The organism is Alphaproteobacteria bacterium (assembly GCA_030739735.1).
In the GTDB taxonomy this organism is placed as follows: Bacteria; Pseudomonadota; Alphaproteobacteria; order UBA7887; family UBA7887; genus UBA7887.
Genome location: JASLYQ010000015.1, coordinates 1 through 57245 on the forward strand (window position 1 = coordinate 1; position 57245 = coordinate 57245).

General features: G+C 63.1%; 59 protein-coding genes (1 of these 59 running past the window's edge). 39 read left to right on the top strand and 20 right to left on the bottom strand.

All coding sequences use genetic code 11. The annotated features are described in order from the left end of the window. The 6 genes from QF629_08510 to QF629_08535 form a co-directional block, all read right to left on the bottom strand. Positions 1–440 (bottom strand): DUF3237 domain-containing protein (locus QF629_08510; GenBank protein ID MDP6013569.1); only part of this gene is annotated, 440 nt, incomplete at its 3' end. Between the two features lie 341 nt (positions 441–781). Beyond that, positions 782–1387, bottom strand: a complete 606-nt coding sequence (locus QF629_08515) for a UbiX family flavin prenyltransferase (protein MDP6013570.1) — start codon at positions 1385–1387, stop codon at positions 782–784. Between the two features lie 3 nt (positions 1388–1390). Beyond that, positions 1391–2857 (bottom strand): D-glycero-beta-D-manno-heptose-7-phosphate kinase, encoded by a 1467-nt coding sequence (gene rfaE1 / locus QF629_08520; protein MDP6013571.1) that lies wholly within the window; start codon positions 2855–2857, stop codon positions 1391–1393. Between the two features lie 22 nt (positions 2858–2879). Further along, positions 2880–3509: a DUF1013 domain-containing protein gene (locus QF629_08525; GenBank protein ID MDP6013572.1), complete on the bottom strand. Its 630-nt coding sequence runs from the start codon at positions 3507–3509 to the stop codon at positions 2880–2882. Positions 3510–3579: 70 nt separating this feature from the next. Then, complete coding sequence (locus QF629_08530) at positions 3580–4557, bottom strand: NAD(P)H-quinone oxidoreductase (protein ID MDP6013573.1); 978 nt, start codon at positions 4555–4557, stop codon at positions 3580–3582. Between the two features lie 20 nt (positions 4558–4577). Next, positions 4578–5423, bottom strand: a complete 846-nt coding sequence (locus QF629_08535; GenBank protein ID MDP6013574.1) for an MBL fold metallo-hydrolase — start codon at positions 5421–5423, stop codon at positions 4578–4580. A 142-nt stretch (positions 5424–5565) separates the two neighbouring features. Here QF629_08535 and QF629_08540 point away from each other — a divergent pair, with 142 nt between their 5' ends. The 5 genes from QF629_08540 (at position 5566) to QF629_08560 (ending at position 10099) form a co-directional block, all read left to right on the top strand. Next, positions 5566–5757: a DUF1192 domain-containing protein gene (locus QF629_08540; protein MDP6013575.1), complete on the top strand. Its 192-nt coding sequence runs from the start codon at positions 5566–5568 to the stop codon at positions 5755–5757. A gap of 18 nt (positions 5758–5775) precedes the next feature. Further along, positions 5776–7068, top strand: coding sequence for an O-acetylhomoserine aminocarboxypropyltransferase (locus QF629_08545; GenBank protein ID MDP6013576.1), 1293 nt, complete (start codon positions 5776–5778; stop codon positions 7066–7068). A 4-nt stretch (positions 7069–7072) separates the two neighbouring features. Further along, the gene (locus QF629_08550; GenBank protein MDP6013577.1) at positions 7073–7864 is read left to right on the top strand and encodes an alpha/beta hydrolase; all 792 of its coding nucleotides are present in this window, start codon (positions 7073–7075) and stop codon (positions 7862–7864) included. A gap of 146 nt (positions 7865–8010) precedes the next feature. Further along, the gene (locus tag QF629_08555) at positions 8011–9510 is read left to right on the top strand and encodes an amidohydrolase family protein (protein ID MDP6013578.1); all 1500 of its coding nucleotides are present in this window, start codon (positions 8011–8013) and stop codon (positions 9508–9510) included. Positions 9511–9637: 127 nt separating this feature from the next. Further along, positions 9638–10099 carry a hypothetical protein gene (locus QF629_08560; GenBank protein ID MDP6013579.1) on the top strand — a complete coding sequence of 154 codons (462 nt, stop codon included), beginning with the start codon at positions 9638–9640 and terminating at the stop codon, positions 10097–10099. A 315-nt stretch (positions 10100–10414) separates the two neighbouring features. Here QF629_08560 and QF629_08565 read toward each other — a convergent pair whose 3' ends face one another. After that, on the bottom strand, positions 10415–10978 hold the full coding sequence (locus QF629_08565; GenBank protein MDP6013580.1) for an HNH endonuclease: 564 nt from the start codon (positions 10976–10978) through the stop codon (positions 10415–10417). A 179-nt stretch (positions 10979–11157) separates the two neighbouring features. Here QF629_08565 and QF629_08570 point away from each other — a divergent pair, with 179 nt between their 5' ends. The 4 genes from QF629_08570 (at position 11158) to QF629_08585 (ending at position 14753) form a co-directional block, all read left to right on the top strand. After that, positions 11158–12144, top strand: coding sequence for a proline iminopeptidase-family hydrolase (locus tag QF629_08570; GenBank protein MDP6013581.1), 987 nt, complete (start codon positions 11158–11160; stop codon positions 12142–12144). Between the two features lie 17 nt (positions 12145–12161). Then, positions 12162–12947 (top strand): aldolase/citrate lyase family protein, encoded by a 786-nt coding sequence (locus tag QF629_08575; GenBank protein MDP6013582.1) that lies wholly within the window; start codon positions 12162–12164, stop codon positions 12945–12947. Between the two features lie 12 nt (positions 12948–12959). Beyond that, positions 12960–13811: a tRNA glutamyl-Q(34) synthetase GluQRS gene (gluQRS, locus tag QF629_08580; GenBank protein MDP6013583.1), complete on the top strand. Its 852-nt coding sequence runs from the start codon at positions 12960–12962 to the stop codon at positions 13809–13811. A 279-nt stretch (positions 13812–14090) separates the two neighbouring features. Next, positions 14091–14753: a pyridoxamine 5'-phosphate oxidase family protein gene (locus QF629_08585; GenBank protein MDP6013584.1), complete on the top strand. Its 663-nt coding sequence runs from the start codon at positions 14091–14093 to the stop codon at positions 14751–14753. Between the two features lie 364 nt (positions 14754–15117). Here the strand turns inward: QF629_08585 and QF629_08590 are convergent, their stop codons facing one another. Then, complete coding sequence (locus QF629_08590) at positions 15118–17073, bottom strand: protein meaA (GenBank protein MDP6013585.1); 1956 nt, start codon at positions 17071–17073, stop codon at positions 15118–15120. 165 nt (positions 17074–17238) lie between these two features. Here QF629_08590 and ccrA point away from each other — a divergent pair, with 165 nt between their 5' ends. From ccrA to QF629_08615, 5 genes are all read left to right on the top strand, one after another. Continuing rightward, on the top strand, positions 17239–18522 hold the full coding sequence (ccrA, locus tag QF629_08595) for a crotonyl-CoA carboxylase/reductase (GenBank protein ID MDP6013586.1): 1284 nt from the start codon (positions 17239–17241) through the stop codon (positions 18520–18522). Beyond that, entirely contained in the window at positions 18523–20139 is a 1617-nt protein-coding gene (locus QF629_08600) for an acyl-CoA dehydrogenase family protein (protein ID MDP6013587.1), read from the top strand. 75 nt (positions 20140–20214) lie between these two features. Next, positions 20215–21804 carry a GMC family oxidoreductase N-terminal domain-containing protein gene (locus QF629_08605; GenBank protein ID MDP6013588.1) on the top strand — a complete coding sequence of 530 codons (1590 nt, stop codon included), beginning with the start codon at positions 20215–20217 and terminating at the stop codon, positions 21802–21804. A 144-nt stretch (positions 21805–21948) separates the two neighbouring features. Next, complete coding sequence (locus QF629_08610; protein MDP6013589.1) at positions 21949–22749, top strand: fumarylacetoacetate hydrolase family protein; 801 nt, start codon at positions 21949–21951, stop codon at positions 22747–22749. A gap of 14 nt (positions 22750–22763) precedes the next feature. Further along, positions 22764–23984 (top strand): PLP-dependent aminotransferase family protein, encoded by a 1221-nt coding sequence (locus QF629_08615; protein ID MDP6013590.1) that lies wholly within the window; start codon positions 22764–22766, stop codon positions 23982–23984. A gap of 143 nt (positions 23985–24127) precedes the next feature. On the opposite strand, the gene QF629_08620 is transcribed toward QF629_08615, so the two are convergent. Next, positions 24128–25084 carry a ribokinase gene (locus QF629_08620; GenBank protein MDP6013591.1) on the bottom strand — a complete coding sequence of 319 codons (957 nt, stop codon included), beginning with the start codon at positions 25082–25084 and terminating at the stop codon, positions 24128–24130. 454 nt (positions 25085–25538) lie between these two features. Between QF629_08620 and QF629_08625 the strand changes: the two genes are divergently transcribed. From QF629_08625 to QF629_08635, 3 genes are read left to right on the top strand one after another with little or no spacing between them, the layout of a single operon-like run. After that, positions 25539–26810 carry a 3-deoxy-D-manno-octulosonic acid transferase gene (locus QF629_08625; GenBank protein MDP6013592.1) on the top strand — a complete coding sequence of 424 codons (1272 nt, stop codon included), beginning with the start codon at positions 25539–25541 and terminating at the stop codon, positions 26808–26810. A 7-nt stretch (positions 26811–26817) separates the two neighbouring features. Next, on the top strand, positions 26818–27786 hold the full coding sequence (gene lpxK / locus QF629_08630) for a tetraacyldisaccharide 4'-kinase (GenBank protein ID MDP6013593.1): 969 nt from the start codon (positions 26818–26820) through the stop codon (positions 27784–27786). After that, positions 27779–28678, top strand: a complete 900-nt coding sequence (locus tag QF629_08635; GenBank protein ID MDP6013594.1) for a lauroyl acyltransferase — start codon at positions 27779–27781, stop codon at positions 28676–28678. The genes lpxK and QF629_08635 overlap by 8 nt, the downstream gene beginning before the upstream one ends. Before the next feature lie 311 nt (positions 28679–28989). Here QF629_08635 and QF629_08640 read toward each other — a convergent pair whose 3' ends face one another. Further along, positions 28990–29421: a nucleoside deaminase gene (locus tag QF629_08640; protein ID MDP6013595.1), complete on the bottom strand. Its 432-nt coding sequence runs from the start codon at positions 29419–29421 to the stop codon at positions 28990–28992. Positions 29422–29514: 93 nt separating this feature from the next. Here QF629_08640 and QF629_08645 point away from each other — a divergent pair, with 93 nt between their 5' ends. The 5 genes from QF629_08645 to QF629_08665 all read left to right on the top strand — a co-directional run bounded on the left by QF629_08645 (position 29515) and on the right by QF629_08665 (position 32837). Then, positions 29515–30237 carry a gamma-glutamyl-gamma-aminobutyrate hydrolase family protein gene (locus QF629_08645; GenBank protein MDP6013596.1) on the top strand — a complete coding sequence of 241 codons (723 nt, stop codon included), beginning with the start codon at positions 29515–29517 and terminating at the stop codon, positions 30235–30237. Beyond that, on the top strand, positions 30234–30980 hold the full coding sequence (locus tag QF629_08650) for a pseudouridine synthase (protein MDP6013597.1): 747 nt from the start codon (positions 30234–30236) through the stop codon (positions 30978–30980). The genes QF629_08645 and QF629_08650 overlap by 4 nt, the downstream gene beginning before the upstream one ends. Next, a complete protein-coding gene (gene rsmD / locus QF629_08655) occupies positions 30977–31537 on the top strand; it encodes a 16S rRNA (guanine(966)-N(2))-methyltransferase RsmD (GenBank protein ID MDP6013598.1) in 561 nt (186 codons plus the stop codon). Before QF629_08650 ends, rsmD begins: the two co-directional genes overlap by 4 nt. Before the next feature lie 618 nt (positions 31538–32155). After that, the gene (locus tag QF629_08660; GenBank protein ID MDP6013599.1) at positions 32156–32536 is read left to right on the top strand and encodes a cyclophilin-like fold protein; all 381 of its coding nucleotides are present in this window, start codon (positions 32156–32158) and stop codon (positions 32534–32536) included. Continuing rightward, the gene (locus QF629_08665; GenBank protein MDP6013600.1) at positions 32529–32837 is read left to right on the top strand and encodes a cupin domain-containing protein; all 309 of its coding nucleotides are present in this window, start codon (positions 32529–32531) and stop codon (positions 32835–32837) included. Before QF629_08660 ends, QF629_08665 begins: the two co-directional genes overlap by 8 nt. Here QF629_08665 and QF629_08670 read toward each other — a convergent pair. From QF629_08670 to purD, 4 genes are all read right to left on the bottom strand, one after another. Continuing rightward, positions 32828–34030, bottom strand: coding sequence for a glycosyltransferase family 87 protein (locus QF629_08670; protein MDP6013601.1), 1203 nt, complete (start codon positions 34028–34030; stop codon positions 32828–32830). The two genes, QF629_08665 and QF629_08670, sit on opposite strands and share 10 nt — an antisense overlap. Before the next feature lie 221 nt (positions 34031–34251). Further along, positions 34252–35994: a DNA mismatch repair endonuclease MutL gene (gene mutL / locus QF629_08675; GenBank protein MDP6013602.1), complete on the bottom strand. Its 1743-nt coding sequence runs from the start codon at positions 35992–35994 to the stop codon at positions 34252–34254. Then, entirely contained in the window at positions 35991–37331 is a 1341-nt protein-coding gene (locus QF629_08680) for a glucose-6-phosphate isomerase (protein MDP6013603.1), read from the bottom strand. The genes mutL and QF629_08680 overlap by 4 nt, the downstream gene beginning before the upstream one ends. Beyond that, positions 37328–38593: a phosphoribosylamine--glycine ligase gene (gene purD / locus QF629_08685; protein MDP6013604.1), complete on the bottom strand. Its 1266-nt coding sequence runs from the start codon at positions 38591–38593 to the stop codon at positions 37328–37330. The genes QF629_08680 and purD overlap by 4 nt, the downstream gene beginning before the upstream one ends. A gap of 98 nt (positions 38594–38691) precedes the next feature. Between purD and xseA the strand changes: the two genes are divergently transcribed. The 9 genes from xseA to QF629_08730 all read left to right on the top strand — a co-directional run bounded on the left by xseA (position 38692) and on the right by QF629_08730 (position 46306). Continuing rightward, a complete protein-coding gene (gene xseA, locus QF629_08690; protein ID MDP6013605.1) occupies positions 38692–40164 on the top strand; it encodes an exodeoxyribonuclease VII large subunit in 1473 nt (490 codons plus the stop codon). Next, positions 40161–40976 (top strand): M23 family metallopeptidase, encoded by an 816-nt coding sequence (locus tag QF629_08695; GenBank protein MDP6013606.1) that lies wholly within the window; start codon positions 40161–40163, stop codon positions 40974–40976. Before xseA ends, QF629_08695 begins: the two co-directional genes overlap by 4 nt. A gap of 3 nt (positions 40977–40979) precedes the next feature. Continuing rightward, positions 40980–41189, top strand: a complete 210-nt coding sequence (locus QF629_08700; GenBank protein ID MDP6013607.1) for a hypothetical protein — start codon at positions 40980–40982, stop codon at positions 41187–41189. An 8-nt stretch (positions 41190–41197) separates the two neighbouring features. Continuing rightward, positions 41198–41407, top strand: a complete 210-nt coding sequence (locus tag QF629_08705; GenBank protein MDP6013608.1) for a twin transmembrane helix small protein — start codon at positions 41198–41200, stop codon at positions 41405–41407. Positions 41408–41539: 132 nt separating this feature from the next. Beyond that, positions 41540–42289 (top strand): electron transfer flavoprotein subunit beta/FixA family protein, encoded by a 750-nt coding sequence (locus QF629_08710; GenBank protein MDP6013609.1) that lies wholly within the window; start codon positions 41540–41542, stop codon positions 42287–42289. Next, a complete protein-coding gene (locus tag QF629_08715) occupies positions 42289–43224 on the top strand; it encodes an FAD-binding protein (protein MDP6013610.1) in 936 nt (311 codons plus the stop codon). Before QF629_08710 ends, QF629_08715 begins: the two co-directional genes overlap by 1 nt. Positions 43225–43249: 25 nt before the next feature. Continuing rightward, positions 43250–44125: a 3-hydroxybutyryl-CoA dehydrogenase gene (locus QF629_08720; protein ID MDP6013611.1), complete on the top strand. Its 876-nt coding sequence runs from the start codon at positions 43250–43252 to the stop codon at positions 44123–44125. Positions 44126–44198: 73 nt separating this feature from the next. After that, positions 44199–45512, top strand: coding sequence for an ABC transporter substrate-binding protein (locus QF629_08725; protein MDP6013612.1), 1314 nt, complete (start codon positions 44199–44201; stop codon positions 45510–45512). Further along, on the top strand, positions 45512–46306 hold the full coding sequence (locus QF629_08730) for an SDR family oxidoreductase (GenBank protein ID MDP6013613.1): 795 nt from the start codon (positions 45512–45514) through the stop codon (positions 46304–46306). The genes QF629_08725 and QF629_08730 overlap by 1 nt, the downstream gene beginning before the upstream one ends. Before the next feature lie 187 nt (positions 46307–46493). Here the strand turns inward: QF629_08730 and QF629_08735 are convergent, their stop codons facing one another. The 5 genes from QF629_08735 to QF629_08755 are packed head-to-tail and all read right to left on the bottom strand — an operon-like array spanning position 46494 to position 49793. Further along, positions 46494–46847 carry a hypothetical protein gene (locus QF629_08735; protein MDP6013614.1) on the bottom strand — a complete coding sequence of 118 codons (354 nt, stop codon included), beginning with the start codon at positions 46845–46847 and terminating at the stop codon, positions 46494–46496. After that, on the bottom strand, positions 46831–47526 hold the full coding sequence (locus QF629_08740; GenBank protein MDP6013615.1) for an SDR family NAD(P)-dependent oxidoreductase: 696 nt from the start codon (positions 47524–47526) through the stop codon (positions 46831–46833). The genes QF629_08735 and QF629_08740 overlap by 17 nt, the downstream gene beginning before the upstream one ends. Before the next feature lie 2 nt (positions 47527–47528). Beyond that, positions 47529–48143, bottom strand: coding sequence for a glutathione S-transferase family protein (locus tag QF629_08745; GenBank protein MDP6013616.1), 615 nt, complete (start codon positions 48141–48143; stop codon positions 47529–47531). Between the two features lie 13 nt (positions 48144–48156). Continuing rightward, positions 48157–48951: an enoyl-CoA hydratase-related protein gene (locus QF629_08750; protein MDP6013617.1), complete on the bottom strand. Its 795-nt coding sequence runs from the start codon at positions 48949–48951 to the stop codon at positions 48157–48159. Continuing rightward, complete coding sequence (locus QF629_08755; protein MDP6013618.1) at positions 48948–49793, bottom strand: enoyl-CoA hydratase-related protein; 846 nt, start codon at positions 49791–49793, stop codon at positions 48948–48950. The genes QF629_08750 and QF629_08755 overlap by 4 nt, the downstream gene beginning before the upstream one ends. A 183-nt stretch (positions 49794–49976) precedes the next feature. On the opposite strand from QF629_08755, the gene QF629_08760 reads away from it, so the two are divergent. Genes QF629_08760 through QF629_08790 form a run of 7 tightly spaced genes read left to right on the top strand, consistent with a single transcriptional unit; the run spans position 49977 to position 54785 of the window. Next, positions 49977–50417 carry a helix-turn-helix domain-containing protein gene (locus tag QF629_08760; GenBank protein ID MDP6013619.1) on the top strand — a complete coding sequence of 147 codons (441 nt, stop codon included), beginning with the start codon at positions 49977–49979 and terminating at the stop codon, positions 50415–50417. Continuing rightward, entirely contained in the window at positions 50414–51397 is a 984-nt protein-coding gene (locus tag QF629_08765; protein ID MDP6013620.1) for a nitronate monooxygenase family protein, read from the top strand. Before QF629_08760 ends, QF629_08765 begins: the two co-directional genes overlap by 4 nt. Positions 51398–51413: 16 nt before the next feature. After that, on the top strand, positions 51414–52100 hold the full coding sequence (locus tag QF629_08770) for an alkylmercury lyase family protein (GenBank protein MDP6013621.1): 687 nt from the start codon (positions 51414–51416) through the stop codon (positions 52098–52100). 18 nt (positions 52101–52118) lie between these two features. Beyond that, the gene (locus QF629_08775) at positions 52119–52838 is read left to right on the top strand and encodes an SDR family NAD(P)-dependent oxidoreductase (protein MDP6013622.1); all 720 of its coding nucleotides are present in this window, start codon (positions 52119–52121) and stop codon (positions 52836–52838) included. Further along, positions 52838–53539, top strand: a complete 702-nt coding sequence (locus tag QF629_08780; protein MDP6013623.1) for an SDR family NAD(P)-dependent oxidoreductase — start codon at positions 52838–52840, stop codon at positions 53537–53539. The genes QF629_08775 and QF629_08780 overlap by 1 nt, the downstream gene beginning before the upstream one ends. Beyond that, positions 53526–54167, top strand: coding sequence for a glutathione S-transferase family protein (locus QF629_08785; protein MDP6013624.1), 642 nt, complete (start codon positions 53526–53528; stop codon positions 54165–54167). The genes QF629_08780 and QF629_08785 overlap by 14 nt, the downstream gene beginning before the upstream one ends. A 3-nt stretch (positions 54168–54170) precedes the next feature. After that, a complete protein-coding gene (locus QF629_08790) occupies positions 54171–54785 on the top strand; it encodes a 2-hydroxychromene-2-carboxylate isomerase (GenBank protein MDP6013625.1) in 615 nt (204 codons plus the stop codon). On the opposite strand, the gene QF629_08795 is transcribed toward QF629_08790, so the two are convergent. Next, entirely contained in the window at positions 54782–56356 is a 1575-nt protein-coding gene (locus QF629_08795) for a carboxyl transferase domain-containing protein (GenBank protein MDP6013626.1), read from the bottom strand. The two genes, QF629_08790 and QF629_08795, sit on opposite strands and share 4 nt — an antisense overlap. Positions 56357–56529: 173 nt before the next feature. On the opposite strand from QF629_08795, the gene QF629_08800 reads away from it, so the two are divergent. Then, on the top strand, positions 56530–57245 hold the start of the coding sequence (locus QF629_08800) for a sodium:solute symporter (protein ID MDP6013627.1). 1240 nt of this gene lie beyond the right edge of the window; 716 of the gene's 1956 nt are visible here — the first part of the coding sequence; the start codon lies at positions 56530–56532; the stop codon falls past the right edge of the window.

Genomic DNA, 57245 nt, shown 5'->3' on the forward strand with positions numbered 1-57245 from the left:
TCAGAAGTCGTCTCGAATGTTGGCGAGGTATAGAAATAAATGTCATCGGCAGAAAGTGCCTCACCTGCTTGAAAACGCTCGTTCGTTTCCGGCGTAAGAACGACTCGACCTGTATAGCTGGTGAAGATGATCGAGCCATCATCCGCCTTGATAGACGCACGTACGTCGAGCTTAAGGGTGCCATTCGGCATAATTCGCAGCCAGTCGGCAGAGGGACCGATGATTTCGCCCTCGATATTGGGCCCCTTGACCCAACCGCCAGGTTTGACGTTATAGATCAAGAAGTCACTGTTGGCGACTTGAGGCGGCTCAAGCGGCGCATGAAGTGTCATCAAGTATTCACTGTCTATGCTAGTGCTCTGGGCGGTCGCGTTGCCAGCTAATCCGGCAATCATTATGGCACTTATCAATACTATCTTGAATCTTATTCCCTGGACCATATCAGAAGTCTCCCATTTTCTGTTTCGATCTAGGCCGGAGCCACATCACCACGCCAGCACAGTCACCTTAATCCAAATATTGTGAGTGACACAACCCAGAGTCGCGCAGAGCTTGTGGAAGTCTACTTTTCGGGTAGTCAAGTTTACACCATCTGCTTTATGTCGGCCTCCGCACTGTGCCAGAACGTGAATGGAGGCCGGTTGTGGTCTGGCTGACTTGCCTACAAATATCTGATAATAATGAAAAAATCTTCAATCATGGTTGAGATTGATCAGTGACCCCAGCGATGTCAACGTGGTGCTCTCCCACTGAGCCGCGCGCCCAATAGTGCGCGCTATAGTCATCGATCTTCGCTTGGCACGCGGCGACGGCCACCAGCTGCCGTGCCGTGCCAGCGGCTGACGGTGCCGCTGTCGAGACCGAACAGGTCTAGCACTCTGCCGAGGCTGTGGTCGACCATGGCCTCGAGGCTCTCGGGCCGCGCGTAGAAAGCAGGCACCGGCGGCGCGATTATCACGCCAAGCTCTGCGAGGCGCGTCATGTTGGCCAGATGGATGGCGTGGAGGGGCGTCTCGCGCACCATCAGCACCAGCTTGCGCTGCTCCTTGAGGGTGACATCGGCGGCGCGGGTCAGCAGATTGCCGCAAAGTCCGGTGGCAATCTCCGACATGCTGCGCACCGAGCAAGGTGCAACGATCATGCCAAGGCTACCGTGGGAGCCGCTCGACGGGGCTGCAGCCAGATCATCGATCGGATACCAGGCGTCGGCCAGCTCACGCACCGCCGCCAGCTTGCGGTTGGTCTCGTGGGCCAAAGTAATCTCCGCCGTGCAACTCATCACCAGATGGGCCTCGACAGCTAGGGGCTGCAACAGCTCTAGCAGCCGCACGCCGTAGATTGCGCCCGAGGCGCCGCTGATGCCGACCATCAGCCGCGGCGCAGCCATGCCTCAGGCTCCGCGCGCCAAGCGCTCGATGGTGCCGGATGTACTGTGACCGGGCTCTAGATTGGCCAACACCACCCGTCCGCCCCAGCGGCGCACCAGCTCAGCCCCGACAACCTCGTCGAGAGCATAGTCGGCCCCCTTAACCAGGACGTCAGGACGGAAGCGCTCGATGAGCGGCAATGGCGTATCATCGGTGAACACCACGACAAGGTCGACGTCCTCCAACGACGCCAGAACTAAGGCCCGCGCAGCCTCGCCCTGTACGGGCCGATCGGGGCCTTTGAGGCGCGCCACCGAGGCATCACTGTTAAGCCCGACGATGAGCCGGTCACAGGATGCTTGGGCCTGCCGCATGAGCGAGACATGGCCCGGATGCAGTAGATCGAAACAGCCGTTAGTGAAACCGATGCGCTGGCCCTGCTGGCGCCAGCCTGCAATGCGCTCGTCGGCCCGGTCGGCGGCAAGAACCTTGGATTCGCTGTCGAGAACATCGCCGTGGCGCAACGCGGCTTCAAGGTCACCGGCGGTAACCACCGCAGTACCGACCTTGCCGACCACAATGCCTGCCGCGACATTGGCGAGGCTTGCCGCCTCGGCTGCCGGCAAGCCACAGCCGAGTGCCGCGGCCAAGGTCGCGACTACCGTATCGCCAGCGCCTGAGACATCGAACACGTCCTGGCCTCGGGCCGGCAAATGAACCGCCTCGTCGGCGCCAACCAAGCTCATGCCGCGGCTGCCGCGGGTGGCGAGGACCGTGTCAATGCCGCAGTTGGCGATCAGGGCTCGCGCCGCCGCCACCACCTCGTCATCATCGCCGGCCGCTTGCCGGGTCGCCGCAACCAGCTCGCTGCAGTTCGGGCTGATCACACTGGCGCCGCGATAGCAACTGAAGTCATCGCCCTTCGGATCGACGATGACCGGGACGTTGACCGCACGCGCCTCCACGATGACGGCCTCGATCAAGGTCGCTGTCAGTGCACCTTTGCCATAATCCGAAAGCACCACCGCCTGATGCTCTTTGATGGCGTCGACTGCGGCACGCTGTAAGTCCTCGGCGATGGCGGAGCTGACCGGTTGGGGCGTCTCGTGATCCGTTCGCAGGAGGTGCTGACCAGCCGCAAGATAGCGGCTCTTGATGGTCGAGACCCGCTCGGGATCGGTCAGCAAATAAGCCTCAATGCGCGGCTCGGCACCGATCATGGCCGCCAACTCGCGCCCCACTGTATCGCGACCCAGCAGGGACAGGAATGTGCAGGACGCACCGAGCGAGATCAAATTGCGGGCGACGTTGCCAGCGCCGCCGGGCATCGCCAGCTCGCTTTCCACCCGCATCACCGGAATCGGCGCTTCGGGCGAGATGCGCGACACTTCGCCATAGATAAAGCGATCGAGCATGAGATCGCCAATGCACAACACAGAGGCGCCGGCAAGCTGCTCGACGTGCTCGGCGAGACCCGTCAGGTCGCTCATCGCCGCGCGCCCACCCGTAGTCTCAAGCGACGGCGTCTCTGGTCTTGAAAAGCGTCTCCGCGTCAAGCGCTTCCTCGGGCTTCGTTTCCAGCGCCGGTTCGGGTGGCGGTGGTGGCGGCGCCACCGCCTCCGGTCGCCGCTTGCGCGCCTTCACCAAGTGCTCCTCAAGGTCGGTCTGGCTGCAAATGCCGAGCAATACCGGATCGCGCGGCTGAATATTACTGATATTCCAATGGCTGCGGGTGCGCACCGCCTCGATGGTCGGCTTGGTGGTTCCGACCAGCTTGCATATTTGCGCATCCGAAAGCTCGGGCGTGTACTTCAGCAACCAGGAGATCGCATCCGGCCGCTCACCGCGCTTGGAGACCGGCGTATAGCGCGGCCCCTTACGGCGGGGTACGTCAGGCACTTCAGCTTGGCGCAGCGCCAGGTTGGCCTCAGCATCAGCCTCGCAGCGTGCCACTTCCTCGCGCGTTAACTGTCCGTTAGCGGTGGGATCGAGACCGACGATACCCACGGCGACCTCACCGTCGGCAATGCCCCGCACCTCTAACAAATGCAGACCGCTGAAATCGGCGATCTGCTGAAAGGTCAGGGTCGTGTTCTCGACCAGCCAAACAGCGGTTGCCTTCGGCATCAGCAGCTGTGCCATGGGTTGTTTCCTTTCGTTATCCGGGTCAGACCGCACTATATAGTACCGGACGGCCCGCAGCGAAAGGCGCTTAGAGAGTCAACATGATCTTACCGATATGGTCGCCCGCTTCCAGCGCCGCATGGGCGCCGGCGGCCTCGGCTAGCGAGAAGGTGGCATGTATCACCGGACGCACCCGGCCGGCAGAGAGCAAGGGCCAGACCTTTTCGCGCAGGCAGTCGGCCATTCTGGCCTTTTCCTCGATACTGCGCGGACGCAAGGTCGAGCCGCTCAGCCATAAGCGCTTGCGCATGATCGTGAACAGATCAACCTCCGCCTTTACACCTCCCTGCAAGGCGATGAGCACCAGGCGCCCGTCCTCGGCCAGCGCCTCGAAATCTCGCGCCACGTAGGAGCCGGCCACCATGTCCAATATGACGTCAACACCGCGCCCCCCCGTGGCCTCGGTGACGATGGCCACGAAGTCCTCGTCGCGGTAGTCTATGGCGCGCTCGGCGCCGAGTTTCTCGCAGGCCGCGCGCTTTGCAGCTGTCCCGGCAGTGGCGAAGACCCGCGCACCGAAGGCCTGAGCCAGCTGGATAGCGGCCGTGCCGATGCCACTGGCACCGCCATGAATCAGCACGCTTTCGCCGCCGGTAAGGGCGGCACGCTCGAACAAATTTGTCCAAACGGTGAAGAACGTCTCTGGCAAGGCCGCAGCCTGAACCGCATCGAAACCGTCAGGATAAGGCAAAGCGTGGTCGGCATGAGTCAGACAATATTCGGCATAGCCGCCGCCCGGGGTCAGAGCGCATACCGCATCACCGATCTTAGGACTGGCAACGCCGGGGCCGACTGCGGCCACCTCGCCCGCAACTTCCAGACCAGGCAGGTCCGAGGCACCCGGCGGCGGCGGGTAGGCGCCGGCCCGCTGCATCAGGTCGGGTCGGTTGACCCCGGCAGCTGCAACCTTGATCAGAATCTCGCCGTGCCCCGGTTGCGGCAGCGGCCGCGCAGCGGGCATCAGCACCTCGGGGCCGCCGGGGGTGGAAATCTCCACGGCGATCATGGTCTCGGGCAATATCGTTGTCACGGTCGCAACACCATCCCTTCGCGGGCCACAATAGAGCCGAACCGCTCTGCCTCAAGCTCGTTCGCCACCTGGTCCATGAAGGCGTCGTCATGATCCGGGTCGTGGTGGAAGAGGACCAGCGTGCCGACATTCGCCGCCTCCGCTAGGCGCACACCCTCCCGCCATGTGGAATGGCCCCAATCGCGGTGATCCTCAAATTCCTCATCGGTATAGGTGCTGTCATAGATGAAGATGTCAGCACCGTCGATGAGCCTGAGAATATTGCGGTCGGGCTCGCCCGGCACGTGTTCAGTATCGGTTACGTAGCAGATCGAGCGGCCTTGGTGCTCGATACGGTAGCCGGTGGCACGGTTGGGATGGTTGAGGGGCACAGTCAGCAGCCTGACGCCAGGTGCCGGCTCCAAAACTTCGCCAGCGCCAAAATCACGGAAATCGAGATGCGCACGCATGGTGTCCATCGGCACCGGGAAAAGCGGGTCCATCATAAGATAGGTCAGCACTTCGCGGATGCTGCGCTCTGGCATCAGGTGCCCAGCCCAGACGCGCAGTTCGTATCTCGGATTGAAGGCCGGCGAGAAGAAGGGAATGCCACAGATGTGGTCGAAATGGGTGTGGCTGAAGAAGAGATCGGCGGAAAAACCGCCCCCAACGCCGCGCTTGCCCGTAAGATCGGCGCCGAGCGCATGGATTCCCGTGCCGGCATCGAAGATCAGCATGCGCTCACCACAGCAGACCTCCAGGCACGCCGTATTACCGCCGTAGCCGGCCGTACCCGGACCCGGGCAGGCGATGCTACCCCGCACACCCCAGAAGCGAACAAAAAAGTTGTCCGTGTCGGCCAAGTTTCTTTCCAGCCAGGGCCCGCCACCGCCAACATTACGTGCTCGTCATCCGCTACAGCAAATCGACGATACGTAAACACGGGCACATTGCAACACGCTTGTTATAGCGTAAGCTCGGCAGGCCGTAGGGGGAAGGGAAGCCATGGACATATTCGATGACCCGCCGCGGCCGACCGCGGACGGCAAGACCCTACCGCGCAAGCTGGACAGCTTGTCGATAGAAACCTTAAACGATTATATCGGCGAGCTTGAGGAAGAGATCGCGCGGGTTCGCACGGAGATCGACAAGAAGTGCGGCCTGCAGGCCGCCGCAGACCAGGTTTTCAAAACATGAGAGCGAGCGGATAACGCCATGGCCGAACCGAAATTCCTCGATTTCGAAACCCTCGCCCTGCATGCGGGGCAACATCCCGATCCAGAATTCGGAGCACGGGCGGTACCGATCTACCAGACCACGTCTTATGTCTTTCCCGATACCGAGACGGCCGCTTCGATGTTCAATCTGGAGCGCGGCGGACATCTCTATTCGCGTATCAGCAATCCCACCGTGGCGGTGTTGGAGGAGCGGCTGGCGGCGCTGGAGAAAGGCGTTGGTGGCATTTGCACCGCGAGCGGCATGGCCGCGCTACATCTCGCCATCTCGACCTTGATGGACGCGGGCGGCCATGTCGTGGCCTCGAAGTCTATTTACGGCGGCAGCTATAACATCCTCTGTCATACTCTGCCTCGTTTCGGAATCACAACGAGCTTTGTCGACCCACGCGATCCAGCGGCCTTCAAGGCCGCAATCCGCCCCAAAACACGGCTGATCTTCGGCGAAACCCTGGGCAATCCGGGGCTCGAGGTGATGGACATTCCCGCCATCGCCGAGATCGCGCATGCAGCGCGCATCCCGCTGATGATCGACAACACCTTTGCCACGCCGCATCTCTGCCAGCCGCTGACCATGGGGGCCGATATTGCCCATCACTCGGCGACCAAGTTCCTCGGCGGTCATGGCGTCGCCATCGGCGGCGCTCTTGTCGAGGGTGGGCGTTTCGATTGGGAGACCGGCGACTTCCCAACCCTGACCGAGCCTTACGAGGGTTATCACGGTCTCGATTTCTCAGAGGAGTTCGGCCCGGCGGCGATGATCATGCGCGCCCGCGCCGAGGGCCTGCGTGATTTCGGCTACTGCATGAGCCCGCAGACCGCCTTCTATATTCTCATGGGCGTGGAGACCCTGGCCGTGCGCATGGCGCGGCATGTGGAAAACACGCGCGCCGTAGTCGAGTATCTGGTGGCTCACGAGGCGGTCGACTGGGTGACCTATCCTGAGTTGCCAGAACATCCTGACCACGACCTCGCTAAGCGCCTGTTGCCCAAGGGCTGCGGCGCCATTTTCTCTTTCGGCATCAAAGGCGGCCGCGACGCGGGACGCAAGTTCATCGAGCGCTTGCGCCTGTTCTCACATCTCGCCAATGTCGGCGACGCTAAATCGCTCGTTATCCATCCGGCCAGCACCACGCACCAGCAGATGAGCGCCGACGAGCTCAAGGCGGCAGGCGTCGGTGAGGAATTAGTTCGTCTCTCGATCGGCCTCGAGAACGCAGACGATATCAAGGAAGATTTAGGCCAGGCGCTGCGCGCTTCGCAAAGGAGTTGAGGCGATGATCGAACTAGAGGTCGACGGCAGGACGGCGCACGCAGCGACCGGCGGCAAGCCGTTCGATGCTGACTTGCCGCTCGTGGTCTTCGTCCACGGCGCCAACCTGGACCACACGGTTTGGGCTCTGCAAAGCCGCTATTTCGCCTATAACGGCCATGCCGTGCTGGCCCTCGACCTGCCCGGTCACGGCCGTTCGGCCGGGCCCGGCCTCGACAGCATTCCAAAGATGGGTGCCTGGATCTGGCGCCTCGTCGATGCCACGGGCGCAAAGGACGCGGCGCTAGTCGGGCACAGCATGGGCGCCCTGGTCACGCTCGAGGCGGCCCGCCAGGCACCGAATTGCAGCCGCGCCCTAGCCCTGGTCGGCGCCAGCGCGCCGATGCCGGTCAGCGACGGCCTGCTCGCCGCCACCCGTGAGGATCCGTCTCGGGCGCGGCGCATGATCATCTCCTATGCCTACGGCCAGCGCAGCCATGTCGGCGGCATGCGCGTGCCGGGCCTGTGGATGTCGGGCGGTGGGTTGTCTCTGCTGGACCGCGGCGACGATAAGGTGCTGGCCCAGGATTTCAGCGCCTGCAACGCCTATGACGAGGGGCCGCAGGCGGCAGCGGAGGTAACCTGCCCGACGCTCGTGGTCTGCGGCGACGACGACCGCATGACACCGGAACGTGCCGGCCGAGCTCTGGCGGAGAGCTTCGCCGACGCCCGCGTTACAGTCATTCGCGACTCCGGCCACATGCTACCCACCGAGCAACCCGACCGGACCTTGGATGCGCTGGCGGCGTTTCTCTGATTTAGGCTCTACAGGCTATTGTGCGAAAGCGATTGTGGTGCAATGGCATTTTCTGGCATGATGCCGGATGACATCGTAACACACGAGTGACATCTACCTGCGATTCTCTATTATGCAGCTGTACCATCTAATGGGGAGGACGAATAATGGGTACGTATCTCAGCGAAAAAGAGCTAGCGGGGCTCGACCCCGCGCAGAGCGGCTTTGGCTCAGCGGTGCCGACGCAGATGATCTCGAATGGTGAGTTCAATCCGTTGCCGCAGACGCCGAAGCAGAAGCAGGTCGAAGCGCGACTTACGGAGCTGGCCGAACTGCATGGCAAGAAGCAAGGGCTCGATCGTCGTGCATTCCTGCAGTCGAGCTGCGGCATGGCAGCCGCATTCGTGGCCATGAATGAGGTCTACGGGAATGTCTTTGACGTCAGCGAGGCCGAGGCGGCGACGCCGGAGATGATGGTTGAGCGCGCGGCAGCGCTATCACACCAGTTTATCCTCGACGACCAGACCCATTTCCTGCATGACGATTTCAATCAGGAAGGGCTGTTGGGTCTTGGCGTCTTTGCTTCCGAGCATTGGAACCCGGCACTCGATCCGGCCGACCTGTCGCTCTACTACTACAAGTTCGAGAATTACGTGCGGCAGATCTTCTTCAACAGCGACACCAAGGTGGCGCTGCTGAGCGGCGCACCGTTCGATGATCCGTCTTGGTGGCTGCTTCCCAACGATCAAATCAAGGAAGCGGTCGACATGGTCAACCTCGTCGCGGGCTCGCGGCGCATGCTTGGCCACTTCGTCATCACGCCCGGCCAGGACGGCTGGATGGACGAAGTCGATCGGGCCATTGACGAGGTGCATCCGGACGGTTGGAAGTCCTACACCATCGGCGATCCGCTCTCGGCAGCGACCAAGTACCCATGGCGCCTCGACGACGAGGAGTTGATGTACCCCTTCTACGAGAAGGCGATGAAGGCCGGCATCAGGAACGTCGCCTGTCACAAGGGCTTGGCACCCGCCGACTACGAGGAAAGCTGGAAGGATGTCTGGCGGTATCAGACCCCTTGGGATATCGCCAAGGTCGCTAAGGACTGGCCGGACATGAACTTTATCATCTACCACGGCTGTCTCCGTGCCTTCCTTGAGCTACCCGACGTATCCTTGGCCCACTTCGAGGCAACCGGTGAGATCGAATGGTCGAGCGACCTGGCCAGAGTCGTCTCTGAGAATGGGCTGACCAACGTCTATGCTGAACTCGGCACCAGCTTCGCCAACTCGGCGACCGCTAATCCGCGCTTTGCCGCAGCGCTGCTTGGGACTTTCATCAAGCACATGGGTGCCGATCAGGTCGTTTGGGGCACGGATTCGCTCTGGTATGGCAGCCCGCAGTGGCAGATCGAGGCCATGCGCCGCTTAGAGATCCCCGAGGACATGCAGAAAAAGCATGGCTTCGCTCCCATGGGCGGTGCCACCAGCGCGGTCAAGAACCAGATCTTTGGTTACAACTCGGCCAACCTCTTCGAGCTCGACGTGCGCGAAGCTATGGCCCCGTTGGAGGCGGACAAGTTCGCCGCGATCAAGGACAAGTACGACGCCCAAGGCGGGCTGCATCCAAACGCCGCCTCCGGCTTCATCGACACCTCCGCCGCCTAATCGGCGCGAGTTTCTGACCAGGGCCGGAGACCCGTGGGTCTCCGGCCCTTTCTTTTGCGGGTGGCCGGGCGTAAAACAGACTGCGAACCGCCGATTTCGACAAGATGCCATGCAAAGGGAGAAGACGATGGCAACCGTCTTGCGTAAGATTCGAGTTCTCGCCGCGCTCGCGGTACTGCTTCCAGCACTGTCCTTCGGGAGCGCCACAGCCCGTGCCGACGATGCCGAAGCAGGGCGCGAGCTCTATATCGATCTCTGTACCAAGTGCCACGGCCTGATCACCGAGGACGTGATCAGCTGGCGGCCGGAGGCACTGTTGCAGCAAGCCGTGACCATGCCGCTCGGCCCGTCGCTCACCGGGGTCTATGGCCGCGAAGCGGGCATCATGGCCAACTACCCCTATTCGCGCGCCTTCCGCGCGGCGATCGAGAATCCCTGGACCTGGGACGAAGATGCGCTCGACGGCTGGCTTTACAGTAGCCAGGGCTTCATCCGTGGCTCGACCATGTTTCTCAAGGTCGAGGACGATGACCAGCGCGCCAAGGTCATCACGTATCTCAAGAAATACGCGCAGCATCAAGGCCGATAGGCTGTCTACAGCAGATGTCCCGAAACATCCTAGTCCACGCTGACTGCAGCGGCGGCTGGGCTCACGGCCTGACTGCAGCGACTGCGCCGGCCACTCGCCACGAAGCCCATGCAGCGACGTCGGCTCGACCCGCGACACAGTAAATACGGCAAGTTGCCTTCAGACCCTGACCCACAACCCCGAGTGCGAAACCGTGGTCAGCGAGGCCACTGTGAGCATGGCGGGAGAGCCGCCAGAGGACTTGTAGCCGGCGCCAGCGCAACAGCTACGCGGCGGTCATGATACCATCGCGGCGGGCGTGTCGCGTGGAGACGCTTAGTTGCTATCAAGCTCGGTGTCCCAGTAAAGATAATCACACCAACTTTCGTGTAGATAGTTAGGCGGGAAACGGCGACCTATGCGTTGCAGCTCGTGCACGGTAGGCACGCGCGGTGGATTGCGCGGCGACATGGAGCATTCTCTGGGAATGCGGTCACCCTTGACCAGATTACAGTACCCGCAGGCCGTAACCACGTTCGACCAGCGCGTCGCACCGCCACGAGAGCGCGGCACCACATGGTCGAAGGTGAGATCCTCCGAGCGACGTCGCCCGCCGCAATACTGGCATGCAAAGCCGTCACGCAGAAATACGTTAAAACGGGTAAAGGCCGGCCGATGGTCAGAGCGCACGTAGGATTTGAGTGAGACTACGCTCGGCAACCGTATGCACCACGACGGCGAATGCACCTCGCGCTCATATTCGGCGACAATATTGACGCGCTCGAGGAAGACGGCCTTGACCACTTCCCGCCATGGCCAGAGCGACAACGGGAAGTAACTCAACGGGCGGAAATCCGCGTTGAGTACGAGCGCCGAGCAGCTATTGAGCGCAACTGTCACCGGTCTCTCCCTGGCCTCAGACCCTTTTGCTGGAGCGAGTTTAGGCGGGCCGCGCTGGCAGGGCAAGCCGCGCCGTATTGAAGTTTTGGTTTCCGCCTCTTCGCTTCGCCCATACAATCGCGTCGCCACTGCCACAGAGAGGCGGTAGTACGATGATGATTGTGATGGGAAAACCGCGAATGAGCATGCTCGACAGACGCGCCTTCCTTGCCGGCGCGGCAGCAATAGCAGCGGGCGGTTGCGCCGATGACGACAATTTCAGCCTGATCGCTGATGACGACGACACGCCGCTGGTAATCCCGCCAGAGGGCCAGGCGCGCGTTGCCGTGCGCGGCGGCGAAATCTGGTATCGCGTTGTGGGCAACGGCCCCGGCGCCCCTTTGCTAGTGGTGCATGGTGGGCCCGGCCTCAGCCACGACTATCTGCTGCCCCTCGAAGCGCTCGGCCGCGATCGCGCGGTGATCTTCTACGACCAACTCGACTGCGGCAAGTCGGACAAGCCCGGCGCACCAGCCAACTGGCAAATCTCGCGCTTCGTCGACGAGATCCGCGTATTGAGCGCAAGTCTGGGGCTCAATCGCTACCATCTGCTCGGCCATTCCTGGGGCGGACTGCTGGCCGCTGAGTTAGCTGCCACCAACAGCCGAAACCTTGTCTCCTGCGTACTTGCCAGCCCATTGATCAGCGCTCAGCAATGGATGTCCGACAATCTGCGCTGGCGCAAACTTCTACCGTCCGAAGTGCGGCAGGTACTGGACGAGAACGAGGCCGCCGGTACGGTGCGCAGCACCGCATACCAGCAGGCGGCTATGGCCTTCTACCGCCGCCATCTCTGCCGCATGGAACCCTGGCCGCAGCCCCTGATGACCTCGCTCGAGGAGGGCAACTCCGCGCTCTACCGGACCATGTGGGGCGAGACCGAGTTCCGCGCCACGGGCAGTCTGCACGACTATGACGGCACGCCAAATCTGGCGCGCATTACGGTGCCACTGCTGTTCACCTGCGGTGAGTTCGACGAGGCCCCGCCGGCGACGCTGCACCGCTACAGCAAACTGGCGGTGGGTTCGGAAGTGCGCGTCTTCACCGACGCCTCGCACACGGCGCATCTGGAGCAGGAAGAGGCCTACATCCACGCGCTGGCCACTTGGCTCAACGGCATCGGCTAAACGAGGAAGAAATGGAAATGGTAGAGCTGTGCAATCCGGTTCGTGAGCGCATCGACGCGGGTCAACTAGCGATCGGCATGGGCCTACGCCAGGCGCGCACGGTCGATATCGCCAAAGCCATGAAGACGTGTGGCTATGACTGGCTGTTCATCGACATGGAGCATGGCCTGTTCTCGCTCGACGACGCGGTACAGATCAGCAATGCCGCACAGGACGCGGGCGTTGCACCCTTCGTGCGCGTGCCGGGCTACGAGCACTACCACGCCAGCCGCGTGCTCGACGGAGGCGCCATGGGCGTCGTCTTCCCGCATGTGGATACGCCCGAGCACGCGGCAACCCTGGCGAGCTATTGCAAATATCCGCCCGACGGCAAACGCTCGATGGGCGGCACCATGGCGCAGCTCGACTTCGCGACCCTGCCAACTGACGAGATGGCAGCTGCGGTCAATTCTGGCACCATGGTAGTGATGATGATCGAGACGCCGCTGGCCGTAACCAATGCTGATGCCATCGCCGCCGTACCGGCAGTCGATGCCCTGCTCGTCGGTACCAACGATCTCTGCCTAGAGATGGGCATTCCCGGCCAAATTGGCCATGACCGCGTGGTCCAGGCCTATGAAGTGATCATCGCCGCCTGCAAGGCGCACGGCAAAATTCCGGCACTCGGTGGCGTTTACACTCCGGACCTCATGGAGCGCTATGTCGGCATGGGTATGCAGATGGTGCTCGGTGGTAGTGACATGGCGCTACTGATGTCCGCCGCCAAGGAGCGCAGCGCCTTTCTGCGCGGCCTGCAAGACTGACGTCCGCCTGCCTTGCCAAGCGCCTCACCCTGGGTCACCCGCTTTGCGCCGAGTCCCACGGGGTTCATGCATCTCGGCCACGCCTATGCAGCGCTGTTCGCCTGGAGCGAGGCCAAGCGGCGGCACGGCCATTTCCTGCTACGCATCGAGGACATCGACCAGGGTCGCACGCGCGAGGTTTTCGAGAGCGCTATATACGAGGATCTCGCTTGGCTTGGCCTCGACTGGGAGACGCCGGTGCGACGCCAGTCCGAGCATATGGAGGACTACGTCGCAGCATTGACACGGCTCGACGAGCTCGGCGTGATCTATCCCTGCTTCTGCTCACGCCGTGAGATCCGCGCCGAGATCAAGCATGCCGGCGAGGCGCCGCACGGGCTCGACGGCGTGATCTATCCCGGCACGTGCCGCAGCCTCGCCTACGAGGCGCGGCACCAGGGCATCCTCATGGGCCGCCCGCATGCCTGGCGCCTCGACATAGCGCGTGCATTGGAGATCACCGGACCCCTCGAATGGAGCGACCGCGCCGCCGGGCAGCAGGCGGCGGACGTACTCACCGCCGGCGACATAGTGGTGGCGCGCAAGGACGTGCCAACCAGCTATCACCTCGCAGTCACGGTTGATGACGGCATCCAGGGTGTCACCCTAGTCACCCGCGGTGACGATCTATTTCACGCCACCGCCATCCACCGCCTGCTGCAGGCACTGCTCGATATCCCGGCGCCGACCTGGCACCACCATTCCCTGATTACCGACTCAAGCGGCGCGCGGTTAGCCAAGCGCAATCGCGCCACGACCTTGCGGTCACTGCGCAGGGCCGGCAAAACACCGGCAGAATTGCGCGCTATGGTGGGCTTCGCATAAGCAAGCGATACGGGAAAGGGTCTCTTAGCGGCTTAGCGTGCTCAGCCAAGTGCTCACCTACCAGAGCTATCTCGCCGACGACAGGACCAGTCTCGACAACCTTTTCTTTTATCCGATCCTCTGCTACGCCAATTTTATTCGCGAAGGCCGTGACCCTTTGGAAAAGTGCCTGCGATCACGGCTTGGCTTGCGCGCCTCGGCGAGCGCGTGTCGGTACAGGCCATCATGCTATCCGTCGATAAGCTTTAAGACAACGATCTATCAGAGGAATCCCGCACCATGAGCAGACTATTTGGCGCCGAGCACCGCGCCCTTCAGGACGCGTTCGACACTCGCCGCGTTGCCGATAAAATCGAGGCCATCGCAGTGACCACCGAGCTGAGTGAGTCCGACCAAGCATCTATAGCCAGCCAGGACATGTTCCTGCTCGCTACCGTTGACGAGAACGGCCGGCCAACGGTCTCCTACAAGGGCGGCGATCCTGGATTCGTCAAGGCGGTCGACGCCAAGACCATCGCTTTTCCGCTCTATGACGGCAACGGCATGTTCTATTCCGCCGGCAACGTGGTCGACAATGCCAATGTCGGCCTGCTATTCATCAATTTTGAGAACCCGCTGCGCATGCGTATCCAGGGCACCGCGACGGCCAGCGTCGATGACCCGCTGATGAGCGAGTTCCACGAGGCTCTGATGGTGGTCCGCGTCACGGTCGAGGAGGTTTGGCCCAACTGCAACCGCTATATCCACCGCCGCCAGCGCACGGAAGCGTCTCGTTACGTACCGCGTGAAGGCACCAAGACACCGTTAGCCGGCTGGAAGCGCGTCGATATCGTGCAGGAGGACCTGCCGGCTAAGGATGTCGGCCGGGCCGAGGAGGAAGGCGGCCTGATCACCATCGAGGAATGGTTCGAGAAGGCGGCCACCGGCGCCGACGACGCCTGAACCAAGCGCAGCATTTAATGAGCGAGGGCGAGCGCAGACTGGCGGCCATCCTTAGCGCCGATGTGGCCGGCTATAGCCGGTTGATGGGGCTAACGAGGAAACCACGGCCGCCGCGCTCGCCCAAAGTCGCGCTATATTTCGCGAAACCATCGCCGAGTACGGCGCGCCTTTGCCGACCCCTGCCCTAGTGCTTGCGGACTAACCCTCAATCGCCGTGCTTCCTTTCGCTAATATGAGCGGCGATCCGGAAAAAATATTTCTCCGGCGGCATTTTCAAGAACATCACCACCGATGTACGAAGGCCTTCGGCCTATTCGTCATCGCCCGCAGCTTGAGCTTCTCCTAGAAGGGCCGATCTCGAGCCTTAAGCTACCAACCTTGCCAGTTCGCCCACTATGGCACCGAGGTCGTAGTCTTTTGGGGTGAAAACGCGGGCGATGCCCGCGGTACGCAGCGCTTTTGCATCGTCGGGCGGAACAATGCCACCGATCACCACTTGCACGTCATCGACACCGGCTTCGCTCAGACCTTCGAGCAGCGCTGTCGCCAGCGCGCTATGACCACCGGTGAGTACCGAGAGCCCTATCAGATCTACATCCTCTTCGAGCGCGGTTTTGACGATCTCGGCCGGTGTGCGACGGATGCCTTCGTAGATCACTTCGAAGCCGCAATCGCGGGCACGTAGGGCAATTTGCTCGGCACCGTTAGAATGGCCGTCCAGGCCGGGCTTAGCCACCAGCAGGCGTGGCGGGCGGCCAAGACGCTTTGTTGCCGCAGCGACCGTCCGCCGTGCGGCCTCACTGTTGGTTGACGCCACGCGCTCGGCTCCGACGCCCGTGGGCGCGCGGTATTCGCCAAAGACCCGGCGTAGGGTATCAGCCCACTCACCGGTCGTCACGCCGGCCAAGGCGCAGGCAATCGAGGGCTTCATGACATTGCGGCCTTGCCGTACCACGCTTTCCAACTCGGCGAGCGCCGCCTGCGCCGCCCCATCATCGCGGGCCTCCCGCCAGGCCTTCAGGCGTGCAACCTGCTGCGCCTCGGCTTGCGGGTCAATCTCCTGGGTAGCGCCAGCCCCGGCGAGTGGACTTTTTGCACTTTCAGCATAGGCGTTGACGCCGACTACGGTCTGAGCACCGGACTCGATAGCCGCAAGCCGACGCGCGTTCGAGGCCACGAGAGCGGCTTTCATCGTGCCGGATTCGACTGCACCCGCGACATCGCCAAGCGCTGCCATCTCCTCACGCGCCTCAACCATCAGAGCTTTGGTATTCGCCTCGACCACGCTGGAGCCAGCGAAGATATCGGCATGCTCCAGGATATCGGTTTCATAGGCAACGATCTGTTGCGCTCGCAGACTCCATTGCTGATCCCAGGGACGCGGCAGGCCCAGTGCCTCATTCCAGGCCGGCAGCTGCACGGCACGGGCGCGAGCATCCTTCGACAGCACTACGGCCAGCATCTCGATAAGAATGCGGTAGACGTTATTCTCAGGTTGCTGCTCGGTAAGTCCCAGCGAGTTAACCTGCACACCATAGCGAAAGCGCCTGAGCTTAGGGTCTTCTATGCCGTAGCGCTCGCGGCAGATCTCATCCCACAGGCGCGTGAAGGCGCGTAGCTTGGAAATCTCCGTCACCAAACGCAAGCCGGCATTGACGAAAAAACTGACGCGCCCGACAAGCGTAGCAAAACGCTCTTCCGGTATATCGGTCCGGGCATGTACCGTGTCGAGCACGGCGGTGGCATTGGCAAGCGCAAAAGCAAGTTCCTGCACCGGTGTCGCACCGGCTTCCTTCAAATGGTAGGAGCAGATATTGATCGGGTTCCAACGTGGCATCTCGGCTCCGGTGAAGGCGATGATGTCTGTGGCGAGTCTGAGGCTCGGTTCGGGCGGAAAAATATAGGTGCCACGCGAAAGATATTCCTTAACGATATCGTTTTGCACCGTGCCGGCTAGCGCAGTCCGGTCCGCGCCCTGGCGGTCGGCAAGCGCCACGTATAGCGCCAGTAGCCACGGAGCGGTGGCATTGATGGTCATCGAGGTGTTCATGCGCTCGAGCGGCAGGCCGTCGAGCAATCGCTCCATGTCGCCAAGATGCGAGACCGGCACGCCAACCTTACCGACTTCTCCCGCCGCCAGCGCGTGGTCCGGATCGTGACCGGTCTGGGTTGGCAGGTCGAAGGCAATCGACAATCCGGTCTGACCGCGCGCCAGATTGTCGCAAAATAGGCGGTTTGAGACCTCAGGCGTCGAGTGCCCAGCATAGGTGCGCATTACCCAGGGGCTATCGCGCGTCGGTGTGGGAGGACTCTCTGTCATGGCAGCCCTTTATTCAGTGAGTTGGGATTGTGCGCTGCGATAAAGAGAAAGCACAACAGAAAACATCATACTTGACAGGATTATCTTGCCTGCTCAGAGTGTCCTATTGCGTTGCACATTGTGCGATGCAATATGACTTTGACCATGGCTATAGGGAGTGGATCCATGGGAGAGCCTGCGCTTAACATCGAGGCCGTACCGGAGGCACCACGAAAATCGCTGTTTGAGATCGGCGAGATTCCGCCGCTCGGCCACGTGCCCGAAAAGATGCATGCCTGGACGATCCGCCGCGAGCGCCACGGCGAGCCCGAAGCTGCCATGGTCGACGAGGTGGTCCCCGTGCCCGAGATCGACAGCCACGAAGTGTTGGTCATGGTGATGGCCGCAGGGGTCAACTACAACGGCGTCTGGGCCGCGCTCGGTGTGCCGGTCTCTGTTTTCGACGTGCATGGCGCTGACTACCATGTGGCCGGCTCCGATGCCTCAGGTATCGTCTGGGCCGTGGGTTCCAAGGTCACGCGCTGGAAGGTTGGCGACGAGGTCGTGATCCACTGCAATCAGGACGACGGCGACGACGAGGAGTGCAACGGCGGCGACCCCATGTTCAGCCCCAGCCAGCGTATCTGGGGTTACGAGACACCGGACGGCTCCTTCGCCCAGTTCACCCGCGTGCAGGCGCAGCAGCTCATGCCGCGACCCAAACACCTGACCTGGGAAGAGGCGGGCTGCTACGTGCTAACGCTGGCCACAGCCTATCGCATGCTGTTCGGTCATCGCCCGCATATCCTGCGCCCGGGCCACAACGTGCTGGTCTGGGGTGCGGCCGGCGGCTTAGGCTCGATGGCGATCCAGCTCATCGCCACAGCCGGCGCAAACGCCATCGCCATCATTTCGGACGAGGACAAGCGCGATTTTGTCACCCAGCTCGGCGCCCGCGGCGTCATCAACCGCAAGGACTTCGACTGCTGGGGCCAGCTACCCGACGTTGGCAACGCCAAGGCCTATGGCGACTATGCCAAGCGCGTACGTGCCTTCGGTAAGGCCATCTGGGGCATCACCGGTAAAGGCAACGATGTCGATTTCGTCTTTGAGCATCCCGGCGAGCAAACCTTTCCGGTCTCCTGCTTCGTGGTCAAGCGCGGCGGCATGGTGGTCTTCTGCGCCGGCACCACCGGTTACAACCTGACCTTCGACGCGCGCTTCGTCTGGATGCGACAAAAGCGCATTCAGGGCAGCCACTTCGCCAACCTAAAGCAGGCGGCTCAGGCCAATCGCTTAATGGTAGACCGGCGCATCGACCCCTGCATGTCGGAGGTTTTCTCCTGGCACGACATCCCGCGGGCGCACGCCAAGATGCACGCCAACCAGCATCTGCCTGGCAACATGGCGGTTCTCGTGCAGGCCAAGCGTCCCGGTATGCGCACCCTGGAAGAGACACAGGATCTCTAGATGTTGCTCGACGACCTCCAGGCTACGTGCCGGACGGCGCTCGACGGAGCCGAGGCGCTGTTGACGGAAGCGCAGCATGCTGTCTCAACTCGCGTGGAAGCAACAAATATCAATAGCGAACAATTCGCTGTGCATGGACTATCCTGGTATGCAACCTATGTCGAAGCCTTGAGACAAATGCTGGGCTGGGCTGAGAGACTGAAAAAGACGAGTCGCTTTGGCGCCTTGGAACAACTGACGTTGCAGGCTACCTTTGGCGAATATCTCTCGCAGCTGGCGGGTGGTATCGCCATGAGCCAGGTCGAGACGGTACGGCCCAGCGACCTCGGCATCAAAGCGGACACCCTGGAGACCGCCGAGATTGCGTTACTGCGGCGCAGGGGAAACACGGCCGCCGTGCGTCAGGCCATCGCCGATGCCATCGGCGGCGGCAACTTCGCCGATGCGGCGCTTGACAACGAGACCCTGGTGCTCGTCGAGGATCAGTTTCGCCGCTTCTCTGACGAGCGCATCGCACCTCACGCGCAGAACTGGCACCGCGAGGATGTGTTGATTCCCGACGCAGTCATCGCCGAGATGGCCGAGCTCGGCGTCTTCGGCCTCACGGCACCCGAAGATTGGGGCGGTGCCGGGCTTGGCAAGGTGGCGATGTGTGTGGTCACCGAGGAACTCTGCCGCGGCTCGCTCGGCGTCGGCTCGCTGGCAACGCGCTCAGAAATTGCTGTCGAGCTCATTCTCGCCCATGGTACAGAAGCGCAGAAGCAGCGCTGGCTGCGCCCCATCATCTCGGGCGACGTGCTGCCGACCGCCGTCTTCACCGAGCCCGACACGGGCTCTGACCTCGGCAACCTCAAGACCCGCGCCAGCCGCGACGGCGAGGACTGGCAGATTACCGGCGCCAAGACCTGGACCACCCATGGCGCCCGCGCCGACCTGATGACCCTGCTGGCGCGGACTGACGCCGAGCGGCCAGGTTACAAAGGTCTCTCGATGTTCTTGGCGCCGAAGCCACGCGGCACTAATGCAGAGCCTTTTCCGGCTAATGGCATGAGCGGTGGCGAGATTCGCGTGCTCGGCTATCGCGGCATGAAAGAATACGAGATCGCCTTTGACAACTTCGCCGTGCCCGGAGACTGCCTGCTCGGCGAAGCGGAGGGGCAGGGCTTTAAGCAGCTCATGGCGACCTTCGAGGCGGCACGCATCCAGACTGCCGCACGCGCCACCGGCGTCGCCCAAAGTGCGCTCGAGCTTGGGCTCGCTTATGCCAACGACCGCAAGCAGTTCGGCCGCCCCATCTATGCCTTTCCTCGCGTCTCGGGCAAGCTTGCCTGGATGGCAACGGAAGTGATGATCGCCCGCCAACTGACCTGGTTCGCCGCGCGCGAAAAGGACCTGGGCCACCGCTGCGATCTCGAAGCAGGCATGGCCAAGCTGCTAGCCGCCCGCGTCGCCTGGGCGACTGCCGACAACGCGGTGCAGATCCACGGCGGAAATGGCTATGCCGAGGAATATCCGGTCAGCCGCGTACTGGTGGATTCACGCATCCTCAACGTCTTCGAAGGTGCCGCCGAGATCCAGGCCCAGATCATCGGACGACGCTTGCTTGGCGGGAATTAGAGCGCTTTCAAATCATACGCGATCACTTGAGGGCCGTGTATGGTGGGAAAGTGCTCTAGCCTGTAAAAGAGCATTATGACAGACACATACGACTACATCATCGTCGGCGCAGGCTCGGCCGGGGCGGCTCTGGCCTATCGCCTGACAGAGGATCCCAACACGCGCGTCCTCCTGCTTGAAGCGGGCAAAAGCGTCCATCCACTTTCGCGTCTACCGGTCAGCTTCGGACTGTTCATCGACAAGCCTGGCGTAAACTGGCGCTATTTCTCCGATCCAGAGCCCGGCACCACCAACCGGAAGATTCCCGTGCCCCGGGGCAAGATGCTGGGTGGCTCGTCATCAATCAATGGTCTGGTTTATGTCCGCGGCCAGACCCTCGACTACGACACCTGGGCGCAGATGGGCAACCGCGGTTGGAGCTGGCAGGACATCGCGCCGGTCTTCAAGCGCATGGAAGACTATCCCGACGGCGGCGGCGATACCCGCGGCCGCGGCGGCCCGCTTGGCCTCTCAGAGGTGCCGGACGAGAACCCGCTCTACGACGCCCTGATGGCGTCAGCCGAGTCGATCGGCATCCGGCGCACCGCCGATTACAATGGCCCCGAGCAAGAGGGCGTGGGCAAAACCCAAGCAACCATCCAACGCGGCCGACGCATGAGCACAGCGCACTGCTATCTGCGTCTGGCGGCACGACGCGCCAACCTTAACATCGTCACCGAGGCGCTGACCGAGCAGCTGCTACTCGACGGTAAGCGGTGTACCGGCGTCACCTATTCACGTGGTGGCCAACACACGGAAGCCAAGGTCACGCGCGAGGTCGTCCTCAGCGCCGGCACCATCGGCTCGCCGCAGATCCTCGAGCTCTCGGGCATCGGCCAGCCCGAGCTGCTGCAAGCCCACGGCATTGCGGTGCACCACGAATTGCCCGCGGTCGGCGAGTATTTTCGCGACCACATGATGGCGCGGGTCCAGTGGTGCATCGCCAAAGCCGGTGTCTCCTACAATGAGCGCGTCCGCGGCTTTGGTCTGGTTGTCCAGGCGTTGAAATATGCGGCTAGCGGCAGCGGCTTCCTCAGCCTACCCTCAGCACCGCTCGTGGCTTTCGTAAAGACGCGGCCCGAGCTAGCCACACCGGACGTGCAGATGCATATCGTCCCCTATGCCGTAAAGAATCCTAAGCGACGTAAGCTGCACAGCTTTGCCGGCATGACTATAGCGAGCTATCAGTTGCGTCCAGAAAGCCTTGGCTCAACCCATATCCAGTCGGCAGATCCCGCAATGCAACCGGCGATTCGCTTCAACTTTCTGGCTGACCCAATCGACCGCGAGACGACAGTCGAGACCGTCAGAATCGCCCGCCGCCTAGTTGCCGCACCACCCATGGCCGCCTTCCGTGGCGCGGAATACTCGCCCGGCGCAGAAGTCGATACGGATGACGCAATCGAGGCGTGGATCCGCGAGAACTCCGAGACCTCCTACCACCCCATCGGCAGTTGCCGCATGGGTCCAGACGCGGTTGTCAACGAACGCTTACAGGTACACGGCATGGAAGGCTTGCGCGTGGCCGACGCCTCTATTTTTCCTACCATGCCCTCGGGCAACACTAACGCGCCCGCCATCATGGTTGGTGAGAAAGCGGCGGACTTGATCCGAGAAACGACTTAGGCCCCAGCCAGCGACCAAGGCGAGAGCGCTGCTTCGGCGATGGACCAAGACTGGTGCGCGCCAACGCACAGGGCACCGGCCCGCCCGCGCGGCATCAGCGCCCGGGCGGTGGATCACTCGGCCCGGCTCAGCTATACCGAAGACATGGACGACTTAGACATTGAACGCATCGCGCGCCAGGTCTTCGCGGCGGGGCGGGATCGTGCCCGCTTCGCGCCCTTGCGCGGCGACGATGCACCGGCAACCCTGGACGAAGCCTATCCTATCCAGGCGCGGGTCTATGCGCTCTACGAAGCGGCTGCTGACGCCGGACCGCTGGGTGGGCACAAGATTGCGCTCACATCGAAGGCGGTGCAGGAGCTATGCGGCATCGACACCCCAGCCTATGGCGCCGTCTTTCGTGACGAGGTTCGCGCCGCGCCCGTAACTCTGCGCCGCAGCGACTTCGTCCATCTCGGCCTCGAATTCGAAGTGATTGTGACGATGGCGGCAGACGTGCCGTCCGCAAACGCGCCTTACGACCACGACAGCATCGCCGATTATATCGAGGCCTGCGCGCCCGCCTTCGAGATCATCGAGGACCGTAACGCGGATTACGGCGATCTCGACGCGGAATCCGTGGTCGCAGACCGCTGCTGGTGCTATGGCGCGGTGCATGGACCCTGGGCAACAAATTGGCGAAACCTCAACTTCGCCACCCTACCGGTGAAGCTGTATTGGAACGGCAAGGTAGTCGATCGAGCCGTGACCGGTGCCTCGATGGGGCACCCCTTTGCCGGACTCGCCTGGGTAGCTAATCATCTTTACACCCGCGGTCGCACCCTGGCCAAGGGCGAGATCGTGATGACGGGTAGCGCACTCAAGACCCGCTTTCCCGAAGCCGGCGATCACGTCCGCTATGTCATCGAGGGCCTGGGCGAGACTGAGCTTCGCATCGAAGCCTGAGACAGGATTCATCTATGACTTACGACTTCAACGCCTCCCTTCGTCAAGATCTTCCGGTCGCGGCGCGCTGGACCGGATATCCGACCTATAACTTCGTCGGCGGGCACAACGATGCCGCGAACATTCCCGCCCAACATCTTGCCGAGGCGGCAGCCCGATCCCTGGCCCGCGACGGCCATATCCTCGCGACCTACAATATGGGCCATGGCCCCCAGGGCTATCTACCACTGCGCCGGGTCATCGCCACGATGCTACACAAGAGTGCCGGCATGGTATGCGACGCCAGTGAGATCGTGGTTACTTCTGGCTCCTTGCAGGCTATCGATTTGATAAATGCGGTGATGATTCAGCCGGGCGATACGGTGATCGTGGAGGCCGCGACTTATGCCGGTGCTCTGTCACGCCTGCGCTTGCACGGTGCCGACTGGGTCGGCGTTGATATCGACGAGGACGGCATGCGTGCCGACCAGCTGAAACAAGTTTTAGCCACGATGAAGAGCCGCAACGTACGCCCAAAATACATCTACACCATCCCGACGGTGCAGAACCCAACCGGCACGGTGATGAGTGTCGCACGCCGCCACGAGATCCTTGACCTCGCTACCAAATACGATGTGCCTATCTTCGAGGACGATTGCTACGCCGATCTGATGTGGGGCGAGCGTCGGCCGCCAGCGATCGGTGCCCTCGATACGGAGCGCCGCGTGATTTATTGCGGCTCGTTCTCCAAGTCACTGGCACCTGCGTTGCGGCTCGGCTACCTCATCGCCGACTGGTCGCTGTTGAACCGCGTGCTACCCGCCAAGAAAGACGGCGGCACCGGCGCCATCGACCAGATCGCCGTGGCCGAATACGCGGCTGAGTATTTCGCGAGTCATGTCGCAGGACTGCGCCAAACGCTCAAGGCCAAGTGCGAGGCGATGGTTGAGGCACTGGAGGTACATTTCGGCGTCGCCGCCGAGTTCGAGGTGCCGCGCGGCGGCATCTTCCTCTGGGTAAGGCTGCCGGACGCTGTCGACACCACCAAACTCGCCGAGACCGCCCTTGCCGAGGGGGTCGCGGTCAACCCGGGTGCCGACTGGTCGGCCGACCCGGAGACGGGCCGCCACAGCATCCGCCTCTGCTTCGGCAACCCTTCTACCGAGACCATCAAGAAAGGCGTCGCCCGCCTCGCCGAGATCTGCCGCCGCGAAACCGGTATCCCCGAGCGTAGCGCCAACCTGCAGCAGGGCTGACGGCACTGCCCGCTTGGGATCGATAGTGCGCTCCCCGGCCTTGCTCGCGTCGGCGAGAAGCTGGCGGCCATTGCTCACCTCGGGGGTTCAGCCATCCTTTTACCCGAACCTATATGGCACCGTACGCGCTCAATTTCCCGAGCTCAATCCGGCCCACCAACTCGGAGCGCACCCGGTTTGGTTGCTGTCAGAACCGCCGCGACCTCGCCTGCGCTCGGCATGGAATCCGCCGTGCCAGGGCGGGTGACAGAGAGGCCAGCGACCACGCAGCCGGTGCGCACTGCATCGACTATCTCAACACCGTTTGCGATCGCTGTGGCGAACGCGCCGCAGAACGCATCGCCCGCACCCGTGGCATCGACCACTGCACCGGCCTCGACGGCGGGGACATGCACGAAGTCTTCGCTCGTGCAGAGTGCGGCACCACGCGCGCCAAGCGTGATCACAGCGGCGCTGACGCCTTGCGCCAAAAAGACCTCGCCCGCACGGCGCGCATCATCGAGGGTCTCGACGGCGATCCCCGTGAGCAACTCCGCCTCGGTCTCGTTTGGCGTGACGAAGTCACAGAGCGCCAGTATGCCTTTCGACAGGGCCATTGCGGGCGCTGGGTTGAGAATGGTCTGCACCCCTGCCGCGCGCGCAATCTTAAGCCCCGATGCCGCCGCGGCTAGGGGCTGTTCGAGCTGGGTCATGAAGACCGTCGCCGTCTTGATTGTCGCCGCCTCGGCCTCAACATCCGCCGGCGTGATCGTTGCACCGGCGCCGGGGAAGAGCACGATGGCGTTCTCCCCCGACCCCTCCTCAACCAGGATAAAGGCCGCGCCCGTCGCGCCGTCCGCGCGCTCTACCACGCGCGCCGTGACCCCCGCGGCTGTCCATGTTTCACGCGCCAACATCGCAAAGGCATCGCGCCCAAGCGTGGAGATCAGCGTCACATCGGCGCCGAGACGTGCCGCCGCCACGGCCTGGTTTGAGCCCTTACCACCCGGGCTCTGGGCAAAGCTGTTGCCGATCAACGTCTCGCCCGGTCGCGGCGCGCGATCGGCGCGGAACGCGGTGTCGGCGACAAAGATACCGAGAATGACGATACGGCCGGACATGGCTACTCCGCAGGCGGCAGTGGGTGTTGAGCGTCAAGCACCGCCTTGCGCAGACCACAGAACGGGCATAGCAGCACGGCAAGATCAGTGAGCGGGAACCACTTCAGCCCATCATAGAATTTAGGACTTGTCCTAAACACAGCCACCGCCGCTGCGGATAAGCTTAGTCGGAGCGCCGTCCTATCTCAAGTTGCGGCCACTTGCTGGGAGATGACCCACTACCCCGGCACATCGAGACCTGGCTGCCAGTTCTCAGGCACGGCCCAGCGCTTCGTCCATGACAGACGTTTGTTGGGCACGCGCCACCGGTATGGGAAGCAGCAGGGCTCCCAAAATGACAAGACTACGCACAACATTCCCCTTATTCTTGGGCTTGGTTCTCAAATTAAAAATGGGGTCGGTGGGGAAATTCACTAGTGGGTACGGAGACAAACGAAACGACTGGGGGCTGGGTGTGCTAGCACTTTACCGCACGCTGACGGCGCTCGGAGCACCGCTGACCCGTTGGCATCTGCGCCGCCGCGCCGCCAAGGGCAAAGAGGACGCGGAGCGTCTTGCCGAGCGTTTCGGCGAGGCCGGCCTAGCGCGGCCCGAAGGCAAGCTGGTCTGGCTGCATGCGGCGAGCGTGGGCGAGGCAACCTCGGTACTACCGCTGGTCGAGCGTCTGCAGGAGTGTCGGGCGACCACAATCCTGGTCACCAGCAGTACCGTCACCTCGGCCGAGATGCTGGCCAGGCAGTTGCCGGCGGGTGTCATCCACCAATTCGTACCGGTCGATATCCCAGCCGCCGTAAGCGCCTTCCTCAACCATTGGCGATCCGACTTTGCGATATGGGTCGAATCTGAGCTTTGGCCCAATCTGGTTACGGCAACGGCCGCGCGGGGCACGCCAATGGTGCTGATCCAGGCGCGCCTTTCCGATGCCTCATTGCGGCGTTGGCGGCGAGCACCGGGGCTGATCCGCCGCGTGCTCTCCTGCTTCAAGCTGGTGCTGGCCCAGACCGAGGCCAATGCCGAGCGCTTCCGTGCTCTCGGCGCACGCTCAGTGGCGACCACCAGCACCCTGAAATACGCCAGCCCACCGCTGGCTGCAGAACATCACGAGTTGAAGGTGCTGCAGCGCCAAATCGGCGGCCGGCCGCTCTGGGTCGCGGCCAGTACCCATGCCGGGGCCGAAGAAACCGCAGTGCTTGATGCCCATATGGCGCTCGCCGAGCACCTACCGACGGTGCTCACGATCATCGTGCCGCGCCACCCCCAGCGCGGCGACGAGATGGCCTCGACGATCGCGGCGCGAGGTTACAGCGTGGCCCGGCGCAGCGCCGCCGACCTAATCGAGGCACACCACCAAATCTATCTCGCGGACACCCTGGGTGAGCTCGGCCTTTTCTATCGCATCGCGCCGGTAGCCTTCGTCGGCGGCACCCTGTCGGCGGCCGGCGGCCATAACATCATCGAGCCCATCCAACTCGGCACAGCAGTGGTCTGCGGGCCCGATCTGGCTAATTTCACCGAGGTCGCGGAGGACCTGACCAAGGCCGGCGCCCTGCGCACGGTGGCCGACGGCCATCAGCTCGCCGGAACGGTCGGCTTGCTGTTGCAGGATTCGGAGCGCCGCACCGAACTGGTGCAGCGCCAGAAGGGCGTGACCGACTCCCGGGCGGAGGTGCTGGAAGACGTCATGACCGCCCTCGGCCCTTATCTGCCGGTGCATAGCGAAGGGTGAGCCGGTAGTGCGCGCACCTGACTTCTGGCAAACGGACGGGATCTGGCCTCGCCTGCTCTCACCTATCGCAGCGGTCTACGGCTGGGCGGCGCGGCGACACCAACTGGCCGCGCGGCCCTGGCGAGCGCCGCTACCCGTGCTCTCGGTCGGCAATCTCGTCGTCGGCGGCACCGGTAAAACCCCGGTGACGCTGTCGCTCGCTGAGCGGCTCTCCAGGCGCGGGTGGGCACCCCACCTGCTGAGCCGCGGCTATGGCGGGCGCGCACGCGGCCCGCTGCGCGTCGATCCGGTCCGCCACGATGCCGCGCAAGTAGGCGACGAGCCCCTGCTACTGGCCGCCGCCGCCCCAACCTGGGTGGCGCGCGACCGTACCGCCGGCACGCGCGCCGCGATCGCCGCCGGTGCTGATGTGCTCGTGCTCGACGACGGCCACCAAAACCAGGCGCTAGCGAAGGACCTAGCGCTGGTCATAGTCGATGGCACCCAGGCCTTTGGCAATCGCCGCCTACTGCCCGCCGGTCCCTTGCGCGAGAGCATCACTGACGGCCTAGCGCGCGCCACTGCGGTCGTGCTGCTGGGCGAAGATGTCTCTGGGCTCAGAGATGAACTCCCAGGAACATTGCCATTGCTGACCGGACGTCTCGAACCCAAGAAGAATACCCTACATGGTAAGGTGGTAGTCGCCTTTGCCGGCATCGGCCGACCGCAGAAGTTCTTCGCCACCCTCGACGGCATGGACTGCGAAGTGCTGGGCAGGCACACCTTCTCTGACCACCATCCCTATCATGAGCACGAGATCCTAATGCTGCTGGACAAAGCCACCAAGCTCGATGCGCTTTTAGTGACAACGGCAAAGGACCGTGTGCGACTGCCGCCGCATTTGCAAGATTTAGTGGAGGTAGTGGAGGTCATGGTTGTCTGGGACAACGAGACCGCGCTCGAGGTGCTTCTAGCAGAGCTCGATAACGATGGCTAAAACCAGTCCTGGCAAACGTTTGCGCTACTTCTCTGAGTATCTGTTAGTGCGCCTTCTGTTCGTTATGTTCGGCATCCTGTCACTCGATGGCGCGTCGGCGCTCGGTGGGTGGCTCGGCCGGAAAATCGGACCGCGACTCAAGCTCAATCGACGCGCTGAAAAAAACCTTGCCATGGCAATGCCAGAAATCGATATGACCGAGCGCGAGCGCATACTCGATGGCATGTGGGGCCACCTTGGCCGTGTCTTCGCCGAATATCCCCACCTCGGCACGTTCGACCCCTACAACCCAGACGACGACCACCTCGTGGTGCAGAATTCGGATATCGTCGAGCGTCTGCACAATGACGGCATTGGTGGCATTTTTTTCTCCGCCCATATTGGCAACTGGGAGCTCGGCGCGCTCGGCGCGACGCGGCGCGGCATGGCGCTTGGCCAACTCTACCGGCCAGCCAACAATGCCCGCGTCGACCGTCTGATCATGGCCGCGCGCGCGCCGATCGGTGGCGACTACCAACCCAAGAGCGGGGGCGGCTTGCGGAGCCTCATGGCCATGCTCAAGCGTGGTAACCACCTCGCCATCATGGCCGATCAGCGCTACAATGAGGGCATCGCCGTGCCCTTCTTCGGCTGCAAGGCGATGACCGCGCCGACCATTGCCGAGCTGGCGCTGCGCTATCGCGTGCCCGTGGTGCCGGCGCGTATCGTGCGACTCCACGGCGCCCACTTTTGCCTCGAGTTCGAAGAGCCCCTGGCCCTACCCGACAGCGGTAACAAGCAACAAGACGTGCTGACCGTGATGACAGACGTCAACGCCCGCATCGAGGCCTGGATCCGTGAATACCCCGAGCAATGGCTCTGGGTGCACAGGCGCTGGTCAAAGGAGAATTAGTCTGCCCCCTCCGGCAGTCCCGCCTTGCGCAGGCCCTTGGCCATGCGGACTATCACCGGCTCCTTGAAGTTCCATAGCCAAAGCAGATTTCTCATCATCGCAATGGTGAAGCCAGGAAAAGATCGAGTAACGACGCCCTTGCCTCAGCAGCCATATCATTTTACGCGTTGACGGCGGCCTCTGCGTGACAACACTCTCGGCCAGAGCGTTCCCTCTCGGCAAAGAATAAATGTGGCGTGATTTTGCTCAACCAACCCGGGCGGCACGGCCCGCGCTTTGTGTCGATGGCGAGGGTCGGAGTATGGGCCGCCCTACCGCTTTGCCGCAAAGAACGCCTGCAACAGGTCGCCGGCGCGGCGCTCGTCGATGCCGCCATAAACGTCCGGACGGTGATGGCAAGTAGGCTGGCTGAAGAGACGCGGGCCGTTCTCAACACCGCCGCCCTTGGGGTCGGAGGCAGCAAAATAGAGCCGACGGATGCGTCCGAACGATATGGCCTGGGCGCACATTGGACAGGGCTCGAGGGTGACATAGAGATCGCAGCCGACCAGCCGCGGCGAGGCGATCAATGCGGCAGCGGCGCGCAGCACCAGTATCTCGGCATGGGCGGTCGGATCGCTCAGCTCTTCGACGCGATTACCATCGGCGGCCAGCACGGCGCCGCCGCCATCGACGACGACGGCGCCGACGGGCACCTCGCCGCGCGCGGTAGCCGCCTTGGCTTCAGCGAGGGCGAGTGCCATGGGTTCTGTCCGAGACATGGTAGCACCCTGCCGCCGGCCCGCGGGTGCGTCAACCGGGTTCCACCAGACCGGGTAGGGCTTTATGGTGCTGCCATGAGCGCGCCTGCAATGCCCTTGATAGGGGTCACCTTCGACGACGAGCCGGCCGGCGGCTATTCGAAATTTCCCTGGTACGCCTTGCGCCAGAACTATCTTTCTGTGCTCAGCGCGGCGAACGCTCTACCTATGGCGCTGGAGCAGGCGCCAGACCTCGCCGAAGCCTATGTGGAACGCCTTGACGGCCTGGTGGTCACCGGTGGCGCCTTCGACGTCGATCCCGCCTTGTTCGGCGGTGGCGTCCGCCACAATAGCGTCACTACCAAGGACGGGCGCACCGCCTTTGAGCTTGCTGTAACCCGCGCGGCACTCAACCACAACCTGCCCGTGCTCGGCATTTGTGGTGGCCAGCAATTGCTGGCCGTGGCACTCGGCGGCACCCTCATCCAACATATTCCCGACGCCATATCAAACGCATTAGCGCACGAACAGCCCAACCCGCGGGACGAGGCCGGGCACGCAGTGAACATCGTCGCCGATACCCTGCTACATCGCATCACCGGTAGTGAGACATTCATGGTTAACAGCGCCCATCACCAAGCGGTGGATACGGTGGGCGAAGATACGGTCGTGAACGCCCTGGCGCCCGACGGCGTGATCGAAGGCATCGAGGCGCCAGCTTACTGCTTCTGCCTCGGCGTGCAATGGCACCCCGAGTTTCTCATCTCCGACGGCGACCGCTGTCTAATCGCCGCCTTCGTCGCCGCCTGCCGGCCATGAATGAAGCCAAAAGCGAGCGCATCGCCAAGCGCCTGGCGCGCGTCGGGCTGTGCTCACGGCGCGAGGCAGAGCGCTGGATTGCCGCCGGCCGCGTGGCGGTAAACGGCGAGGTGCTGGAGAGCCCGGCCGTAGTCGTCGGACACAAGGACCGCATCTATGTTGATGGCAAACTACTCGCCGCGCCCGCGGCGACGCAGCTGTGGCGCTATCATAAACCGCGCGGCCTGGTCACCAGCCACCGCGACGAAAAGGGTCGCCCCACCGTCTTTGACGCCCTGCCCCGTGACTTACCGCGCCTGGTCTCCGTCGGCCGCCTCGACATCACCTCCGAAGGCCTGCTCCTTTTGACCAATGATGGCGCCCTGGCGCGATATCTTGAACACCCCTCAACCGCGCTTACCCGGCGCTATCGGGCTCGCGTCCACGGCAATGTGGACGACGCGGCTTTGCGCAGCCTGGCCAAGGGCGTGACCGTAAACGGCGTGCGTTACGCCAGCACCGAAATCTCGATAGATCGCCGTGGTGATGGTAAGAATAGCTGGCTCAACGTCAGCTTGCGCGAAGGCAAGAATCGCGAGGTGCGCAAGCTACTCATCCATGCCGGCCTAGTGGTCAACCGCCTCATTCGCATTTCCTATGGCCCCTATCAACTCGGCAATTTGAAAGCTGGGAAGGTAGCCGATGTATCGCGAAAGGTACTGCACGAGCAGTTGGGTAGAGACTGGACGGAGAAGCTGCGGTGAGAATCATCGGCGGCTCCTTGCGCGGACGCTGCTTACAGGTCCCGGCTGGGCGTGACATGCGCCCCACCGCGGACCGCGCCCGCCAGACTCTGTTCAACTTGATCGCGCACAGTGCTGCGCTCGGCGGGCTCACGCTCGAAGGCGCCACCGTCGCCGATATCTTCGCCGGCACCGGCGCCTTCGGTCTGGAGGCGCTATCGCGCGGCGCCAGGCGCGCGCTCTTCATTGAATCAGGCCGCGCCTCACTCACAGCCCTACGTGCCAACATCGCCGCGCTAGGCCTGGTGGACAGATCTCAGGTTATCGCCCGCGACGCCGTCCGCCCCGGCCCGGCCCCAACACCCTGCGATCTCCTCTTTCTCGACCCGCCCTACCGCGAAGGTTTCGTCCTGCCCGCGCTTGCGGCGCTGATGCAGAACGCCTGGCTGGCGCCGGGTGCAGTGGTGATTGTCGAGCACGCCACGGACGAAGACCTCCAGCCGCCGGATGGGATGGCGACCTTAAAAACACACAAGGTGGGCGCCGCCACGTTTGCCAATTGGCATATGCTACCTTGAGCGCCGGCGAGAATTTCAGACATGGCACGAGCAATAGCCAGGGCAGAAATGGCACTTCCAGATCGACGATCGAGAACGGCGGCGGGGCAATCACGGCTCGCGTCTAGGCGCGTTTCAAACTGGGGAACTCAGTCGCAGCATCGGATTATCCCTTCATCCTCGAGCCGCAGCACGCCGGTATGGAGCATGCGCTGTTTGTCGGTAAGGAAATGTAGGCGCGACTCTGGTCGCAACGTGTGTTCACCGTCACTAGCCGTATAATTTGGAAAACTGGTGTTATACTTGGACTTATGAGACTTTTTAGTGGCTGTCGCGTGGCGTAGCGGTGCGAGGTTTCGGTGGATGGCAAACTCGCATCTCGGCCTGCGCGCCTACTGCCGACCAGGGCATTCCGAGTGAGGCTATGAGGGGGCCGAACCGCGGCGGCTGGCGCGGCCATACTGGCGCCCCATTTCAACGGTCCTCGGCGGCGCTCGAACATCACTGTCGCTTTCTCTCCAACTGAGTGATCACCATGCGCGAGGAAACCTGGTTGCTCGACAGCGCCCTCAACAAGGTAGTCAAAATGCCAACGACGCTGGAGCGATTGTGCGACAAAGTGAGGGAAGTGGAATACCTATGGTCGAATTAAGGATCATCGTGGGCGGCGTCAGCATCCGCGTCGAGTTACTCGACACGCCGACCGCTGCGGCCGTGGCCGCGGCAGCGCCTTTTACCGCCAGCGCTAGGACCTGGGGCGAAGAGGTCTATTTCTCAACACCGGTGTCAGTGGCGCGCGAAACGGACGCCCGCGCCGTGGTCGAGGCCGGCGAGTTGGCCTTCTGGGTCGAAGGCGATTCCATCGCCATCGGCTTCGGCCGCACGCCTATCTCGCGTGGCGCCGAGATCCGTCTTGCTGCGCCGACTAACATATGGGGCCGCGCGCTCGACGATGTCAAAGCGCTGGCCAGCGTACGCGACGGCGATCCGGTCAGCGTCGAAGTATTCGACGATGCCTGACACCGGTGACCTTGCCGACCGCTTCGGGGTGCCTGTTAACCGTGAGGCGGTGGCCAAGGATTGGGCCGAGCGCGGTTACGACTGCCGGTCTTTCACCGACCCCCCGAGACAGGAGTGGAACGGCTTTGTTCACTCCACCAACGAGTTGATCACCGTAGTTGAAGGGCGCCTCAAACTGCTCATGGAAGGCAAGAGCCTGATCCTGGGTCCCGGTGACGAGGCTTTCATCCCACGGCACATGCGCCACTCGGTGCACAACATCCACGATGGCACCACACACTGGTTGTTCGGCTACGACTGAGCCCTAGCTGCCACCAGACGAAATGCCAGCACGATAACAATGGCCCCAATCACCAGCGGCGCGATGGGGAGGCTGAGGACGCCGGCCAACAATCGGGCCAGGAACGGTAGCGCGAAGATCGCCAGCAAGGCCGTCTTCTCCCAGGGCCGGAAGCCACCTTCGAGTCCCGCGGCAGCAAGCCAGGCGATTGGCAGCGCCAGCAGCATAAGGTCGTAATCCCAGCCATAGGGCGTCGCCAACAAAGTGCAAGCGACGAGTAGCGCGCTCTTCAAAGCCTGCGGCCCACTGCCGCGCCAGGCCCAGAACACTACTGCTAGGGCCGCCAGCGAGGCCAGCGCCTGGCCACCATAGGCCAGGCCCAGCGACCCGCCTAGCAGTCGCAGCGCCGCGAAACTGCTGATCGAGCGATGGTAGCCAGCAACACCCTGCTCGATGACCTGCTCGCGGGCGAAAGCCGAGCTCTCCAAAAAGGCCGCCCATATCTCCATACCATAGGCGCCAGTGGCCAGCACCACCGTGGCTAGGACGGTGGCTACGGCAGCGGCAAAGGCGCGCCAATGCCCGCCGGCGACAAGCGCAAAGGGGATTAGCAGGCTAAATTGCGGTTTGTAAGCGAGCAGGCCGATAAGCGCCCCGGCGAGCAGCGGCCGGCGTTTCAGCGAGAGCAACGCGAGGCCGGTCAGCCCGGTGCTGAGAAAGCCGTTCTGGCCATGGATAAGATTGACGAAAGCGGCCGGATAGGCGAGTGCCACCAGCATCGCCTGACGGCCGGCGACGATGCGCCGGATCGCCAGCAGATAAAGCGGCAGGGTCAACGCCATCCACACCGCTAGGGCGCCAAAATAGGACAGGCCCGCCAACAGGCCCGCCACCAGCAAATACGTGGGCGGGTAATGCCAGCTGTAATAGGGCACAGCCTCGCTGGCGAAGATGCGCTTTTGCGCCGCATGCAGCGCGGCGTGGGAATAGGCGTCGGCGGCGTGGCCCTCGCGCACCAGGGTACCAGCACCGTACATATGGCTAAAGTCGGTACCGACCGGCCGTCCTTGCGGGTCGAGCCCGCCTTGCGAGGCGGCCAGCATCACGCATAGGCCAGCCACGCCGCCGACCAGAATCAGGGCTGCATAGACCCGGACCCGCCACGCCGTCAGCCAATTTCCATCGCGGAGCACCGCCGGCCCGTGCCACGTCACTGTTGTGCCCCCGTCTATTCGCCATGCAGTATAGCGTTATCCACACAATGCGAGAGACGGTGATAATCACCATGAGACACGTATTCACTATGGCAGCACCATTGATGACTGGATCGCCAAGTATGCGAGAGACGGCGGCAACAGCTTTCCGAAAATGCCTCTCGCTTACGCCGGACGACGGCCCGGCGCAGAAGATGCTGCGCCGCTACGAAACTTGAGAATCAGTGCCGACCGAACAGCTTCTCGATGTCAGTGAGCTTCAGCTCGACATAGGTCGGCCGGCCATGATTGCATTGTCCGGAATGGGGTGTGACTTCCATTTCCCGCAGCAGCGCGTTCATCTCCTCAGGGCCCAGACGGCGGCCAGCCCGCACGCTGCCGTGGCAGGCCATGGTGGCGCAGACGTCGTCGAGGCGCTCCTTGAGGGCCAAGGCCTGATCGCCTGCGACGATATCCTCCGCAAGGTCGCAGACTAGCCCTGCCACGTCGCATTCGCCGAGCAGGGCCGGCACTTCGCGCACAATGAGCGCCCCATCGCCGAAGGGCTCGACCACGAGGCCGAACTCGGCAAGCTCCGAAGCACGGGCAGCGACGGCCTCGGCCGGACCGGGATCAAGCTCGACAACATCCGGGATCAGTAAAATTTGCCGCCCGACCTTGCCACCGGCGAGCTCGGCGCGCATGCGCTCAAGCACCAGGCGCTCGTGCGCCGCATGCTGGTCGACGATGACAAGGCCGTCGGTCGTCTGGGCAACAATATAGGTCTCGTGCAACTGGCCCCGCGCCGCACCCAGCGGATAGGTCTCGACCGACTCCTGCGCCGGCTCCGAGACGACGGGAGGTGCCAGCGGCGCCTGGTAGGCGGCAGCGTTTCCCGCTAGACCGAGACCCGGGCGCAGCGGCAGGCCGGGCTGTGGGCGGGCGGCGGCAAGCGCCGCATGGGCGACTGTTGTCGAGGCCCGGTGGCCGGCCTCATCGAGGGCATGCCTGAGCGCCCCGACCACGAGGTTACGCACCGCCGCCGGGGCCCTAAAACGCACCTCGGCCTTGGCGGGGTGCACATTGACGTCGACCTCCGCCGGATCAAGCGTGAGGAAGAGCGCCACCAGGGGATGACGGTCACGCGCCAGCAGGTCCTGATAGGCACCACGCACCGCGCCATAGAGCAGGCGGTCGCGCACGGGTCGGCCGTTGACGAAAAGATATTGCTGGCCAGCCCGACCACGGTTTAACGTCGGCAGACTGGTATAGCCCGCGACCGCGACGCCGTCGCGCGCCGCTGCTATCTCGAGCGCGTTGTCGGCGAACTCGGCGCCCATCAACGCAGCCAAGCGGTTGAGGCGCGACGCGAGCAGGTCGCCTTGCGCGGCGCCGACCGACAGTCGACTACGGCCGTTAGCCACGACTTTCACGGCAATCTCGGGCCTGGCCATGGCGAGCGGCGCGGCAAGGTTAAGCGCGACCGTAGTCTCCGCGAGCTCGCTCTTGAGAAACTTGAGCCGCGCCGGAGTCGCGAAGAAAAGATCGCGCACCTCGACGCGCGTGCCGGCACCGAGTGCCGCGGGCTTCGGTTTGGATATCTCGCCGCCAGTAACGCTGACCGCCCAGGCCGTGTCCGAGCCGCGAGCGCGGCTGGTCACAGTCATGCGGCTGACGGCGCCGATCGAGGGTAGCGCCTCACCACGAAACCCGAGGCTGCGGATATCGCTGAGATCATCGCCAACGAGCTTCGACGTGACATGACGATGCACCGCTAGCGGTAGTGCCTCACGCGCCATGCCAAAGCCGTCGTCGCCTACGGCTATGAGTGTCTTGCCGCCGTCCTCTAGCGTCACATCGATGCGCCCAGCCTCGGCATCAACAGCGTTTTCCATCAACTCCTTGACGACATTAGCGGGACGTTCGATGACTTCACCCGCGGCAATGCGGTTTATCAGGCCTTCCGGTAGCCGCCTCAGGCTCATCCCGATCCCGCCTCCGCCAGCGCAGTGCGGGCCCTCACTTTGACGGCTTCAACCGCCGGCTGATCGAAGGGATCAACCCCGAGCAGTTCGGCAGCAATGATGGTCTCCAACATGAAATGCATCAGCAGGCCGCCTATGCGCCGCTCGTCTAGATTTTCGATGCTGATGCGGCGCAATGGCCGCCCAGCAGCAGTGAGGGCATCAGCCATGGCATTACCCGCGGCCTCGACCATATTGCCGAGAGTCTTGTGCGCCAGATGGGCAAGTTCCGGCTCGTCCGCGATCAGGTCGGGCTCCACACTGCGCTCGCAGCCGGCACTGTCAAGCGTGAGCAAGGTCAGCAGCTTGTCGTGCGGCCCATCAAGATAGAGCTGAAGCTGGCTGTGTTGATCAATCGGCCCAAGCCCTGACACGGGCGTAGTGCCAAGGCCGTTCTTGCCCAGTGATTCGGCCCAGAGTTGGCGATGCCAGGCGGCAAGCTCAGCGAGCCGACCACAATAGGGCATAAGCACCGTAGTGCTAACATCACGTTCCTCTGCTAGACCAACCAATAGTGCGGCGCCACGCGCGGGCTCACAATCCTCGAGACGCTCGGCAGCAAGAGATACTGCCAACGCTTCAGCTGCGCCTGCGCGCACCGCCTCCGCGTCGATGCCCGCAAACATGGCCGGCAGCAGACCGACGGCAGAGAACACGGAATAGCGTCCGCCAAGTCCGGGGTCGTGATCAAGCACCGGTAGCCGCCAGCGCTCGGCCAAGCGCCGCAGAGGATTTTCGCCAGGCGCCGTTACCACCAGAAAGGCGCCACGCAATTCCTCTTCGCTAACCGCGGCCTTGACTGCATCGAAAGCGATGAGGAACTGCGTCAAGGTCTCATCAGTAGCGCCGGACTTGCTGATCACCACAAACAGGCTGCGTTCGAGATCGAGACCATCGATTAAAACGCCGAAATCGTGGCCGTCCGCAGCATCGGAGAAATGCAACCAAGCGCGTTGGGCCGGCGGCACTGGATGCACTACCAGTGCCGCCAGCGCCCGGCCGCCGAGGGTGGAGCCGCCGGTGCCGAGCACCACGAGATCGGTAAACTTACGACTCGCGACATCGACCAGCGGGGCCAGCACCGCAAGATCGTCGCGGCGCTCTGGCAGGGTCAGCAGCGAGCAACTGCCATCGACTTGCCAGGCGCGCAAGCGCTCCAAGGCCGGCGCAGTCCTCACAAGCGCAGCAGTGAAATGGGTATCCGACAGGCCATGGCTGCCGATGGTGCTGGCCAAGCAGCCCGACAGATCGTGCTCGTAAAGTGCGCCACCCCAGCCGCGGCAGCGACCCCCGCTCATACGCCGCGCGCCACCGCGCGCCAGCCAATATCGCGGCGGCAGAAGCCCTGGGGCCAGTCGATATGTGCCACGGCCTGGTAGGCGCGGGCCTGAGCTTCAGCGACGCCAGCCGCCCGCGCGGTAACGCCGAGCACGCGCCCACCAGTTGCTACCAGCCGGTCGTTGCAGCGCGCCGTACCGGCATGGAAGACAACCAGGTCGTCAGCGTCGAGGCCATCGAGACCGCGGATCTCGCTGCCTTTCTCGTACGACCCGGGATAACCCTCGCTTGCCATGACCACGCACAAAGCCGCCTCGTCGCGCCAGCGTAAGTCAAAATTAGCAAGCTCACCGTCATGAGTCGCCATCAGCGCCGGCAGCAGATCCGAGCGCAGTCGCGACAGTAACACCTGGCATTCGGGATCGCCAAAGCGGACATTGTATTCGAGCAGCTTCGGTCCCTGCCCGTCAATCATTAGCCCAGCGTAGAGGACGCCCTTGAATGGTGTGCCGGCCGCAGCCATGGCGCGCACGGTCGGCATGATGATCTCCGCCATGACCCGGTCTGCCATAGTGCTATCCAGAATTGGCGCTGGCGAATAGGCCCCCATACCACCGGTGTTGGGCCCAACATCACCGTCGCCCACGGCCTTATGGTCTTGGGCGCCGACCAGCGCCAGCGCGGTTTTGCCATCGACCAGCGCGAAAAAGCTCGCCTCTTCACCAACCAGCAGATCCTCAACCAAGATGGTCGAGCCAGCAGCCCCGAAACTACCGATGGTCGCGTTGGCGGCGAGGGCTTCATCCAGCGTCTGTGCGACGGTCACACCCTTGCCGGCCGCTAAGCCGTCGGCCTTAATCACCACCGGAGCGCCATGACTCTCGATATAGACCGCCGCCGCCGCCGCATCGTTGAAACTGCGCGAGGCCGCAGCGGGAATCCCGTTCTCCTCGCAAAGGGTCTTGGTGAAGGCCTTCGAGCCTTCCAATCGGGCGGCTGCCGCGTTTGGGCCGAAGGCGTCTATGCCCTCGGCATCAAGGCGATCGACCAAGCCAGCAACCAGGGGCGCCTCTGGGCCGACGACGACGAAGGCGATGCTTTCGTCACGGCAGAACGTAACAACAGCATCGAAATCCATGGCATCGATGGCGATACAGCGAGCAACCTCAGCGATCCCGCCATTGCCGGGCGCGCACAGCACTTCGTCGCACAGGGGCGAGGCGGCGATTGCCCAACACAGCGCATGCTCGCGACCTCCCGAGCCGATCACCAGAACCTTCATATCGTCCTGCATTCCCTCTTCGCGACGGAACGCATAGCAGCCCATGGCGCGAACGCTGTCAATGGACGCGGTAGCCTGCGCGCGGCTATCATTGCGCTATGACCGACGAAGCCAGCCTCATCGATAACACACCGGAATATTCTGTGAGCGAGCTATCCAGCGCACTCAAACGCACCGTCGAGGGGGCTTTTCAGCGCGTCCGTGTGCGGGGCGAGATCTCCGGCTTCAAGCGCGCCGCCTCAGGCCACCTTTATTTGTCGCTCAAGGATGACAAGGCGGTGCTTGACACGGTGGTTTGGCGCGGCGTCGCCGAAAACCTCAGCATGCGTCCGGAAGACGGCCTGGAAGTGGTCTGCGATGGCCGGCTGACCACCTACGCGGCGCGCTCACGCTACCAGCTCGTGATCGAGAGCATGACCGCGGCTGGCGCCGGGGCGCTGTTGGCGCTACTCGAGGAGCGCCGCCGAGCACTGGCAGAGGAAGGGCTTTTCGCGGCCGAACGCAAGCGCCCGCTGCCAGCGCTGCCCGAGCGCATCGGCGTCATCACCTCGCCAACGGGCGCGGTGATTCGCGACATCCTACATCGCCTGGGCGACCGCTTCCCACGCCCGGTATTGCTGTGGCCCGTGCGCGTGCAGGGCAAGGGCGCGGACGCGGAGATCGCGGCGGCGATTCGCGGCTTCGATGCGCTAGCACCCGAGGATCCGCTACGTCCAGATCTGCTAATCGTCGCACGCGGCGGCGGCAGCATCGAGGATCTCTGGTCCTTCAACGAGGAGCTCGTGGTGCGCGCCGCCGCAGACTGCACGATTCCCCTGATCAGCGCCGTCGGTCACGAGACCGATACCACACTGATCGACCTCGCCGCCGACGTGCGTGCGCCGACGCCCACGGCAGCAGCTGAGATGGCAGTGCCGGTGCGCGTCGAACTACTTGCCGACCTTGGCGACTATGAGCGCCGCATGGCATCGGTCGTGGCGCGCCGGCTCAATGGCGAGCACCACGCCGTCAAGGCCCTAGCGCGGGGCCTGCCGAGACCCGAGGCCATGCTCGGCGAAGCAGCACAACGGCTCGACGAGCGCAGCGAAAGCCTTCGCCGAGTGATGACCATGGCGCTCGACCGGCGCAGCGCCGCCCTCGCCGAGGCGGCGGCCGGCCTGGTCAATCCGCGCCAGCAGGCCCACGCCGCCGGCCTGTGTCTCGAGGCCTGTGCGCATCGCTTGCTGGCGTCAGGGGTGGCAAAACTGCGTCACGCCGGCGAAGGGCTCGCCCGCTTTACCCGCGAGCCGCGCCTACAGCGGGCCAGCGAGCGGCGGCTGAGTGGCGCATGGGACCAGTTGGCGGCTGCGGCTGCACGCCTTGAAAGCGTCAGTCACCGCAGTGTGCTCGAGCGCGGCTTCGCCGTCATCCGTGGTGCGGCGGGAGAGTTAATAAGGGCTAGCTCTGCTGCGCGCCGGGCCGGCGCGCTCGAGATCGAGTTCCACGACGGACGCGTCGCAACCCAGGTCGGCGTTGCGCCCCGCGGGCGCCGCGGTGGCCCTGACGACGACAGCCAAGGATCCCTGCTATGACCAAATCGATTGCGCTTGCGGCGTTGCTACTCGCCACCCTCGCCGAAACCGCTAGCGCCGGCCTTATGGAACTGCGCGGCACGACCGCACAAGGCGGCCTGCTGCGCGGCACCGTGGCGCCCGACTGCCGCGTGACCCTTGATGGACTGGAAGTCCCCGTGGCCGAGAACGGCGGCTTTCTCATCGGCTTTGGCTACGATCAGAAGCCCTGGGCGCTGGTCAAGGCTTTTTGCCCCGGCGCCCAAGCACGCCAATCCCTGCAGATCAGACAGCGCACTTACGACGAGCAGCACATCGACGGGCTACCCGAGGACATGGTCACCTATGACGAGGCAACGCTCGCGCGCATCCGCGTCGAGGCCGAAGCGGTGGCGGCGGCGCGCGCCGTCGAAACGGAGTTGCTGGCCCACCAGGCGCCCTTCGTCTGGCCGGTCATAGGCCAGATCACAGGCGTCTACGGCTCACGCAGGGTACTCAACGGCGTGCCCAAGCAACCGCACTACGGCGTCGACGTGGCCGCACCGGTCGGCACTCCGGTGGCTGCAGCGGCAGCCGGCGAGGTAACCTTCGCATCCGATCTCTATCTCAGCGGCAAGACCATCATCATCGATCACGGCTTCGGGTTATCGACTAGCTATCTACATCTCTCCGAGACAGCCGTTGGCGTCGGCGATACGGTGACGCAAGGTGAGACCATCGGTGCCGTCGGGACCAGCGGCCGCACCACCGGAGCCCATTTCGATTGGCGGGTAAACCTACTTGACAGACGTCTCGACCCAGTGCTCGTCGCTGGCCCCATGCCAGAGGAGTAAGCCATGCGCCAGCGCAGCAATCCCAAAAGCAAGCGTCTGCCTATCGAGATCGACACGACCTCGAACGGCGGTTTTGCGCCACAGCCGCTCGATAACGTCAGCCGCCGCGCTGAATACCCCGAGCAGCCCGGCCCGCATTCCCTAACCGACGAGCCGAAGGCGCGGCACGAGTGCCCCAACAATCTCGCCGCGCGCGGCGGGTCGTCGGTCTGAGGCACGCCATGGGACCACTACAAACCGTCTTCCCTATGCTCATCGTGATCGCGTTGATCGCGATCTTCATCGTGTTGATGGTGGGCGTCATCGGCATGGTGCGCGGCGGCAAATTCAATCGCCGCTACGGTAATACCCTGATGCGCCTACGCGTCGGTGTCCAGGCCTTCGCGGTGCTTTTAATCGTGATCTACGTGGCCTTCATCCACGGCGGCTGAGGACGCATGCGCCGCCGCCGTAAGCGGTTTGACAGGCTATGGGCCTAGCCATATTGTGCGTCTGCACAATAGGCGGATCAGTGCTGCGTCGGCCGGCGTCGCCGCAATTCAATCCCCTCGGAGCCAGCACGGATGAAAGCTCTCGTCGCGGTCAAACGCGTCATCGACTACAACGTCAAGATTCGGGTGAAAAGCGACAAGTCGGGGGTCGAGACGGCCAACGTCAAGATGTCCATGAACCCGTTTGACGAGATCGCGGTGGAGGAGGCCGTGCGTCTAAAAGAAGCAGGCACGGTGGACGAGATCGTCGCCGTCTCGATCGGCCCGCAGCAATGCCAGGAGACGCTGCGCACCGCATTCGCCATGGGTGCCGACAGGGGCATTCTGGTGCTCACCGACGAGGCGCCCGAGCCGCTCGCCATCGCCAAGCTGCTCAAGGCCATCGTGCAGGCCGAGAGCCCGGAACTGGTGATCGTTGGCAAGCAGGCAATCGACGACGATTCAAACCAGACGGGGCAGATGCTCGCGGCCATGCTGGGCTGGGCCCAGGGCACATTCGCCTCCAAGCTGACCCTGGCCGACGGCAAGGCTGAGGTGATGCGCGAGATCGACGGCGGGCTGGAGACGGTATCGCTGGCCCTGCCCGCAATCATCACAACCGATCTGCGCCTCAACGAGCCGCGCTACGCTTCGCTACCCAACATAATGAAGGCGAAGAAGAAGCCGATCGACCAGAAGACGCCGGCCGATTGTGGTGTCGACATCTCACCGCGGCTGGAGACACTGTCCGTGGAGGAGCCGGAAGCACGCTCGGCTGGTATCAAGGTCGAGGGACCGCGGGAGCTAATCGAGAAATTGCGTGATGAGGCGGGCGTCATCTGATGGCAGCGTTGGTCATAGCCGAGCACAACAACGCCGAGATCAAGGCGGCGACCTTCAACACGGTGGCCGCTGCGGCGGCGCTCGGCGACAAGATCGATGTGCTCATCGCCGGCGCTGACTGCGGCGTGGCAGCCGAGCAGGCCGCCGCGATCCCCGGCATCCGCAAGGTGCTGTGCGCCGATAACGTGGCGCTCAAGCATCAGCTAGCAGAAAACCTGGGCCCGCTGATCGCCAGCCTGGCCAAAGGCTACGGTCACGTGCTGGCACCGTCAGACACTTTCGGCAAGAACGTCATGCCGCGCGTCGCAGCCCACCTCAACGTGCAGCAGATCTCCGACATTATCACCGTCGAAGATGCCGATACCTTCAAGCGCCCAGTCTATGCCGGCAACGCCATCGCCACCGTGCGCTCGTCCGATCCGATCAAGCTGATCACCGTGCGCACGACTGCATTCAAGGCGGCGGAAGGTAGCGGTTCGGCCCCGGTTGAGAATATCGATAGCGGTGCAGACAATGCCCTTTCCAGCTTTGTCGGGCGCAAGCTATCGAAATCCGAACGTCCCGAGCTGACCGCGGCGCGGGTCATCGTCTCGGGCGGGCGCGGCATGCAGAATGGCGAGAACTTCGCCCTGCTCGAAGCCCTGGCCGACAAGCTCGGCGCCGCCGTCGGCGCCTCGCGTGCAGCGGTCGATGCGGGCTATGTGCCGAACGACTACCAGGTCGGTCAGACCGGCAAGATCGTGGCGCCAGAGCTGTACATCGCTGTCGGCATCTCCGGCGCCATTCAGCATCTGGCCGGCATGAAGGATTCTAAGGTGATCGTCGCCATCAACAAGGATGAAGAGGCGCCGATCTTCCAGGTCGCCGACTACGGTATCGTCGGCGATCTCTTCTCCGTGGTGCCGGCGCTGACCGAAGCGCTGGGCAAATATTGACAGATTAAGGGCACGGACGAAAACCATGGTAAACAGCGTAGCAATCATCGGCGCCGGACAGATGGGATCGGGCATTGCCCATGTCTGCGCACTGTCGGGGCTCGAGGTCACTCTCATCGATATCGCCCAGGAGCGGCTCGATGCAGCCCTGGCTGGTATCGACCGCAACATTTCGCGTCAGGTCGCGCGCGGCAAGGTTGAGGAGGCCGAGAAGGTGGCAGCGCTGGCGCGCATCAATCAGACGCTGGCGCTGGATGCAGCGGCCGAGGTCGATCTCGTGATCGAGGCGGCAACCGAGAACGAGGCGGTCAAGAAGGAGATTTTCCAGACCCTCTGCCCTAAGCTCACTAGCGCAGACACGTTGATCGCCACCAACACCTCGTCCATATCCGTGACGCGGCTCGCGGCGACCACCGATCGGCCGGGCAAGTTCATTGGCATGCATTTCATGAACCCGGTTCCGATGATGCGCCTGATCGAGCTAATCCGCGGCATCGCCACCGACGAAGAGACGTTTAGTCGCGTTCGTGAGCTAACCATAAGGCTTGGCAAGAGCCCAGTCAGTTCCGAGGATTTTCCCGCCTTCATCGTCAACCGTATTCTCTTACCGATGATCAACGAGGCCATCTACACGCTGTACGAGGGGGTGGGTTCGGTGGAAGCAATTGACACTGCCATGAAGCTTGGCGCCAACCATCCCATGGGCCCGCTGGAGCTAGCCGATTTCATCGGTCTCGATGTATGCCTGGCGGTGATGCAGGTCCTGCACGAGGGCCTCGCCGACACCAAGTACCGCCCCTGCCCGTTGTTGGCGAAATATGTCGAGGCCGGCTGGATCGGCTGCAAGTCCGGCCGCGGCTTCTACGACTACACCGGCGACGCCCCTGTGCCGACGCGCTAGCGCCATCGACTTTGCCGGGCTTGGCTGGCAATATCTGGCGCAAAGGCATCACGTCGCACAGGGAGGAAGTATCATGATCGTGGCATCATTGCGTTCGCTGGGTGGGCAGTTCTGCGCCGCGTTCGTATTGACCTTGGGCCTCACCGCAACGTCCCCGGCCCAGGCGGAAGACGGTGAGATCTCCATCGCCGTCGTTACCTTCCTTTCCGGCCCGGCGGCGGCGCATTTCGGCGTGCCTGCGCGCGAGGGCGCGGAGACCACCATCGATGCACTCAATGCCGGCGCCTTCCCCGCGCCCTACAACACGCCAGGCATCGGCGGCATGAAGATCGTACCGATCTTCGTCGACGAGGCGGGTGGCGCCACCAAGCAGGTGGCCGAGTTCCGCAATCTGGTGCAGCGGCGCAATGTCGACATCATCATGGGCTACATCTCCAGCGGCGATTGCCTGGCCATTCCCCAGGTCGCCGAGGAACTCAAGCAGTTCACTATTCTCGTCGACTGCGGCACGCCGCGCGTCTTCGAGGAGGCGAGCTACCAATACGTCTTTCGCACCGGCCCGCACGCGGCGATGGACAACGTCGCCATCGCCCGCTACCTGCTCGACCGCAAACCGGATGTAAAGACCATCGCCGGACTCAATCAGAACTACGCCTGGGGCCAGGACTCCTGGAACGATTTTCAAGGCTCTATGGAGGTGCTCAAGCCCGGCATCGAGGTCGTCGATGTGCAGTTCCCGAAGCTTTTTGCCGGCCAGTTTGGCGCCGAGATCTCGGCGCTTCTGTCCAGGAGACCCGATGTCATCCATTCGAGCTTCTGGGGCGCCGACCTTGAAGCTCTGATCCTGCAGGGCGGCGGTCGCGGCCTGTTCGAGCGCAGCCAAGTGGTGCTGTCGGCCGGCGAGCACGTGCTACATCTGATCGGTGACCGCATGCCGGACGGTACCTTTCTCGGCGCCCGCGGTCCGCACGGCCCGTTTGCGCCCGAGAGCGAGATGAACACCTGGTTCCACAACACCTATACCGAACGTTGGGGCCATGTGCCGAACCAGGGTGCCTACAAATACACCATGGCGCTGTTAGGCCTCAAGACGGCCTATGCCAAGGCCGAGGCTGTGGCCGGGTCTGCGCCAACGCCGGAGCAGGTAATGCAGGCGCTGACCTATCTCGAATGGGACAGCCCCAGCGGCATGGTCAAGATGGCGCTGGCCGACGGCCACCAGGCGATCCAGGCCAATGCCATCGGCACCAGCCGCTACGACGAGGCAGAAGGTCGTATCGTGGTAGACGACGTCGTCTACTACAACGCCGAATGCGTCAATCCGCCGCCGGGTATCAAGGCCATCGACTGGATCCGTCAGGGCTTCCCCGACGCTAAGTGTAACTGATGGACCTTGATCTCTCCGGCAAGACGGCGCTGGTCACGGGGTCCTCCCGCGGCATCGGGTTCGAGACCGCGGTGGGGCTCGTCGAGATGGGCGCCAAGATTATCGTGCACGGACGCACCAACACTTCCGTAAACGATGCGCTCGCCCGCCTCGAAGAACGCATCGCTGCCGCCGACGCCGTCGGGATCGCCGCTGATCTCGGCACGGCTGCCGGCTGTGATGCCATCGCTGCCGCGCACCCGATGGTCGACGTGTTGGTCAACAATGTCGGCATTTACCGGCCCGAGCCTTTTAACGAGGTCGGCGACGATACTTGGCAGGTATATTTTGACATCAACGTCATGTCGGGCGTACGCATGGCGCGGCACTATCTTAAAGGGATGCTCGAGCGCGACTGGGGACGGGTTATTTTTGTCTCTAGCGAATCCGGCGTCTTCATCCCTCCGGAGATGATTCATTATGGCTTCTCCAAGGCGGCGCAGTTGGCCATCGCCCGCGGATTAGCCGAAACCACTAAGGGTTCAAACGTGACCGTCAACTCTGTGTTGCCCGGCCCCACCTGGGTCGAGACCCAGGAGCGCAACATGGGCCCGCGGGCCAAGGCCGAGGGGCGCAGCATCGAGGAACTCAAGGCCGAAATCTTCGCCACTCGCCGCCAGTCCTCGCTCTTACAGCGCTACGAGACCCCGGACGAGGTCGCCAACATGATCTGCTACGCCTGCAGCCCTGCCGCCTCAGGCACCAACGGCGCCTCGCTGCGCGTCGAAGGCGGGATCGTGCGTAACTTCGTCTAGCCCTCAATTGGCAGAATACCTTACATCAATTACGGAGACCGTCACTGGCCCTTACTTAACTACAGGCGATTACGCAGCGCAGAGATTGCATGACAACTAATGCCACATGGGAAAATATATGGTGTCCCCATATTATGTGGTGCCGGTAAATTATAGAATAAACCTAATCCTCTTTTATTTCTTCAGATCAAGAGATAGTCGTGGTCCTGAGCGCCGGGAAGCCACGATAGTGGTCGCGATGGTTGCCGGTGTGGTTGGGTTTGCCAGGCTTGGCCAGCAGGTCGCGCGGTGCGGTGTAGCTGCAGATGGTGCGCTTGGGGCGCTCGTGCCAAGAGATGGTGAAGGCAGCGAGCTTGGCAAAGAAGACCAGCCGACTGTAGGGTAGACAGCTGTGAATCCGCCAGACCAGGGCACGCCAGTTGGCACCTTCGGCATAGCGGTCGGCAAACTGGGGCACGACGGCAAAAACCGCACCCGGCCCCGGTTCTCCAACGTCTTGACCGAGCGAGGCTTGCGCACTCTGCTCACCAAGTCTCGCCAAATGGGCGCAATTCGACAAGAAACGAGCGTGCCGAGCGCGGCTGGTGTGCGGTATGGAAGATCTCCTCAGCCAACTCTTCTGGCTTGGCGAAGACCTCGTCCGGCTTGTCGCCGAAGCGGCGGCGGGCGAACGGCATGTCGATGAGCGCATCGATCACCACATAGGCCACGTGCACGCCTTGCGGCCCCAGCTCGCGGGCCAAACATTCTGCCAGGATGCGCTGCGAGGCCTTGGTCGGTGAGAAGCCAACGAAGCTCGGAATGCCACGTGTCGCGCCGGTATTGCCGGTGACCACGAGCGCGCCAGTGCCGCGCGCGGCCATGGCTGGCGCCAGCTCCTGGGCCGTGACCAGCAGGCCCGTGGTGTTGACGCGAAAATTGCGCTCGAAAACCTCGGTATCGAGCGCGGTGTAATCGGCGAAGGTGGCGAGCGCCGCGTTGTAGACTACCACGTCGGGTTCGCCCTCTTCCGTAACGATATGCCGCAGCGTCTCGCGATAGGTGTCGAGATCGGCAATATCGGCAGGATAGGCGGTGCCACCCTCGACCGCGGTAGCCAGCTCACTTAGGCGTTTGGAATTTCGTGCGAGCATCGACACGCGATACCCCCCCACCGCGAAGCGCTTCGCGCAGGCTAACCCCGTCCCGACACCGACACCGATGACGAGACAGTGTCCCACGGTTACGCCCTTGCAGTCGGCCGTGTTGCCACCCGCTCCCACCAAGCAGCAAGATTTACCTGTTCGTCCGCGATACGCACGTCGCAGACCCCCTTGGCCAACAGCACAGCACATTGCGCAGTGATGTCCGCTACTGTGTAGTCAGCCGTGGCGACGAAATCACGGCCTGCCAACTCCTTGTCTAACCAATCGTAGCGCTCCCGGATCTTATCTCGACAAGCATCGGCCCAGGCGGGAATCTGTTCCATGCGCCCGTCCCACATTTTGTGGCTATGGACAAAGGCGTGCATGGCTGGCAGCAGAATTTCGTGCTCCATGCGCCGGTTCCACATCTCAACTTGCGCCTGCTCTCGCGCATCGCGGCCAAACAACGGCGGCTCGGGATGTTGCAATTCGAGATAGCGGCAGATGGCGACTGACTCGGCAATACAACTGCCGTCATCGAGCTCGAGTACAGGCAGCAGCCCGAGCGAATTTTTCGTTTCCAGAAACTTCGCCGTGCGGTTCTCGCCTTTCATCATGTCGACCATGACGGCGGGAATATCGAGATTTTTCTCGGCCATGAAGATGCGCACGCGCCGTGTGTTGGGTGAGCCGGCAAGATCGTAGAATTTCATTTTCTGAGCCTTCCTATTCACCCTTAAAGACCGGCGCGCGCTTCTCGAGGAAGGCCTTAACGCCCTCATGTCCATCCGCAGTCGTAGTCGAAACGCGCGCCAGAACACGGGTCTCGCGCTCCATCTGCGATTCAAGCGTGTCGTTGGGTGCCGTCTGAAGGAGCTCCTTGACGCCACCGAAGGCCTCGGTTGGACCTGCCGCAAGCTGCTCGGCGAGCGCCGTCACCTCACCCATCAGCTCAGCCGCCGGCACGACCTTGTTGACCAGACCCCAGTCGAGTGCTTCCGCCGCGTCGAGCGTGCGGTTGGTCATGTAAAGCTCGGCCGCGCGGCGCGTGCCGATCAGACGCGTCAGGAAATAGGTCGAGCTGCCGTCGGGGGTGAAGCCAAGTTTAGTGTAGGCGCTAGTGAACTTGGCGTGGTCCGCGGCAATGGCGAGGTCGCAGAAGGCGACAACACTGAGCCCCGCCCCGGCGGCCACGCCGTTGATGGCTGCAACTAGCGGCGCGCGCATCCAGGCGAAGCGCGAGACCGCGGCGTGCAGCACCGTGGTCATCTCCTTGAGGCGCATCTCCAGCTGTTCGGGCTTGACGGCAAAGCCGCCGATATCGCCGCCGGCGCAAAAGGCCTTGTTGCCAGTGCCGGTGAGCACAGCCGCGCGCACCCGCTTGTCTGTGCCACAGCGGTTGGCAACATCCAGCAGCTCCTTGGCCATGGCGGCGTTAAGCGCGTTGTACTGCTCGGGGCGATTGAGGGTAATCCAGGCGATGTTGTCGCGGATATCGAGATCGAGGGCGGTGTAGGTCATGAGGCTTCCGTTTCCTTATTCGCGGCCCCAAAGACGGGCTCCCGCTTTTCGATGAAGGCGCACACCGCCTCCCTGTGGTCGGCGCTGGCCGCAGCCTGTAGCAGCCGCTCGGCCTCGCTGTCGAGCGCGGCGAGAAAATCCTTCTCCGCAACATCGTCGAGATTGTCCTTAATCAGCGCCAGCGCCTGGCGCGGTCCCGCCGCAAGCTGCCTGGCCAACGCGAAGGCCTCGCCCGCCAGCTGGTCGCCCGGCACCACCCGATTGACCAGGCCGATGCGCTCGCACGTCGCCCCATCGATGCGGTCGGCGGTGAACATGAGTTCGCGGGCCCGGCCGTTGCCGACGGCACGGCTCAAGAGCCAGGCGACGCCATAGTCGCCGCTCAGCCCGATGCGGGCATAGCCGGTCGAGACGAAGGCCGTCTCGGCGGCGATGCGAATGTCGCAGGCGAGCGCGATGGCAAGTCCTGCCCCGGCTGCCGGGCCCGGCAGTGCCGCGATGGTGGGCTTGCGCAAAGCGACGAGCGCACCTGTCAGGGTGCGTTGGCGCTGGCGCAGATCGGCGACCTTGGCATCAAAGGAAAGCTCGCTGCCGATGCCGCTCGCGCTCATACCCTTGACGTCGCCGCCAGCACAGAATGCGGTGCCGGTGCCGGTTAGCAGCAGCGCACCGATGGCATCGTCCTCACCACAACGGTGTATCATGCGGCGCAGCGCGGGCGTCAGCTCGTTGGAGAGCGCATTGCGCGCCTCAGGCCGGTTCAAGATAATGGTGGCGACGCCTTCTTGCAGCGTGCACAGCAGCTGCTCAGTCCCAGTCTCGACGGCAATCGACTCGGCCAAGGCCCTCTCCCTCTATAAAAGTTCCGGTTCAGAACCTTTACCGGTCGCGACTATGCGCATGCGCTACCTGGGCCGCAAGTTCGAAATTTGAACTTTTGTTCCCGGCGGCGATGCCGTAATGGTCTCATCCGACCGCAACGCATGTATCGCCGGATCGCCGGCGCGATAAGAAGGAGCGCGGCGATGGATGAGCAGGGCCGACCCTATAGTAGAGTGAATTGCCCGATTGCCGATGCACTCGGCATCATCGGCGACCGCTGGACATTGCTGATCCTGCGCGACGCCGTTGTCGGGGTGACCCGTTTCGAGACGTTTCAGAACCGCCTCGGCGTCTCCCGAAGCGTGCTGACGACGCGGCTAAAGCATTTGATTGATGTTGGGCTACTCGACCGCAAGCCTGTGCGCGATGACGGCCGCAGACAAGAATATGTGCTGACCAAAAAGGGGCAAGCCATGTTGCCTGTCCTCGCCGCCTTGGTCGAATGGGGAGAAACCTGGATGCCGCAGCCTGACGGCCCACGCGCCCGGCTCGTCGACCGCCGGAGCGGCGATCCGGTGTCGCTTCACTTTTGCCGGGATAGTGACAGCGCCACCGTTCCCGCAGCGGCTGTGTGCCTTCGATGACGCTACCACCCGTGCTCGATGGCACATTGCGCATCCCGGTGATCGGTGCGCCATTGTTCATGATCTCCAATCCGAAGCTGGTCATCGCCCAGTGCGCCGCGGGCATCGTCGGCTCGTTCCCGGCACTCAATGCGCGCCCGCCCGAAGCGCTCGATGACTGGCTGGCGGAGATCAAGGAAACGCTGGCGACGCATGACAAAGCGTATCCCGAACAGCCCGCCGCTCCCTTCGCCCTGAACCAGATCGTGCACAAGTCGAACACGCGCCTCGACCATGACATGGAAATGTGTGTCAAGCACAAGGTCCCCATCGTCATCACCTCGCTCGGCGCTCGCCCGGAAGTGTGCGATGCGGTGCATGCATATGGCGGCATAGTGATGCACGACATCATCAACATCCATTTCGCCCACAAGGCAGTAGACAAGGGCGCGGACGGCCTCATTGCTGTCTGTGCCGGCGCGGGCGGACACGCGGGCACGCTGTCACCTTTCGCGCTGATCCAGGAGATTCGCGAATGGTTTGACGGCCCGCTGGCGCTGTCGGGCGCCATCGCGCAGGGCGGAGCGGTGCTTGCCGCCAAGGCCATGGGCGCGGACCTCGCCTATATCGGCTCGGCCTTTGTCGCCACCGAGGAGGCTAACGCCATCAACGCCTACAAGCAGGCGATCGTCGACGGCGTGGCCGACGACATCGTCTACACCAACTTTTTTTCGGGCGTGCGTGGCAACTACCTAGCGCCCTCAATCGCCAATGCGGGACTCGACCCGCACGACCTGCCGGAGGCCGATCCATCGAAGATGGACTTCAGGTCGGGTGGGATTGGGGCGAAGAAGGTCTGGCGCGACATCTGGGGCTCGGGCCAGGGCATCGGCGCCATCAAGGCAGTGATGCCCGCCGCGGCGTTGGTCGATCGCCTGACGGCAGAATACGAGGCCGCCCGCGACAGCCTCGCGGCGCCACTGCACGCGACGGCAAAATAGGAATAGGAGTGACACCGTGGCCCTGACCAGCGCCCAGCTACATTACAGCATTATCAACGACGTCGTTGCCAACGGGCGGGCGCCGCATCTCTCGGTGCTGGCATCACGCTACCACGTGATGCCGGAGGAAATGCAAAAAGGGCTGCGGCAGCTCGCCGATGACCGCGGCGTGGTGCTGCATCCGGACAACGACGAGATCTGGGCAATCCACCCCTTCTCCCTGGCGCCAACCAACTTCACGGTGCGCGCCGGGGCGAAAGTCTGGTGGGGCAACTGTGCTTGGTGCTCGCTCGGCATCGCCGCGCTGATCGGCGGAGAGGTCACAATCAGCAGCACCCTCGGCGGTGAAGGCCAGCCGGTCAGCGTCACGGTAAGGGACGGCACGGTTGAGGATAGCAACCTCGTAGTCCACTTCCCCATTCCTATGCAGCACATCTGGAACAACGTGATCTATAGCTGCAGCACCATGCTATTTTTCGAAAGTGAGACAGAGGTCCGGTCCTGGTGCTTCCGCCACGGCATCGTCATAGGCGACGTGCGGTCAATCGACACCGTGGCGCGCTTCGCGGGCGACTGGTACGGGCGCCATCGCGACAAGGATTGGCAGAAGTGGACGGTTGCCGAGGCGCGTGAGCTGTTCGCACGGCATGGACTATCCGGCCAAATTTGGGAGCTGCCGGATGGGGACGATACGAGATTCTGAGGAGAAGGGAGTGGGACCTTGGCAAACCCCGTTTGTCTGATCGCCGGGGCAGGACCCGGCACCGGTGGCGAATGCGCCAGGCGCTTCGCCAGCGGCGGCTACCGTGTCGCCATGCTGGCGCGCAACAAGGAGCGCCTCGACACGCTTGAGGCAGAGATCCAGGGCTCACGCGGCTATGTCTGTGACGTGTCCGATCTCGACGGCCTGATGGCGACCGCCGAGTGCGTGCGCGATGAGATGGGCGCGCCCGAGGTGGTCGTGCACAACGCCGTCTCGGGCATCCTCGAAGGCGGCGGCGCGGCCAAGTTCCTGGAGGACGACCCCACCCGGCTCGAGCGCAATTTCCGCGTCAACACCACGTCCCTGCTCTACCTTGTCCGCTCTACCGCACCGGCCATGATCGAGGCCGGCAAGGGCGCCATCGTCGTCACCGGCAATACTTCAGCGACCCGCGGCAAGCCAGCTTTCGCCTATTTCGCGCCTACCAAGGCAGCGCAGCGCATTCTCTGCGAATCCATGGCGCGTGACCTTGGGCCCAAGGGCGTGCACGTGGCCTATGTGATGATCGACGCCGCCATCGACACCCCGCGCACACGGCCGATCTTCGCCGCCGATAAGCCGGACGAGGATTTCTGCAAACCGACGGCGATCGCCGAGGAGATCTTCCATGTGGCGCATCAGGATCGCTCTGCTTGGTCCTTCCTGGTCGAGCTGCGGCCCGACCGCGAGACCTGGTAATGGCGCCGGTTTGTCTGATAACCGGCGCCGGAGACGGCACCGGGGCCGCTTGTGCCCGCCGCTTTGCCGCCGGTGGCTATCGCGTTGCCATGCTGGCCCGCACGGAAGAGCGCCTACGCAAGCTTGAAGGCGAGATCGAGGGTAGCAGCGGCTATTTCTGCGATGTCAGCGATCTCGAGCATTTCACAGCTACGATGGCGCAGGTGCGCGAGGAGATGGGGGCGCCAAGCACCGCCATTCACAATGCAGTGACGGCGTCTTTCGGCACTGTGCTGGAAGCCGATCCCAAAACCTTCGAGCATATCTTCCGCGTCAACACCACTGCGCTCATGGTGCTCGCGCAAGGTGTGGCCCCAGCCATGGTAAAAGCGGGCAAGGGCGCCATCATCGTTACCGGCAACACCTCGGCCTGGCGCGGTAAGCCTCGCTATTCGATGTTCGCACCGACCAAAGCGGCCCAACGCATCCTCGCCCAGTCGATGGCGCGCGATCTCGGGCCCAAGGGCGTGCATGTCGCCTATGTCACCATCGACGCCGCCATCGACACGCCCTGGACGCGGCCGCGCTTGCGGCCTGACGAGCCCGACGATTTTTTTTGTAAACCCAAGGATATTGCGGACGAGATCTTCCATATCGCACATCAGGCGACATCGGCCTGGTCATTCGATGTCGAGATCCGGCCCTTCCATGAAACGTGGTGATGCCATGAAGCTCTACGATTTCAGCCTTGCCCCGAACTCGCGCAGAGTGCGTGTCTTTCTGGCCGAAAAGGGCATCGACACGCCCTTGGTCAGCGTGAATACGCGCGAAAATGAGCATTTTAGTGCCTGGTTTCGGGAGAAAAATTCCGCTTGCACCGTGCTCGAGCTCGACGACGGCACCTGCATCAGCGAATCTGTCGCCATCTGCCGCTATTTCGAGGAAATCCAGCCCGAGCCAGCCTTGTTCGGCACAGGCGCCAAGGAACGCGCGCTGGTGGAGATGTGGAACCGCCGCGCCGAGCTTGAGGGGCAGCAAGCAGTAGCCCAAATAATTCGCAATTCGGCGCCCATGTTCAAGGACCGCGCGCTGGCTGGCGTGCGCGGCGTACCGCAGATTCCAGCGCTGATCGAACGCGGCAAAGCAAGCCTCTGCCGCTTTTTCGAGACCATAGACCAGCGCCTCGGCGAGACGCGCTATCTCGCCGGCGAGAGTTTCAGCATCGCCGACATTACCGCTTTCGTCGCCATCGGCTTTGCCGGGCGTGTCGAGATCGGCGTTCCCAACTCATGCGCCAATGCGAATCGCTGGTTCGCGGATGTCAGCGCCCGACTAAGCGCGGAGGCCTGAGCTATGGCAGCGACCATTGAGTTCTTTTTCGATTTTGGCAGCCCGACGGCGTATATGGCGTACACCCAGCTTCCGAGCATCGCCGAGCGCACGGGCGCGTCACTGGTCTACCGGCCTGTGCTGCTCGGCGGCGTCTTCAAGGCCACCGGCAACGCCTCGCCCGCCACGGTGTCGGCCAAGGGCGCCTATATGGGCCGCGACCTCGCCCGCAGTGCCGCTAAACTCGGCGTCGACTATGCTCCCAATCCACATTTTCCGGTCAATACCCTGGCGATCATGCGCGGCGCCATCGCAGCCCAACACGAAGGCGAGTTCCAGCCCTACCTCAATGCCATGTACCGCGCCATGTGGACCGAGGAGCGCAATATGCAGGAGTTCGAGGAGATTGCTGCTGTGCTAGGCACAATCGGGCTCGATCCAGCCCGCTACGGCACTCTAGTACAGGAGCAGGTGATTAAGGATGAACTCAAGGCCAACACCGAGGAAGCCGTCTCGCGCGGTGTTTTCGGCGCGCCGACGATGTTCGTAGGCTCAGAGATGTTCTTCGGCCACGATCGGCTCGCCTGGGTAGAGGAACTGGCCGGCGCTGGCGATATCCCGCCCACGTGGACCGCTTAGGGTCGCATGGCGAAGCTGGCGCGCCCTGGTTCACGCAAAGGTGCCACGAGGTTGGCAAACTCGCAAAGTAGTGGGCGGGTGTCGCGGGGGTCGATGATCTCCTCGACGCCGTAGCGCTCGGCGGTGCGAAAGGGCGAGCGCACCGCTTCCAGGCGCTCGAGAATCTCCGCCTGCATCTTCTGCGGGTCATCGGCCTTTTCCAGGTCCGCCTTCCAAGCCGCTTCAATGCCACCCTCGACGGGTAGCGAGCCCCAGTCCCCGGATGGCCAAGCGTAGCGGTAGTGGAAGCGGCTCTGGTTGGCATGGCCTGCACCCGCCACCCCGAAGGCCTTGCGCATGACGACCGAACACCAGGGCACACGTGCCTGGTAAATTGCAGCGAGCGCACGGGTGCCGTGGCGAATGGTTGCGGCCTTCTCGTGGGCAACGCCGATGGCGAAGCCGGGGCAGTCGACCAGATGCACCACGGGCAGGTGGAAGGTCTCGGCAAGATCGACGAAACGGGTCACCTTGAGTGCTGCATCCGCAGTCCAGCCACCGGCAAAGACATAAGGATCGCCGGCCAGCAACGCCACCGGCCAGCCGTCGAGGCGCGCCAGCCCGGTAATCGCCGAGCGGCCGAAGCGGGCGCCCATCTCGAGAAAGCTGCCTGCGTCCACGACGGCCTCGATGACGGGGCGCATTTTGTATATCTTGCGCCGGTCGCGCGGCACCACGTCGATGAGGAAGTCCTCGCGGCGCTCCGTCGGATCATGGCTCGGCCCACGCGACGGCACGTCCCAGATCGAGGATGGCAGGTAGGATAGGAAGCGACGGGTACGCGCGAAGGCCTCGTCCTCACTGTCGACCGCATCATCGACCGCACCATTGGTGGTGTGGATGTCTGAGCCGCCCAGCCCTTCCTTGTCAACTTGCGCACCTAGCCGGTTGACCACCGGCGGACCGGCCACGAACATCTGCGACTGGCCCTTGACCATGAGCGAATAGTGGCTGGCCGCGACGCGCGCCGCTCCGAGCCCCGCCACAGGCCCGAGCGCCAGCGCTACCACCGGAACCGTCGCCATGTTCTCGACCACCCACTCCCAGGCGGGGTTGGCTGGCAGATAGGTGTGGCCCTCGGTCTCGACAGTGCGGACCGAGCCGCCCCCGCCGGTCCCCTCGACCAAGCGCACGATGGGCATGCGCAGCTCGTTCGCCATCTGTTCAGCAGCAATCTGTTTGGCACGAATACCAGCATCAGCCGCACCGCCACGAATCGTGAAATCATCCGCCGAGACAGTAACCGGCTGGGACTCTATGCGACCGCGGCCCATGACTACGTTGGAGGCGCGGAAGCTTTTCAGGCTACCGTCATCGCCATAGTCGGCAACGCCGGCGATGGCGCCGATCTCGTGAAAGCTTCCGGGGTCCAACAACCGTTCGATGCGCTCGCGCACCGTCAGACGACCGTTATCGTGCTGGCGCTTTATCTTCTCCGGCCCGCCCATTTCGCGAGCCATAGCCTCGCGGCGCCTGAGTTCTTCGATCTCGGGGCGCCAGCCCTTGGCGCTTCGCTCCACCTCGTCGTCCATGAAATTCCTCACATTTGTCTGATGCGCCCGATCCAAGCGCAATCGACGCGCCACCGCAAGGCGCCAGCACTCATGCCCATTGACCGCACAGCACGGAGCATGAAAAACTGCCGAATCTGGCCGACTGCAGCTGTGCAGCATGCCGTATGAATAGGGTAAAGGGGGGTCTACCCATGGAAGCCAAGGTCATCTGGCTTTTCGTCTTCGTACTGCTCTACTGGTCGTATTGTATCTTCTGGGGTGTCAAGGGCGCCCTGACAGCACGCACCGCCAGCGATTATTTCATCGCCGGGCGCGGCATATCGATCTGGGTTTTCGTGCTGGCGGCCACCGCCACATCATTCTCGGGCTGGACCTTCATGGGCCACCCCGGTCTAATCTATCGTGACGGCCTCCCATACGCCTACGCCTCGTTCTACGCCATCACCATCCCCTTTACTGGGGTAATGTTCCTTAAGCGACAATGGATGATCGGCAAGCGCTTCGGCTTCGTCACGCCAGGCGAGATGCTGTCGGACTACTTCCGCTCCGACTCAATCCGACTCCTAGTGGTGATCGTGGCGCTGGTCTTCTCGGTGCCCTATCTCGGCGTGCAGCTACGCGCTTCCGGCTTCCTCTTCAACGTGCTGACCGACGGCATGCTCGATGTCAATGTCGGCATGTGGCTGCTGTCCGCGGTGGTGATAATCTACGTCGCCTCGGGCGGGCTGCGTGCAGTGGCCTATGTGGACACCGTACAGTGCGTCCTGCTGGCGGGCGGCATTATCGCCATTGGCATCATCACGCTGAACAGTGTCGGCGGCATGGGCAACCTGATCGAGGGCATTGCCGCGCTGACGACGATAGACGAGAAGCTAACACCGGCAGGCTATAGCCATTACATCGCCAT

Coding starts and splice junctions, on each gene's coding strand:
- QF629_08695 (MDP6013606.1), top strand. CDS start 40,161: ATGACCAAATCGATTGCGCTTGCGGCGTTGCTACTCGCCACCCTCGCC.
- QF629_08530 (MDP6013573.1), bottom strand. CDS start 4,557: ATGATCGCCGTGGAGATTTCCACCCCCGGCGGCCCCGAGGTGCTGATG.
- QF629_08750 (MDP6013617.1), bottom strand. CDS start 48,951: ATGACCTACACCGCCCTCGATCTCGATATCCGCGACAACATCGCCTGG.
- QF629_08555 (MDP6013578.1), top strand. CDS start 8,011: ATGGGTACGTATCTCAGCGAAAAAGAGCTAGCGGGGCTCGACCCCGCG.
- QF629_08785 (MDP6013624.1), top strand. CDS start 53,526: ATGAAACGTGGTGATGCCATGAAGCTCTACGATTTCAGCCTTGCCCCG.
- QF629_08645 (MDP6013596.1), top strand. CDS start 29,515: ATGAGCGCGCCTGCAATGCCCTTGATAGGGGTCACCTTCGACGACGAG.
- QF629_08585 (MDP6013584.1), top strand. CDS start 14,091: ATGAGCAGACTATTTGGCGCCGAGCACCGCGCCCTTCAGGACGCGTTC.
- QF629_08705 (MDP6013608.1), top strand. CDS start 41,198: ATGGGACCACTACAAACCGTCTTCCCTATGCTCATCGTGATCGCGTTG.
- QF629_08550 (MDP6013577.1), top strand. CDS start 7,073: ATGATCGAACTAGAGGTCGACGGCAGGACGGCGCACGCAGCGACCGGC.
- QF629_08540 (MDP6013575.1), top strand. CDS start 5,566: ATGGACATATTCGATGACCCGCCGCGGCCGACCGCGGACGGCAAGACC.
- QF629_08680 (MDP6013603.1), bottom strand. CDS start 37,331: ATGAGCGGGGGTCGCTGCCGCGGCTGGGGTGGCGCACTTTACGAGCAC.
- QF629_08730 (MDP6013613.1), top strand. CDS start 45,512: ATGGACCTTGATCTCTCCGGCAAGACGGCGCTGGTCACGGGGTCCTCC.
- QF629_08545 (MDP6013576.1), top strand. CDS start 5,776: ATGGCCGAACCGAAATTCCTCGATTTCGAAACCCTCGCCCTGCATGCG.
- QF629_08720 (MDP6013611.1), top strand. CDS start 43,250: ATGGTAAACAGCGTAGCAATCATCGGCGCCGGACAGATGGGATCGGGC.
- QF629_08710 (MDP6013609.1), top strand. CDS start 41,540: ATGAAAGCTCTCGTCGCGGTCAAACGCGTCATCGACTACAACGTCAAG.
- QF629_08560 (MDP6013579.1), top strand. CDS start 9,638: ATGGCAACCGTCTTGCGTAAGATTCGAGTTCTCGCCGCGCTCGCGGTA.
- QF629_08765 (MDP6013620.1), top strand. CDS start 50,414: ATGACGCTACCACCCGTGCTCGATGGCACATTGCGCATCCCGGTGATC.
- QF629_08515 (MDP6013570.1), bottom strand. CDS start 1,387: ATGGCTGCGCCGCGGCTGATGGTCGGCATCAGCGGCGCCTCGGGCGCA.
- xseA (MDP6013605.1), top strand. CDS start 38,692: ATGACCGACGAAGCCAGCCTCATCGATAACACACCGGAATATTCTGTG.
- QF629_08575 (MDP6013582.1), top strand. CDS start 12,162: ATGGTAGAGCTGTGCAATCCGGTTCGTGAGCGCATCGACGCGGGTCAA.
- QF629_08620 (MDP6013591.1), bottom strand. CDS start 25,084: ATGTCCGGCCGTATCGTCATTCTCGGTATCTTTGTCGCCGACACCGCG.
- rfaE1 (MDP6013571.1), bottom strand. CDS start 2,857: ATGAGCGACCTGACGGGTCTCGCCGAGCACGTCGAGCAGCTTGCCGGC.
- QF629_08605 (MDP6013588.1), top strand. CDS start 20,215: ATGACAGACACATACGACTACATCATCGTCGGCGCAGGCTCGGCCGGG.
- purD (MDP6013604.1), bottom strand. CDS start 38,593: ATGAAGGTTCTGGTGATCGGCTCGGGAGGTCGCGAGCATGCGCTGTGT.
- QF629_08760 (MDP6013619.1), top strand. CDS start 49,977: ATGGATGAGCAGGGCCGACCCTATAGTAGAGTGAATTGCCCGATTGCC.
- QF629_08795 (MDP6013626.1), bottom strand. CDS start 56,356: ATGGACGACGAGGTGGAGCGAAGCGCCAAGGGCTGGCGCCCCGAGATC.
- QF629_08600 (MDP6013587.1), top strand. CDS start 18,523: ATGTTGCTCGACGACCTCCAGGCTACGTGCCGGACGGCGCTCGACGGA.
- mutL (MDP6013602.1), bottom strand. CDS start 35,994: ATGAGCCTGAGGCGGCTACCGGAAGGCCTGATAAACCGCATTGCCGCG.
- QF629_08745 (MDP6013616.1), bottom strand. CDS start 48,143: ATGAAATTCTACGATCTTGCCGGCTCACCCAACACACGGCGCGTGCGC.
- QF629_08650 (MDP6013597.1), top strand. CDS start 30,234: ATGAATGAAGCCAAAAGCGAGCGCATCGCCAAGCGCCTGGCGCGCGTC.
- QF629_08725 (MDP6013612.1), top strand. CDS start 44,199: ATGATCGTGGCATCATTGCGTTCGCTGGGTGGGCAGTTCTGCGCCGCG.
- QF629_08700 (MDP6013607.1), top strand. CDS start 40,980: ATGCGCCAGCGCAGCAATCCCAAAAGCAAGCGTCTGCCTATCGAGATC.
- QF629_08640 (MDP6013595.1), bottom strand. CDS start 29,421: ATGGCACTCGCCCTCGCTGAAGCCAAGGCGGCTACCGCGCGCGGCGAG.
- QF629_08665 (MDP6013600.1), top strand. CDS start 32,529: ATGCCTGACACCGGTGACCTTGCCGACCGCTTCGGGGTGCCTGTTAAC.
- QF629_08610 (MDP6013589.1), top strand. CDS start 21,949: ATGGACGACTTAGACATTGAACGCATCGCGCGCCAGGTCTTCGCGGCG.
- QF629_08525 (MDP6013572.1), bottom strand. CDS start 3,509: ATGGCACAGCTGCTGATGCCGAAGGCAACCGCTGTTTGGCTGGTCGAG.
- QF629_08635 (MDP6013594.1), top strand. CDS start 27,779: ATGGCTAAAACCAGTCCTGGCAAACGTTTGCGCTACTTCTCTGAGTAT.
- QF629_08590 (MDP6013585.1), bottom strand. CDS start 17,073: ATGACAGAGAGTCCTCCCACACCGACGCGCGATAGCCCCTGGGTAATG.
- QF629_08715 (MDP6013610.1), top strand. CDS start 42,289: ATGGCAGCGTTGGTCATAGCCGAGCACAACAACGCCGAGATCAAGGCG.
- QF629_08570 (MDP6013581.1), top strand. CDS start 11,158: ATGAGCATGCTCGACAGACGCGCCTTCCTTGCCGGCGCGGCAGCAATA.
- ccrA (MDP6013586.1), top strand. CDS start 17,239: ATGGGAGAGCCTGCGCTTAACATCGAGGCCGTACCGGAGGCACCACGA.
- QF629_08790 (MDP6013625.1), top strand. CDS start 54,171: ATGGCAGCGACCATTGAGTTCTTTTTCGATTTTGGCAGCCCGACGGCG.
- QF629_08615 (MDP6013590.1), top strand. CDS start 22,764: ATGACTTACGACTTCAACGCCTCCCTTCGTCAAGATCTTCCGGTCGCG.
- QF629_08780 (MDP6013623.1), top strand. CDS start 52,838: ATGGCGCCGGTTTGTCTGATAACCGGCGCCGGAGACGGCACCGGGGCC.
- QF629_08660 (MDP6013599.1), top strand. CDS start 32,156: ATGGTCGAATTAAGGATCATCGTGGGCGGCGTCAGCATCCGCGTCGAG.